Genomic DNA, 40,974 nt, shown 5'->3' on the forward strand with positions numbered 1-40,974 from the left:
TAGCGCTCGCCTGCCTTGGCGCGGGCGGCGGCCTGCGCGGGTTCCGGTAGCGGCGGATTGGTGGTCAGCCAGAAACGCACGAACACGGCGAGCGTCTCGACCGAGATGCCGAGGTCGCGTTCCATCCGGGTCATGCGGCGGTCGAGCTGGTCGAGGCGCTTCGTGGTCGCCGCCTCCTGGCGATCGGCGGCGTCCGGCGACATGAAAGAGGCGATGGCGGCCTCGGCGATCAGCGAGCGCGACTGATCCCGCCGCGCGGCGTAGTCGGCCAGGCTCTTCATCACGTCGGGGTCGACATAGACGGACAGGCGCTGCTTCTTCGGAGTCTTGATCATGGCGAGCCTCACAGATCGACGCCGTCGCCGGGATCGAGCGACGCCTGACGGGCGATCTGGCGCATGGTCCGGTCCATCCGGCTGATGCGGGCGGTGTCGTCCTCCATATCGTCGGCGGGGTCGGGTGCGAACTCGTTGTCGATCGGCTCCTTCTTCTCGATGGTCTTCGCCTTGTTCAATTCGGGCTGGTGGCGACGCTCCGAATCCGTGGGATCGTCGTCATTGTCCCGTCCGTCTCGCGGCTCCTGCTCTTCGATCTCGAGACGCGGTGGCAGCGGCAGCGCGCTCCAGTCGTCGGGTCTCGCGTTCTTCGGTTTGGTGAGCACGGGCGGCGGCAGGATGCGTTCCTGGAGTCTCGCATCCTCGTAGTAGCGCGCCTTCTTCGCCAGGATCGGCGGGGCGCCCGCCACCATGACGATCTCCTCAGTGGGCGGAAGCTGCATCACTTCCCCCGGCGTCAGCAATTGTCGCGCGGTTTCCGAACGCGAGACCATCAGATGACCGAGCCATGGCGAGAGCCGATGGCCGGCATAGTTCTTCATCACCCGCATCTCGGTCGCGGCGCCGAGTGCGTCGGACACTCGCTTGGCGGTGCGCTCGTCGTTGGTCGCGAAACTCACTCGGACATGGCAGTTGTCGAGGATCGAGTTGTTCGGGCCATAGGCCTTCTCGATCTGGTTCAGCGACTGCGCGATCAGGAACGCCTTCAGGCCGTACCCAGCCATGAAGGCAAGCGCGGACTCGAAGAAATCGAGGCGGCCGAGCGCCGGAAATTCGTCCAGCATGAGGAGCACCCGATGCCGATCCGCCTTTGCATGCAGATCCTCGGTGAGCCGTCGCCCGATCTGGTTGAGGATCAGGCGGATCAGCGGCTTGGTGCGGTTGATGTCGGACGGCGGCACGACGAGGTAGAGTGTGGTGGGGCGCGCGCCGCCGACAATATCGCTGATGCGCCAATCGCAGCGCCGCGTCACCTCGGCCACCACGGGATCGCGATAGAGGCCGAGGAACGACATCGCGGTGGAGAGAACGCCGGATCGTTCGTTGTCGGATTTGTTCAGGAGCTCACGCGCGGCGCTGGCGATGACGGGATGCGTGCCGGCTTTGCCGAGATGCGCCGTCTTCATCATGGCGGCGAGCGTGGATTCGATCGGGCGCTTCGGGTCGGAAAGGAATCCCGCGACGCCGGCCAGCGTCTTGTCGGTTTCCGCGTAGAGGACATGAAGGATGGCGCCGACGAGAAGCGCGTGGCTGGTTTTTTCCCAATGATTGCGCTTCTCCAGCGAACCCTCGGGGTCGACCAGGATGTCGGCGATATTCTGGACGTCGCGTACTTCCCATTCGCCGCGGCGCACCTCTAACAGCGGATTATAGGCCGACGATTTCGCGTTGGTCGGATCGAACAGCAGCACCCGGCCGTGCTTTGCGCGGAAGCCGGCGGTGAGCTGCCAGTTCTCCCCCTTGATGTCGTGGACGATCGCCGAGCCAGGCCAGGTCAGGAGCGATGGCACCACAAGACCGACGCCCTTGCCGGATCGGGTTGGCGCGAAACACAGCACATGCTCCGGCCCGTCGTGACGGAGATAGGCGCGATCGAGCTTGCCGAGCACCACGCCGTCCGGACCGAGCAGCCCCGCGCCCTTCACCTCGTCGAGGCGAGCCCATCGCGCCGAGCCATAGGTCTGGACGTTCTTCGCCTCGCGGGCGCGCCAAACCGACATGAGAATAGCGACCGCAATCGAGATGAAGCCGCCCGACGCGGCGATATAGGCGCCCTCGACGAAGATCGACGGCGCATAGGCGTCGTAGAAATACCACCACCAGAAAAACGCCGGGGGATAGTAGACGGGAATCCCAATCAGGCTGAACCATGGTTCACCAAGCTGCGGCTGGAAGCCGAGCTGCCAGGTCGTCCACTGCGTCGCGGCCCAGGTCGTGAACAGCACGATCAGTATGACGATGAGGATCTGGCCCCAGAGGATTTTGGTGGCGGACATCGTTGTCGGTCCCTTCTGTTCAAGATGACGGGCGGGCTAAAGTCCGAGCCCGCGTTTCCGGCCGAAGCTCCAGTCGATGCCGCCGTCGCCGCGGGCGATGCCGGAAACGTGGCGGCCGAGTTGCTTTTCGAGCGAAGGTGACCAGGGCACGAGCTGGAAGCCGAGCCCGTCGTCGATCATCGCGTACCGGCCGGACGCGAGCGCGAAACGCTGCCGATAAGTGCCGGCGACATACTCACCATTCGTGGATCGGCCGAGCGTCCGTCCGGTCTCGGCGGCAAGCTTCTCGCCGAGGGCTTCCACATCGCGGCGACGAAGCGTGTCGATGAGGTTGCGCGCGAAGATCACGCTACGCCCCTGGCGCTCGGCGAAACCCTGTTCGATCAGATGCTCCGCGCGTCGATCCAGGGCGCCGCTCACCTCCGCGCCGAATCCCCCGCCGCCGAGCGCGACGGGCTCGCGGGCGATCGCCTGCCGATCAAGCCAGGTCGCGCCTGTCGCAGAAATCTGGCGTTCGATGGAGAGGTCGGAGCGGACAGCGAGCGCCACGCGTCGTCGCCCCTGCGCATCGTCGAACTTGCGCAGTGCGACGATGGAGCCCGGCGCACTGTCGCCCGCCGCATCGAGGTCGGGCAGCTTGATGTGATGGGTGCGGCCATCGACGCCGTCGACCACGGCATAGGCCGTGCCCTTCAACTCGTCGTCGAGGCCGCGATCGACCAGACGCCCGATAACCGGATCGTCGAGGCTCTCGCCGGCCAGCACGTAGCTCGATGCGCCACGTTCGATGCCCCGCTCGGTGAGCCCGCGATGGATGCGCTTGATGATGTCGCCGCGCTCGCCCAATTCGCGCAGCGTCGCCTCGGCGTTCTCCGCCATCACCCATTGGCCCGGGCCGATCTGGTCGGCGAGGCCGAGGGATTCGAGCTTGCGTAGCCGGCCGACCTTGAGGGCATGGAATTCGTCGGGTTGGCGGTCAGCGTGCGGGGCGAGATCGACGACGCCGGTGCGATAGCTGTCGCGCGCGAGCTGGCGGTCAAGATTGGTCCAGCGCTCGCTATCGATCTGGCGCTCGAGTGTCCGCCGGATTTCCTGATCGGTGCGCGGACCCAACTCCTGGGTGATTAGATCCTGGGCGCGAGCCCGCATGCCCTCCTTGATGTAGTCGCGGGAGATGACGAGGTCCTGGCCATCATCGGCGCGGCCTCGCACGATGACGTGGATATGCGGATGCTCGGTGTTCCAGTGATCGACGCCGACCCAATCCAGTTTCGTGCCGAGATCCTTCTTCATCTGACCCATGAGGTCGCGGGTGAAGGTCTTGAGGTCCGACATCTCCACCGCATCCTCGGGTGAGACGATGAACCGGAAATGATGCCGGTCGTCCTCGCACCGCTCCACGAAATCCTTCGCATCGACGTCGTCGGCTTCCGGGCCGAACAGATGGGCTTTCTCTCCATCACGGGTGACGCCCTCGCGCTTCAGATATCCAAGATGGGCGGCGAGCGGCGCGGACCGAGCCGAATGCCGGACCACACGGGTCTTGATGACGGCCCCCCGCGAGCGGCTGGTCAGCAGCCGGTTGGCCTGGACGCTGGCGCGCACGCCACGTCCGAAGCGTGAGCGATTGCCGGAGGTGATCTTGCCGGAGCGGGAGACACGGCCGCCGGCCTTCTGGGCGGCGGCGAGCGCCTGCGCGATGAAGGGCCGCGCGCGCTGATTGCCGGATGAGCGGATGCGGCCAGGCCGGATGCGGAAATCGTCCTCGCCGCTCATGGCAGGGAACCCGCACATCGCGCAAAAGCCCTGAGATCCTTATGAAAACGCGGAAGCCGCAGGCTGCGCCAGTCAGGCGCGCCTCGCGAAATCGTCGCGTAAACCCTTGAAAACACACGACCGAACCAAGGCGCACCTCGCGCCCTTTTATCCCGCCATCTCCCGGTCGTGTTTCCATCCTCCCACCTTCGCACCCTCCATGACACGCCATGACACGCCAGACTTCGAACCGCAGGTAATCCCCTCATCGCGGACCTTCCTCGCCGGATCGCGCGACGAACAGGCCGTTTGACCGCGGCGTGATGGTGGAAGGATCGCGACCATGTGCCGTAGCCAGATCGTCGCCGGATCGACGATTGGGCTGCTCAGGATCGGCGGTCGATGGGCGTTCGGACTGCCCGACGAAGAGCGGCGCGCGTGTCCACGAACGCGGGTCGGCGACAGCGACCCTGATAGCGCCGGAAAGATCTTCACCGCCGATAAAGGGCGCAAGCGCGGCGACATAGGCGCGTGTCTCGGCCGGCAGCGCGCGGCCCGCAGCGAGATATTCCTCGTAGCGCCCGGGCCCAGCATTGTAGGCGGCCAGGAAGCCGGGCGATCCGTAGCGGTCGTGCATCTCGCGCAGATAGGCCGCGCCTCCAAGAATGTTGTCGCGTGCGTCATAGGGATCGCCGCCGAGCCGATGGCGGATGCGCAGCTCGGCCCAGGTCGCCGGCATGATTTGCATCAGTCCCATCGCGCCTGCGGGGGACAAAGCCCGCACGTCGCCGTGGCTTTCAACCCGCATCACCGCGCGAATCCAGCCCTCCGGAATGCCGAAACGCTGCGAGGCCTCGGCAATGATCACCGCGTAAGGGTCGGCGATAGTGGCCCGTTCGATCGGCGCACTCTGCGCGAGCGTGGCGGCAGGCAAGGCGGCGATCGAAAGAAGGCCGGAAAGGAGGAGGAGGGCGGAACGGCGGGCGACCTTGGGATGGCCGGCGGCGGAGCGGTGGCGAGTGATCGGCATGGCGTCACTCCCGCTCGCCGCGCTTGGGCGGACGATTCCAGTGCAGCGACCACGATGCTTTGTCGGCGTCGGATCGGAACAGGTTGGCGCGGACCGGCTGCATGAAGACGGGATCGTCGAACAGCAGCGAGAGGTATTCGCCGGCCTTCTCTCCGGTGCGCTTCCAGGCGGCTCCAACCTCTGGGCCCACCTCAGCGCCATCGCCGTCGTCGCCGAGATGAACGCGGTAATCCGGCGCATTCTCGGCATCCGACGGATCGGCCGGAACGAGGGTGAGCTGCACGTCGAGGGTGAGCGTGCGAAGGTGGCCTGAATATCCGGACTTCGTGCGGGTGAACTCTCCGATCTGTGGCATTGGTGGTCCTTTCTGCGGTGGGGTTGATGAGATCCGGCGCGATCAGCGGGTCGGAGCGCGCCATTCGTAGCGGCCAGTCCCGTCCTCGTCGGTCCAGAGCGGGGTGGCGCGGCCGATGATCGAGCTGGCTTGAATCGGCCCGAAGTAGCGGCCGTCGAGGCTGTCGCGGACGTCCCAGTTCATGAGGAAGACCTCGCCGCTGTGGATGCGGCGGCAGCCCCGCCAGACCGGCAACGGTCGGCCGAGCCGGTCGCGTTCGAGCGCCGTACCCATCGCGTTGCCGTCGACGGTGATGGCGCCGCCGGTGCGGCAGACTTCTTGCCCGGGAAGGCCGACGACCCGCTTCATCAGCGGCACACCGCGCGGCAGGTATCTGCGTTCAGCCAGGAAGCCAGCGAGCGGATCGGGCGCGTCCACGGCGACCAGGTCCGTGACTTCGAGGTGCTCGGCCGGATGGATCGCGTAGAGGCCGATCGGCGTACTGGCCGATGCGTTCCAGATCAGCCTCGGCGCGACATGGACAAAGGACAGTCCACCGATCGCGAGCACGCAGAAGTACGTCGTCATGACGTAGCCGAAGCGGGTCATGGCGCGACCCTCCGGCGCTGGAGCCAGGCGTCATGGCGCTCGCGGGTGTAGGCGCGCGGTTCATGGCCTGCGCTCAGACGGTTGTGGACGTGTCGCCAATGATCGGGCGCGGCGTCGATCGGATCGATGCCGAGCGCCTCGATGGCGTCGATGAACTGGAGCACCCGCTCGACCTTCGGCCAGCCCTCGACCTTGAGCAGGATGTCGCCGCCAGGTCGGACGAACGGCAGCGTCTGGAACGGCTCGCCGGATCGAACCGCGCGCACGATGTCGATGCGCGAGATGACCGTGCCGAAGTCGTTCGCGGCCCAACGGACGAAGGCGAAGGTCGTGTTCGGGGCGAAGCCGACGATGCGCCTGCGCCGGTCGAGGATCTGTTCGTGAACCTCGCGGCCGAACCTGATCCAGTGCTCGATCTTCTTTTCGAGCCAGGTCAGTTCGACGAGTGTGGTGAAGGGTGCGGCGACGGCCGGCAACGGGCCGCCGCGCACGCGGTGGGCCGCGTTGCCGGTCATGGATTATCTCCTTGGCTCTCGGGAAATTCGCGGGCGAGCAGGTCGCGCAGCATGTCGGCGACGGTGACACCACGCCCAAAAGCGGTGATCTTGATGCGGCCGCGCAACTCCGGCGTGACGTCGATCGTCAGCCGGGCGGTGAACGTCGAGGCGTCATCGCTTCGGCCCGGCGCCGTCTCGGATTCCTTTATCCAGTCCTCGGCGGTGCCGGGACGTGCGGCGAAGCCGCGCTTCGGGGATCGCCCGTTCATGGCGCGGTCCTCCCGACCTCGGTGGCGAAGATCGCGATCTCGCGTGCTGCCGGGCTGTCCTCGTCTGTTTCAAAGACGAGGCGGCCCGATCGCGCGGCATCGGCGAAGGCGACGCGCTGGCCGATGGTCGTGGCGAGCACGGGCGGATCGTGATCGGCCAGGGTCTCGGCCGTTTCGCGCGCGATGACGGTGCGCGTGGCGCAGCGATTTAGCACGAAGCGGGCGGCGAGCTCCGGACGGTAGATCAGCGCCTCCCGGATCAGCGACAGCATCTCGGCTGACGCCCAGCCATCGAAGGGCGACGGTTGTACGGGGATCAGCGCGAGATCGGCGGCGAGCAGCGCCGAGCGCATCAGCCCAGCGATACGGGGCGGCCCGTCGATGACGACGTGATCGGCGTCACGCGCCAACTCGGGCGCTTCGCGATGCAGCGTGTCACGCGCCAGGCCGACGACGCCGAACAGCCGCGGCAGACCTTCATGCGCCCGCTGTTCAGACCAGTCGAGCGCCGAGCCCTGCGGGTCGGCATCGATCAGCGTGACGCGCTTTCCCGTTCTGGCCCATTGTCCGGCGAGGTGCAGCGCAAGCGTCGTCTTGCCGACGCCGCCTTTCTGATTGAGGAGGGCAACGATCATTGTGCCCCCCGAGATTTCCGGTCGAAGGGCAGTTCGGGGAACGCAGGGGTATCGGGGCGGGCGGCACCGGATTTACTGAAAGACGTGGTGCGTTTGAGCTTGCCAGGTAGCTTCGATGTTCTGGCGTTACTGCCACTGTCGTTTTTCCTTGAATCCGATTCTGGGCGGCGCTGGATTTTCGAGTCTTTGCACGACTTTCTGCATGGTGTGATTTCCCTTGAATCATTGACTGGCTCCTTAAATCGTGGACTGGCTGCAGCGGCTGGGCGTAGACTCACCTCGCACGATGGTGAGTCGGAGGGATCGATGAGACGCATCCCGCTCAGTCGGCGTTCGCACATCACAGGCTTTCGGCCGGTTGATGGAGAGGCGGTCGAGCACGAGAGTGCGCTCGAACGGGATTTCGTGCTGCTGACGAACTTTCTCGACGCCGGCGCCGTGATTGCCTCGCAGCCGATCACAATCGAGTTCCAGGATGGCGCACGGCTGCGCCGATACACGCCGGATTTCCGCGTGATCTGGAGCGACGGACGCTCAGAGTTGGTCGAGGTAAAGTACCGCGTCGATCTGCGCGCCCAATGGGCGCGACTGCGGCCAGGCTTTGTTGCGGCGCGGGCGATGGCGAGAAAGAACGGCGGACGTTTTCGCATCGCGACCGAGCGCGGCATCCGGGGACCTCTGCTCGACAATGCCAGACGGCTGCTACCGCTACGCAAAGCGCCACTCGATCCGGCAACATCCGAACGCGCTTTGGGAGCCGCGCGAACGCTCTGCGAGCCGACTTTCGGGCGTATCGTCGATGCGATGTCCTGCGACCGTGCGATGGCGCTGGGTGTGGTTTGGCGGCTCATCGCGCGGGGCGTTCTCAAAGTCGACCTCACCGCGCCGATACACCCCAATTCTCCGGTGAGATTGACGTGAGTGGCGCGGTCGACACGCCCGATCTTGCGGACGTTCCCTTTGCTGATTGGCATGAGGCGCGTCGTCGTTTTGAGGTGATCAGTGTTCTGGCAAAGGCACCGGAGCGGACGCGAAGCGATGCCGAGGGGGCTGCTCGGACGCTCGGCTGCAGTGCCACAGTCGTTTATCGACTGCTGTCGCGCTATCTCGCCGACCCGCGTGTAACGAGTCTCCTGCCAGGCCGCCGCGGACGGCGACAGGGCCAGCTTTTTCTGCCTGCAGAGGTCGACGAGGTGGTGCAGGCCGCCATTGACGGGATCTTTCTCAGCCGTCAGCGGCCCCGAGTCAGCGATCTGGTGACCGAAGTGCACCGGCGCTGCCGGACGCTGGGACTGCCGAAGCCAAGCCGCAAGGCAATCAACCTGCGGATTGGACAACGTGCGTCGGTCGAGGTGTTGGCAAAGCGATCCGGCGGCAAGGCCGCACGTGATCGCTTCGGACCAGCGACGGGTTCTCTGACGGCGCCTTGGCCACTCGCACTTGTTCAGATAGACCACACGCTGGTAGACGTGATCGCGGTCGACAGTGTCACACGACAACCGATCCAGCGGCCGTGGTTGACCATTGCAATCGATGTCCACTCGCGCTGTGTCGCGGGGTTCCATTTGGCGCTCGAACCGCCATCCGCCACGTCGGTCGCGCTGTGTATCGCCCATGCCGTTCTGCCGAAGGCCGGCTGGCTGATGGCGCGTGGTGTCGCCGGAGATTGGCCTGTCCAGGGGTTGATCGAGCGGTTGCACCTCGACAACGCCAAGGAGTTCCATTCCGAGGCGCTGAAGCGCGGCTGCGAGCAGTATGGGATCGCCGTCGACTATCGTCCGGTAAGGACGCCGCACTATGGCGGCCATATCGAACGGCTGATCGGGACCATGATGGGCAAGGTTCACCTCTTGCCTGGCACCACTTTCTCGGATGTTCGTGCCAAGGGAGATTGGAAGCCGGAAGACACGGCGGCATTGACGCTTGACGAGATCGAACGCTGGCTCGCCCACGCAATCGTCGGTGTTTATCACCACGATTTGCATCGCGGGATCGGCACGACGCCGGTCGCGGCCTGGGAGCGCGGAATCCTGGGCGATGGACAGGTCTCGGGCCGGGGCATGCCAACCGCAATCGACGATCCGCGCCGCTTCCTGATCGACTTTCTGCCGATGGAGCGGCGGCTTGTCCGCCGCGAAGGCGTGTTCCTGCATTCGATCGGCTATTGGGCCGATGTGCTGCGCACCTGGATCGGCGAGCGGGAGCGGATGATCGTTCGGTACGATCCACGCGATCTCAGCCGGGTCCATCTGCTCGCACCCGACGGACGCTACTATGACCTCAGCTATCGAGATCTGCGTCGGCCGGCGATCAGCCTGTGGGAGCATCGACTGGCGCTGACGCGGTTGCGGGACGAAGGCCGTGCCGAGATCAACGAGGACGCTATCTTCACAGCAATTGACGCAATGCGCGGTATTGCGGAGCGCGCCAGCGCGGAGACCAAGACTGCGCGTCGTCAACGAGAGCGGCGGCTTCGCCTTGATGGCGTGGTGACAGAACGGCGTCCAGCCGCCAGCGCGGTTGAATCCGCTCCAACGATCGAGCCCCTGCCCGCCGATCAGCGGTTGTTCAAGAACGTGGAGGAATGGACATGAGCAATCCCTCCTACCCGCATCTGCTGCCGCAGGTTCGCGCGCTCGCCGATGCGCCTGGCGAGATTCGCATCCAGCGCATCCGCGCAGATCGGTGGATCGGCTATGCACGGGCGGAAGCCGCCCTGGCGGCGATGGACGATCTTCTGACGTTCCCGAAGCGCACCCGTATGCCGAACTTGCTGCTGGTCGGCCCCAGCAACAACGGCAAGACCATGATCGTCGAGAAGTTCAAGCGCGCGCATTTGCGCGATACCGTCGATGCCTCGGAGGGTGCTATCTCGGTGCCCGTCTTAAAGGTCCAGATGCCGCCGGCGCCGGACGAGCGGCTGTTCTTTGCTGCCGTGCTGGAAGCGCTAGGCGCACCCGATCGCAACCATGATCGGCTGGCGGTCAAGCAGGATATGGCGATGCGGATACTGCGCGCGACGGATGTGCGGCTGCTCGTCATCGACGAGGTCCACAACATCTTGTCGGGCTCGCGGGCGCAACAACGTCGCTTCCTCAACCTGCTGCGCTGGCTCGGCAACGAGCTACAAATTCCGCTGGTAGCCGTCGGAACCGCGGAGGCGTTGCGCGCAATCCAGAGCGATGACCAGCTTGCCAACCGGTTCACGCCGTTCGGCTTGCCGCCATGGCGGTACGATGCGGAGTACCTGCGGCTCCTCAACACGCTGGAGGCGATGCTGCCGCTGCGCGAACGGTCGGGCATGGAAGAACCGGTCTTCGCGCAAAAGCTGCTAAGCGCCGCGGAGGGCATCCTCGGAGAGGTGGTCAGCCTGGTCACGACTGCCGCGGTGGCGGCCGTTGCCGCCGGCGAAGAACGCATCCGCATCGAAAAAATCGACGACATCGGTTTCATTCCTCCCACGGAGCGCCGACGTGTCGCCGGCTGATATTTACGAAGTCGAGTTTCTCGATGCGGAGATAGTCAGCGCACCGCGGTCGCTGCCGGCACGGATTGCACCGATACCGGACGAAGCGCTGGCGTCCTGGTTGCTTCGGTTCGCCGAACCGTTCGGTGTCTCGCCGGAAGCCTTGTTGCTTGGTGATGGTGAGATCGGCTTGACGAGGCACCCGGATTGGTGGCGCAAGCCCGATCCCCTCGTCGTCGCGGCGCTTGTGCATGGCACGGGGGTGTCGGGAGAGCTGATCCGTTCGCTCAGTTTCAACGATTGGGCTGATGACGGGCACGACGACGCTGTGCCGGAACGGTTTAGCCGTCAGCGCTTCACGGCTGAACGGCCGTCGCACCAAACGGGCCGCATCGGGGTCTGTCCCGATTGTTTTGCCGAAGACGAGGCTCCCTATGTCCGGCGTACATGGACACTCGGATGGTTGGCCGCATGTCCAAGACACGGCACGCTGTTGGTGCGAGCCTGTCCCCAATGTGGAGCGAAGCTGCGCCTGCCGGCATTGTCGTGTGGTGAGCACTTTGCACCGGATCGCTGTCGGCGCTGCGCACATCGGTTGACCCGCATGGCGACCCTGCTCGCACCGGAGCCGGTCTTGCGGTTTCAGCGGCGCATGATCGAAAGCCGACCAGCCGGTGTCGTGGATTTGCCGGAGATCGGCAAAATCGGCTGGCCTGTGGCCGCGGCTCTGTTCGACGCATTGCTGGGCACCGTGTGGATCGACACCAAGCAGGCTGCCCGCGACGTGCTCTTTGCGCGGATCGCTCGCGATCTGAGCGCAGCGCCGTTGGGAGAACCGGCCGACAGCTATCAGAGTCTGGCGATCTTGGCATGGATGTTCGAGGCGTGGCCGGCACGAACGCAAGCCGCACTTGCAATGTTGCACGCCGTGCGCCCGCGCCGGCAGATGCTGCGCTGGCCCAATCTTGATCCAGCGACACGCGATAAGGTCGGGGCGTTGTTCCTGACGGCTTGGCCGGATGAGCGGAACGACGGCGAACGCGGTTGGTGGCGTGCCTGGATCGATAACTTGCCCCAGACAGGCGAAGAGCTGCGCGCGCAAGCTGTCCGTGAGCGGCTGCCACATCGTCGCGCCCGACTCATGGCGATCGCAGATGTACGCGAGGGTCTGTCCGTCGAGGCCGCCGCCGAAGTCGCCGACGTTCTCCCGCGAACTCTGCATCGCTGGATCAAACGCGGCGCGCGGGGCGGACTCGAAGCTGCACTCGAACGACCGAGTGGACAGCTTTCCGGATTGCAGGCCGCTCAGCTGGCCGAGTGGATCGCCGCCGCCTCGCCCGATGAACCGCGCTGGCGGGTAAACCGTGTGCAGAACGAAGCACTGCGGCGCTTCAGGGCCGAGATCACGATCTATGTCGCGGATCGGCTGTTGCGCATGCACGGTCCATGGAGACGTCGCAGGATTCTTTTGAGAAGGAGGCTCACCGTTGCGCCGGTCTACGATTAAAGGGACACCAGTCCACGATTTAAGGAGCCGGTCACTCATTTTCGGCCCCCAGTCCACACATTTGGGGAAACCGACAGCCACCTTCGGCGGAGTTTTCAACAACGCCGCGCGCTCTATAAGAGTTAGATTCTGTGTTAGATTCTAAGTTAAGGGCGCGATTTTCGCTTGCTGTCGAAGGGCTTAACCCCTGTTTGGGTTCCCGATAGCACGAGCCTGCGGTTCCCGATGGCACGATAGTGCGGGTTCCTGATAGCACGAGGCCGTCCACAGGTTTTCCACAGGGCGATGGCTCGAAAGCGAGCAGCACCCGGCCGCCGATCTCAACCTCGATGAACAGGGTGTATCCGGGCAGCGGCTGGCGGCGGACGATGTCACGCAGCTCGAAGGCAAATCGCTTGAAGGGCGAGAGGCTGCCGGACTTCAGGTAGAGATGGCGGAAGTCGAAGCGCCAGCCGGCGCGCTGGCGGCCGCCATGCTTGCGCACGATCCGATAGAGCCAGCGATCGAGCCCGCCCGTCAGCGAAAAGTAGTCGCGGTCGATCGTGAGCACGAGGGCATCGTCGAGGACTGCCTGGTAGAACCAGTCGGGGACGATCAGTTCGATGCCGGCGGGACGGCCGCGCGGGTCCGTGCGCTCGACCCATTCGTTGATCCAGGAGAAGCGGTGCCGGCGACCCTCGGCGGGCTGGCGGATCGTCGTCGCCACCGTTGTCGATTGCAGGCGATCGAGCGCCGCCTTGAGGCGCTGGTAGTCGCGAGCGCCGACGCCACGTCCGATGAAGGTGAGGATTTCGTAGGGTGTCGCCGCCATTAGGCGCGAGGTGCGCAGCCCGGCGTCGCGCGCCTCGACGAGCTGGCTCGCGGCCCAGATCAGGATGTCGGCGTCCCAGATGGTCGCCATGCCGTGATCGGGCACGGCCTCGACGCGGATGGATACGTCGCCGGCGACGAAGTCGATCGGCTGGGTCCGATGGGATTTGGAGAGGCTGAAGAAGGGATAGGCCATGAGATCCTGCGCGTCTCGGGGTGCGAGATCGCCGCCGCGCGCACGGAACAGTTCGAGCTGTCCGCGTTCCGACAGGGGGCGATGGCGCACCGGCATTGAGGGAACCGCCGCGACGGTCAGCGGGCGTGCCGGCCGGCAAAGGCGGGCGGCACGGTCTCGTGGCGCTTGGCGGGCAGGACGGTGCCGCGAGGATCGGAGGTCGAGGTGACGGCGCCGCGGTCGGCCCAGGCCTGCAGGTCGTCGATCGCGTAGACGACGCGCCCTCCGAGCTTGCGATAGCCGGGGCCGGTCCCGTAGGTCCGGTGCTTCTCCAGGGTGCGGCCGGACAGGCCCAGGAATCGGGCGGCTTCGGGAGTACGCAGGTAGCGTGGCGGCAAGCCGGTGAGATTAGGGGACATGATCGGGCCTCCGTGGGGTTCGTTGAGGCCGCTGGCGATCAGCGGCGGACGAAGGTCACGGTGGCGGAGAAGCGCCGCGCGGGGGGATGGCGAAGAAGGGCCAGCTAAATTCGCACCCCCTGTCGGGAGACAATGCGTGTCAGGACTTGCGGCGATGGCGCAGAAGTTTGCGATAGCCGCCGGCGATCATGGCGAGGCCGTCCTTGACGAGGTCGATGGTGCTGTCTCGCAGCGCCGAGGTCTTCCAGGGATCGGCGGCTATGCGCGATGCGCCGAAGATGATGTTGGCGATCTCGCGGTAGCTCGCCCCGTTTGTGCTGCCGTCGACGGCTTGCAGCATGTGACGCAGCCGTCGGCGCTGTTGAGCCGTCAGGCGCGTATCGGGGAGGAAGGGGCGATGGTGCAGCACGCGCCAAAGCCGCGTAACGGCGTCGATGCGATCGAGGCCGTCGGCGTCGAGCGGAACAAGTGCCGCGAGCGGCTGATCGGGCTGAGCGTTGCCGAGCAGGAGAATGGGGATCGCCGCGGCACCTTCGCCATGGACCAGGCTTAGCCCATCTTCGCTGAGGCGCGCGCTGGCAATATCCAGATCAGGTGGGGCAGCGTCTTGCATGCCCGGCAATGGCGGGATCGCGGCGAGCATGACTGTGCCTGGGTCGGCTTCCGGCGCCCAGAACACCGTCGTTTCGGTGGCGCTGAAAGTTGGGCTCACAAGGAAATTGCAACCCCCAGCGCATCCGCACCATCTTCGTCAGGCGCTGACGGTCCGTGTCGGGGCGTTCGACTTCAGCGTAGTCGCGCTGATAGCCGGCATTGCGGCGCAACCATTCCCAGGCGAGATCCGGGGCGACGAGATCGTCGACAAAGTCGTATATTGGTGACGACCTCCATCGGGATGTATCCAGAGCCATCTGCGTCTCCTCCAGACTCGCATGTCACGAGCATGTGTGGACGCACACGATTCCCGGTTGAGAAGGGTCCGTGAACTATCGGAGCCGGCATCGCGCGATGCCGCGGCGGCATCGCCCGGGTCAGTGACTGCCTTCGTGAACGAGCTGACGATAGCCGCGCTCGGTCATCCAGCGGGCGCGGGCGAGATGGGTGTTGTGGATGAGACGGGCGCGCTCCGGCTCTCGGTCTGGGTCGATGCCGAAGAGGATGGGCACCGCCTCGCGCCAATCCGCACCGTCGGCATCCGCGTCGAGCAGGCGCAGATAGAGTTTCATATGCGCGCGATCGTAGCTTGTGAGCGACGGGCTCTCCGGTGGCTGGTCCAGGAAAGCTTCTTGTGTCACGCCGATCCTCCGCAGCTAATCATAACTGCTTCTGCATCCATTGTTAACCATATTGGGTTTGGCGTGCAGTGAAAGGTTCGGAAAGATATCGCGTCATGCGCGGAGCATCGCCACCCTGGTCCGTGCGAGAGGCTAGGACGAGCTGAGGGAATCCACCTTCGAATGAACAAGCATCACTCCTTCCCCCTGGTCGGAGGTCATGAAGACGATGCCGCTGCCCTCAAGCGTCCGGCGCACCTGATCGCGCGTTGTCTCGTACACCTTGACGTCGCTTTCCGACTCAAGGCGCTTCAACGCGGTCAGGGATACCAGGGCCTTTTCAGCGAGCGTCTCCTGCGTCCAACCAAGCAACGCGCGCGCGGCCCGCGTCTGTCGGGCGGTGATCATGCATGATCACCTCCTACAAACCCAAATACGCACGCCAGAACTACGGCTAAAATAGTCGTTCTTGGCCGATTTGGCGAGAGGAAAGTGCCGCACAGAGCAGGTATTTGGCTAATCACAGCCGAACTGATTCGGTCGCCCGGCAAAGAGCTTGGCCCCGCCCGGGGGTATCCGGGCGGGGCGTTGCTGTGGCGGCTTATTCGCCCCGGCGGCTGGGGCGGGACCAGATGAGGCTGTAGCCTTCGTCCTCGTCGTCGAAGAGGTTGGCGTAGATCGGAGCGTTGAAGCTCGGATCGTCCAGCTTCACACCCAGATAGTCGCGGCCCTCGGTGGACCGCTTGGCCCAGGCGGCGCCGATTTCCGCGCGGCCCACGAAGATCCGGTGGGAAGGGGCGTTCTCGCTGGCCTGGCTGGCCTCGGGGACGATGCGGACGCCCTTGGCCTGGACGCTCAGGGTGACGATCTCGCCGACGAACTCGTTGGTGCTGGTCTTCTTGAAGGTGCCGATGGTGGCCATGATAAGTCTCCGTTGCTCTCTGTTTCGAGCCCGCGCCCATCGCGGCCTCGATGGCGATCGGCAGGCCGGAGGCGATCGACGGCGCATCGCTTGCGACCGCAGCGTCAGCGGAGGATGGCGACAGGCGACTTTCTTGTTTCGCGAGGAATGACGGCGTAGCCGGCAGGGGAAGAAAGTCGATCGGCGCCGTTGCGTCATAGGCGATCGAGGCTTCAGCCGTCCTTCGGCCAGATCAAGCCGTTGAGAGGCCGCGGGGGAGCGCGCGACCCGACAGAGGACCGTCAGGGGAGACTTGACCCACCGACCTGACCCGAAAGCGGACCTGGCACGCGGCGCGCGTCGGTGGTGCACCCGCTCCCGCCGGAGCCCGCGCCTGCATCGCCCTCTATCCGGCCAGCGCGTCAGACGCTCCCTCGTACCGGGTTGGTAAGCTGGGCACGATGTCGTCGAACGGCCGGGCTTCAGCCTCCACCACTTGCCGCGAAGGCGAGATGTGAAGCGGGTTCGAATCCGATTCATGGCGGCGACAACCATTACGCTTCCCAGGACAGGATGATGCGGCAGCGCGCCTTGTCTGGACATGCCCGTCGCCAGGATTGACGATCAGCGCCGTGCGAGCGCGTGCCCGGATTGACCAGGCGGGGCCATCGCGACCAAGCGCGTCCAGGCTGTTGCGCCAACGGCGACCGCGCCGATCACCGAGAAGGCGATTTGCCAGCCTTCGGAGGGCATGGTGAGTTTGGTGAGGCCGAGTGTGGCGTGATAGCCGGCGACGGCGGCCGGAGCTGCGAAGGCGAGGGCGATCGCCAAGCGGATCCACATCGAGCGGACGGACGTGAAGATGAATTGGGCCAAGCCCCACGTCACCCCGGCCGCAAAGGCGCCGACCAGCACCCCGCCGATGGGTCCGGCGCCGGTGTCGTAGGCCCATAGGCCAACGGTGACGCCGGCAAAGAAGGGCAGCGCGTAAACGGCGAGCGTGAATAGAAGCCAGCAGAAGAAGCCGATGCCGGCGACTGAAGCAAGAATACCGAGGGCGATCATGATGGTGGTCTCCGTGACAAAGGGTCGAACGGCCGCGCCTCCACCACCACCGCGACGCAATGCTGAATATAGCCGAAGATGAGCGGCGGCGGGAGCGGAAATCCGGTGGGACTTCCGCTTCCACGGCGAGGCCGGCCCCGGTCAGGGGGCGAAAGGATCGAACTCGTGCACGATGGCGGCTGTATCGCCGTCGTACTCGTTGGCTGGCATGACGCCGAGGCTGCCGTCGCCGGCCTGGAAGATGATGATGGCGACCATGAGGGTGGTGGCGAGGCTGAATGCGAAGGCTTGTGCGTCGTTGAGGGACATTGTTCCGGCTCCTGTCTTGGAGGCGGGGGGCCATCCCCCGCGCGACAGGCGCCCGATGTGTCCAGCCGAGGGCCGCGATCACCGCGCAGGCAAAGCCGAAGCGGCGGCATGCTCGCATAGCCGACCCTTCACGGGTTGATGGCGTCAGGCCCTCGGCTGGATCAAGGATCAGCGCATTTGGAAGCGGGGGTGGTTTTCCGTCCATCTCAGGAGCCTTGGGGCAGGCCCTCGACGATGCTTCGGTCGGGAGCTGACTTGCCGCGCTCTTGGTCGTGATGCCGCCGTCACGGTTGGCTACAGTATCGGCAAGAACAACGGTGGACAGGACGAGTGATGACAAAGCGATCTGAGAAGAACGACCTGCCGGTGGGCCGGGTACGGCGCTATCTGGAACCGGGTCCGATCGTACTGGTGTCGTCGGCGTGGGAGGGAAAGACCAACATCATGACGCTGGGCTGGCAGACGGTCATGGAGTTCACGCCTTCGCTCGTCGGCTGCATGATCTCGAGCGGCAATCACAGCTTCCAGATGATCAGAAACAGCCGCGAATGCGTCATCAACATGCCGACGACGAAGCTCACGGACACGGTGGTCGGCATCGGCAATACGTCCGGCGCCGAGATCGACAAGTTCACGGAGTTCGGCCTGACGGCCGAGGACGCCCATGAAGTCGGAGCGCCGCTGATCCGCGAATGCCATGCAAGCTTCGAATGCCGCCTGCACGACGATGCGCTGGTCGAGAAATATAACTTCTTCATCTTCGATGTGGTGAAGGCTCATGTCGCGGCGTCGCCGAAACATCCCGAAACGCTGCACTACACTGGTGACGGCGTGTTCATGGTGTCCGGCAAGATCATCAGCCGCCGGTCGCGGTTCCGGCCGGAGATGTTGTGAGATGACGGCGCTCACGCGCCGCCTCTCTTGCGGAAGTCGAACAGCTTGATGCCGAGCTTGCGGGCCTTGTCGGCGAAATTGTCCTGGATGCCGGTGCCCGGGAAGACGATGACGCCGATCGGCAGGACGTCGAGCATGGCGTCGTTGCGCTTGAACGGTGCGGCTTTGGCATGCTTCGTCCAGTCGGGCTTGAAGGCGACCTGTGGCACTTTGCGCGTGTCGGCCCACTTCGCGGCGATCAGTTCGGCGCCCTTCGGCGATCCACCATGCAACAGGACCATGTCGGGATGCTTGGCGTGGACCTTGTCGAGCGTCTCCCAGATCAGCCGGTGATCGTTGACGTCGAGTCCGCCGGTGAAGGCGACCTTCGGGCCGGTCGGAAGCATCACCTCGGTTTCTGCCCGGCGCCTGGCGGTCAGGAAGTCGCGGCTGTCGATCATCGCCGAGGTCAGTGCGCGGTGGTTGACCTTCGATCCGGAGCGCGGTCGCCAGGATGAGCGGGTGTGGCGCTCGAATTGCTCGGCGGCCTGGTCACGCATCAGCTCGAAGGCGTCGCGGCGTTCGAGCAGGGTCTGGCCCTCGGCGATGTGGCGCTCCAGCTCGACCGATTTCACCTCGGAGCCATCCTGTTCGCGTTGGCCGCGACGTTGCGCCTGCTCGTTGTCGTCCAGCTCGCGCTCGATCCGGGCGGTGGCTCGGTGGAAGAGATTGACGGTCGACCAAAGGATCTCGTCGAGGTCGGGTTCGAGGCGAGTTTCAGCCATGCTCGTGATCAGGGCGTCGAAGATATCGGCGATGGCGCCGGCGACGACGTTGCCCTCGGGGAGCGGCCTCGGGTCGGGTTCGTCCTGGAAGGGGCGGTAGCCGTAAAGCTGCAGTTCGGACAGGAGGTGGTCGGTGGGGGATGAAGCATGGTGGGGCTCGTAGGTGTCGTCGAGATCGGCTGTCATGGGGCTCGTCCTTCGTCGGGTGACCGCGACCGCCGCGGCCTTCATGGCGACGAAAGGCGGCGGGCGGCCCCGACCTGCACCCGGAGCGACGCGCAGGGCCGGAGCGTCAGCGGAGGATGGCGAAGGCCGGCTATTTTGTTTCGCGCTGCAAAGCCCGAAGCCGGGGTCCCCGCGCGGCTTGCCGCGTGGGGTGGAAAGGGCGGCGGAAAATAGCCGGGCGCAGCCATTGCCGGTCGGGACTGCTTGCCGCCCCGATCGCCCTCTCAGAAGGCCGTGGTCGCGGCTCTTTCCGATGGCAGGTGGAGGGGCCCATAACCGATGCGAGACACCGGCCACGACCATCACTTCACGTTCCCGTTTCGACCTATGCCGCCATCTGCATGAAGCGGGCGACGTCTTCCGGTGCGATCTGAACCCGCACCGCCGCCCGAAGCGCATCGATGCCGAGCGTGCGGAGATCTTCGTTGAAGTCCCCGAGCCGTGGCGACAGGGTGATCGCCTCGATTCCGACCGCCTGCGCCCGTTCGACCAGGCCTGCCATCGCGTGATCGCCGGCAGGATCGTCGTCGCGAGCGATGTAGAGCCGCCGCAGCGTCGCCGGGAACAGGATGGCGGCGAGATGTGCGGCAGAGAGAGCCGCCGCCATCGGCATGTGGGGCAGTGCCATTCGCAGCGACAGCATGGTCTCGATGCCTTCCCCGGCCGCCATGACTTGCGTAGCGCGGTCGAACCGGACGGCGTTTCCGAGAAGGTCTCCCATCGCCCGCCTCGGCGTTTCGATCGGCGCCTTGCCGCTTCCGTCAGGCGACAGCCAGGTGCGGTGCGCGCCAGTGATCCGGTTGTCGAGATCGGTGACGGACGCGATCATCGCCGGCCAGGTCTCGGTCGGGCTGAAGCTGTCCGGGCGATAGTAGCAGCGTGGATGGAAGCGCAAGGCTCCGGTTCCGTGCAAAGCCGTAATGCCGCGTTTGCGCAGATACGTCTCCACGATGGTGCCCGTAATCGGCTGCGACATGGAAATCAGCCGCCGTGCTGATTCCGGCGATCCCGCCGGTGCGGATGACGGCCGGGGCCGCGGCTGAGGGTCGGGCTCGGGTTGGGGCAGGCTGAGGAAACGTCGGGCCTCGTCGGCGACATCCTTGAAGTCGAGCAGGCCGCAGCTCTCGCGGATAACGTCGAGCAGATCGCCATGCTCGCCCGTGGCGGCGTCGGTCCATTTGCCCGCCGCGCCCTTACCGGACTCGGCTCCCTTCAGCCGGACGAACATTGAGCGACCTGGATTGTTCTGGACGTCGCCGACCAGCCAGTAGCGGCCTTCGCGCCGACCGTTGGAGAGATATTCGCGGCAGACGGCCTCGGCGTTGCGGCCGAGACGTTGCGCGAGATCGGAAGCGTCACGGGCCATCATACCGCCTCCCGTTCGGCGATCCGCGCGAGCGGATAGCGTCCGAGCACTTTCGCCAGAATGGCGGGGCCAGCGGCGTCGGTCGGCACGAACATGCGCAGCTTCCAGGAGATGATCTCGTGGAACAGGCCGTAGGTGCGCAGGCGATCGCGCATCGTGTCGGTGAAGCCGGACAGTTCGATCCGGTTCACGCCCATGACACGGACCCTGCGAAGCTGGAGCCCCTCGGCGAGATCGAGAATCGTCTTGCCATCCATCAGCGCCGTGAAAGCGACTTCGGGGCTCAAGGTGCTGCTGCCCGTTGCCGTCGCACCCGCGACCCACGCGGATGAGACGCGCCGGCCGACGATGCGTTCGCCGGTGTCGGTCTGGAGCCGATAGACGCGTGTCGATTCATTCGGCAGGCGTTTCCAGATTGGCAGTAGCAGCCCGGAGACGACGTGGATGATGCTGTCGGTAAACGTCGGCACCTCGGTCAGCTCCGCCTCCCAGGCGCGAGCGAACACCTGGCGGTCGGCTTCGGCCCAATGGGTCTGCGGCATCATCGCCAGCGGCATGGCGGGATGCTCCATCGGTCGGATGAGCCGGACGCGGCGTTCGACCTCGCCGTCGTCGAGCATCAGGCTGCTGGTCGGAACCTGTACGGCGGCGCGGCCCGACTGCCCATTGATAAGCAGCACCGCTCGGGGATCGGTGAGGTGGTTCAGCGCTTCGTCCAGCGTGACCGGTCGGTTGCGCTCGCGCTGGGTGATGGTGAGAAGCCGGGTATCGGCGGAGGTGCCCGGATGGGTGTAGATCGCCTGACGGTCGGTGACGACGAAGCTCTCGGCGGTCAGGGTCTCCAGCCCGACGTCATAGACGCCCGACGCGATAGCTCCCTCGATGCGAGACGACAGCAATTGCTCGAACGCCGTGAACAGGATGTTCTGCAGGTCGATGGTGAGAGCCAGCAACCGGTTGAGGAAGGTCGTGATCGGCGGCAACTCGTCCTTGATGCCGCTCGAATCCATCAGCGACAGGCCGGTCGCATCCTCGAACATCTGCAGTGAGCAGCCCTCGACCTTGCCCCGGACCAGCAACAAGTAGAGCTGGCGCAGAGCGTCGCGGGCATAGTGGCTCTCCAGATTGTCCTCGGGCCGGAACAGGCCCTGGCCGCCGGTCTGGCGCTGGCCCTTGGTGATGGCACCGAGGGTGTCGAGTCGACGGGCGATGGTCGAGAGGAAGCGCTTCTCGGCCTTGACGTTGGTCGCGATCGGCCGAAACAGCGGCGGTTGCTGCTGGTTCGTGCGATTGGTGCGACCGAGACCCTGGATGGCGGCGTCCGCCTTCCATCCCGCCTCGAGCAGATAGTGAACCCGCAGCCGGCGGTTCTTCGCCGACAGCTCGGCGTGATAGCTGCGCCCGGTGCCACCTGCCTCGGAAAACACGAGGATGCGCTTGGCGTCATCCATGAACGCCTGCGTCTCGGCGAGATTGGCGGAGCCGGCGCGGGTCTCGACCATCAGGCGGTCGACGCCACCGGCGCCGGTCTTGCGGATGATGCGCCGCGAGCGACCCGTCACCTCGGCCACCAGGTCGGTGCCGAAGCGCTGGACGATCTGGTCGAGCGCGCCGGGAACCGGGGTCAGCGACGCCAACCGCTCGATCAATCGGTCACGCCGGGCGACAGCCTCGCGGCTCTCGACCGGTTGGCCGTCGCGATAGACTGGCCGCGATGACAGCTTGCCCTCGCTGTCGGTGAACGGCTCGTAGAGCTGCACCGGGAACGAATGGGCAAGATAGTCGAGGACATACTCCCGCGGCGTGATGTCGACCTGGACGTCGCCCCAATCTTCGGTCGGGATCTCGGCCAGGCGCCGTTCCATCAGCGCCTCGCCGGTGGAAACGATCTGGATGACGGCGGCGTGGCCTTCTTCCAGATCGCGCTCGATCGACCGGATCAACGACGGCGTCTTCATGCTGGTGATCAGGTGGGAGAAGAACCGCTGCTTGGCGCTTTCGAAAGCCGAACGCGCGGCGGACTTGGCCTGCGCATTCAGGGTGCCGGTCGAGCCGGTGATGTTGGCCGCCTGCATCGCGGCGTCGAGGTTGTTGTGGATGATGCCGAACGCCGCGGCATAGGCGTCATAGATGCGGACCTGTTCGTCCGTCAGCGTGTGCTCAAGCAATTCGTATTCGACACCTTCGTAGGAGAGTGACCGAGCCGCGTAGAGACCGAGCGCCCGGAGATCGCGCGCGAGCACCTCCATCGCCGCGATGCCGCCGGCCTCGATCGCCTCGACGAACTCGGCGCGGGTGGCGAAGGGAAAGTCCTCGCCGCCCCAGAGGCCGAGGCGCTGGGCATAGGCGAGATTGTGGACCGTGGTTGCGCCGGTGGCCGAGACATAGACGATGCGTGCGTTGGGCAGGGCGTGCTGGAGCCGAAGGCCCGCGCGGCCCTGTTGCGAGGCGGCTTGGTCGCCGCGTTCTCCCTTGCCGCCGGCGGCGTTCTGCATGGCGTGGCTCTCGTCGAAAATGATCACTCCATCGAAGTCGGAGCCCAACCAGTCGACGATCTGCCGGACGCGCGAAACTCGTCCGTCGCGCGCGTCGGAGCGCAGCGTGGCGTAGGTGGTGAATAGGACACCTTCCGCCAGCCGGATCGGTGTGCCCTGGCGAAAACGCGAGAGCGGCGTGACCAGCAGGCGCTCCATGCCGAGCGCCGACCAATCGCGTTGAGCATCCTCGATCAGCTTGTCGGACTTGGACACCCAGACGGCGCGGCGGCGGCCTTTCAGCCAGTTGTCGAGCAGTATGCCGGCGACCTGGCGGCCCTTGCCGGCGCCGGTGCCATCGCCCAGGAACCAGCCGCGACGGAAGCGGGCGGCGTTCTCGGCGTCGTCGCGCGCGGCCGAGACGAGGTCGAACGTCTCATCCACCGTCCATGATCCGGCGAGATGACCGGCATGGGCCTCGCCTGCGTAGATGACGCTTTCGAGCTGGGCGTCGGACAGCAGGCCGTCGCTGACGACGACGGGCGGCAGGTGCGGCCGGTAGGTCGGCGTCGGCGGCGCGACCGAGGCCATGGCCGCCGACTGCACCAGCTTTGTGGGGTGAACCTGAGAGCCGGGAATACGGATCGCCTGCAATCCGTATTCCTCATAAAGCGCCTCGGTGATCCGGCCATCCTCGACCGGCTTCCAGTCGACGGTCTCATAGGCGAGTTCGACGCCTTCTGGCTCCGCCGTTCGCGCTGTAACGGAGGACGGGCGCATCGCNCCTCGGTGATCCGGCCATCCTCGACCGGCTTCCAGTCGACGGTCTCATAGGCGAGTTCGACGCCTTCTGGCTCCGCCGTTCGCGCTGTAACGGAGGACGGGCGCATCGCGTAGGCGCGCACGGTTCGAGGGATAGCCAAGCCGACAACCGGCGCCACGGTGGCGGCGAAAGGCAGCCTCGGCGGGATATGATCGGCGACCCAACCGAGAAGCGTGGCGACGTCGGGTGCGACGCCCGGTGAAGTCGGGAACACGCTCGCATTGTCGGCCGGAGCCTTGTCGATCACGGTCAAGCGGGTGTCGATGGTTGTGCCGTGTTTGGCGTAGATCGCGCCATCGATCGCGGCCGAGAACACGACGCGCCCGCAGTCTTGCAGCCGAATGAAGGCGTCACGCCAGGACGGGCTGTCGGGCGAAAAGCTCGCCCCGGTGATGGCGACGAGGCGGCCGCCATAGGGAAGGCGCGACAGGGCCGATGCGACATGGCGCGAGGCGGCGTCCGCCATTCTGCCCTCGACATTGGCCATCACCGAGAACGGCGGGTTCATCAGCACAACGCTCGGAGTGACGCCGGCGTCGAGATGGTCGTCGATCTGCGCCGCGTCGAAGCGGGTGACGCCGATGTTCGGGAACAGGTGGCCGAGCAGCCCGGCGCGTGTCTCCGCCAGCTCGTTGAGGACAAGCGATCCACCGGCAAGCTCGGCCAGAATGGCGAGCAGGCCAGTGCCAGCCGAAGGCTCCAGCACGCGGTCGGCCGGTGTGATCGCGGCGGCAACGCTCGCCGCGAGCCCCAATGCGATCGGTGTCGAGAACTGCTGGAACGTCTGGCTCTCCTCGGAGCGGCGGGTGTGGGTGGGGAGAAGGCCTGCCAGCTTGCCGAGCATCGGCAGCATGGCGGTGGGCGACGCGGCTTTGGCGCGGATCGCCGGGCCAAACTTGCGCAGGAAGAGGACCGTCGCCGCCTCGCAGGCGTCGTAAGCGGTCTTCCAGTCCCAGGCGCCGGACGCGTCGGAGGCGCCGAAAGCGGTCTCCATCGCTTTACGCAGCATGGCCGCGTCGATGCGACGGCCCTGTTCGAGATCGGGGAGGATGAGCCGAGCCGCTGCAAGAATGCGAGCGGCGGGGTCAGTGTCGTCGAGCGCCGCGGGAAGGCGCGCGGCCGGAATGGCGGACGCGGCAGTGGAAGAAGTCATCATGGTGTGAAGCCTCGGGAGAGCGGGGACGGATCGAACCGCGGGGCGCTCTCTCTCGACCCCGTCGGCTCAAACCTGTCCCGGCATTCCTCTTCCTCTCAGGCCGCGGCCCTGACGCCGCGCCACCACGCGATCCGCTCGTCGCGGCTGGCATTGGCGAGCCGGCGCAGCAGGTCACCGTGGCAGGCCAGCGGCGCGCAGAAGCAGACGAGATCGCGACCGCGCAGCTCGTCGAGCGCCCGTAGCAGATGATGCTGATCGGCAAGCCAGCGCTCGTGCTTGGCGATGACGGTGGCGCGATCGCCGTCGGGGCCGATGCGGAATGGATTGCCCCACTTGCTGCCCCGGCCGATGTAGACGGCCCCGGCAGGCACGCCGACCTCCCGTTTGTTCAAAACCCTGCACATCGCCGTCACCTCCTGATCCCGTTGCGGCGACCTGTCGGCCGGGCGCGGTCAGGCGGCGTCGGTCACGCGAGACCGGATGGGCGATGCGGTAACGGCTTGCCCGTTGACCGGCGTTGCGCCGCGTCCAGACAAGAGAGCCGTCATGGGATCGAAAGGGAGGCGAGTGTCAGGGCGAGAGCGATAAGCGGCGTGCCGACCAGAAGGCTATTTCTGTCGCGGGCGCATGGCGGTAGACTCGGGCCTTCATCGCAAGGCACGCGCTTCATCCTGCCCTCGGCCGAGTTGCGTCCGCGCCATCGAGATAGGGCCAGTCGCAAGGAGGCGGACTATGAAGGGCAGCGTGATCGCAATTGCCATGGTGGCTCTGGTGATAGGGTTCGGAGCTGGATTTGCTCTACGGCCCGTCCTTGCGCCGGCGGGAGTATCGGCAGCGGCAGCCGCCGGCGTTGCGCAGCCAACGGAAGAGGAAGCGATTGCGGCGGTTCGGCGTCACAAGCTGTTCACGGGCACGTCGCTTACCAGCGCGACGCTGAAACTCGGCGACTGCTCGCCCGGCGGCATTGGGCCGGGCGTCACCTGCATGACGCAACTCACGATGGATGCCAGCAAGCCCAACGCGACGCCGCAGAACCGCCCCGTCGGTTTCGCCCGCGTCAATGGACAATGGGAAGTCGCCGTCTGGTAGCCGGTCAGCCGGGCGCGACGCCGTTGGTCTCGCCGGACGGCTCTGGCGGACGATAAGCGTCGTAGGGATTTCCGTCCGCGAGATGGCCGAACGGTGTGAACACATAGTCGCCGTCGTCCCGACCCACGGCGCAGATCACATAGCGCGGCTCGCCGGTCACGGTGTCCGTGCATTCCATCAGGGCGAGACTGCCGTCTTCTGCCGCGCGCAGTAGCGTGTTGAAGTTGGCGCGGGCATGGTGGGGGATGCTCATGGTTTTCCTCCCTGTCCTGCGTCGAGTATCTCGGCGAGCCAGCGATGCGTGCTGATCCATGCAACGGTCTCGCCGGCGTCGAGATCGAGCACATGCGCGCCGCCTGCGAAGGCGTTGATGCGCGGGCGCGAGCAGGTGTTGGACCATTGAAAGCCCCAACGGCCGGTGAGGCCGAAGGTCTTGGCGCACACCAACACGAAGTCGATGACACGCTGGGGATCGCCAGTTGCCTCGTCCCGCATCCAGAGATGTGTGCCGCCATGCTCCGGCTGGATCGAGAGAAGGAAGCCGTCGGACGGCGGGTCTTCCTCGGCGCCCTCCAAGGAAAGCGCATTGTAGAGATCGAGGGCGCGAGCAGCGTTGTCGGGTGTGCCGACATCGAGCAGGCACGAGAAATGGGTGAAGTAGTCAGCCATCGGAGGGCTCCTGAAACGTCGAAAGCCCGGCTGATCCCTGTCACGCAGGGGGCCGGGCTTTCTGATCGATCTGGTGATGAAAACGAATGCGGAGCGGCCGGAGCCGCCCCGCACAAGGCTACTCGGCCGCGATCATGCGGGTCGGGTCGTCCTCGGTCTCGACTGCCGCGTCCTCGTCATCGCTGGCGAGGAAGTCGGGCAACGCCTCGGTCTCGCCAGTCGGCGTATCGGCAGCGGTCTCGATGTCGGCCAGGCGCAGCGGCTCGGGCAGCCAGCCTGTGCCGTCGAGCAACCGTTCGGCCTCCCGCGCCATGTCGCCCTTCTTGAGGTGATCGATGAGCTGGGCCGACTGCTCGCCCTTCGCCTCGCGCACCGCTTCGAGAATGCGGGGCTTGGTGACGCGGCTAAGATAGTTGTCGACGGTCGGCCGCCAACCAGCGTCCACCATGTCGAGACCCACAGCGCGCGCCAGGCGATCGGCGTGCTTCAGGCGGCGTTCGAGGCCGTGCTGCGAAAGCCCGGCGCCGCCGTAGCGGTCGACCTTCTCGTAGAGCGCGTTCACGCCGTAGGAGACGCAATGCGCGAGCAAGGCCGAGCGACTGGCGTCGTCGAGGCCGACCAGCCAATCCCACAGCGCATCCTCGTCGGCGGGCAGATCGGTCTTCCAGTCGTCCTGCCGTGCGGCGATGGCCTTTGCGGACGGGCTGTCCTTCAGGTCGGCGGCCTGAACGGAGAAGAAGACGTGCCGAACCGAGGCCTCCAGGCATCCACCCGACGACGCGGTACGCTGGAAGGTGTCGAGCACCAGCTTGTGCAGCAGCGCCGTCAGCGCAACGCGCGGATTGGTGGCGAGGGCGTCGCGCAAGGCCAGGGTCCGATGCGCGGTCAGCTCGGTGACCAGACGCTCCGGCAGCGGCTTGATGACGTCGTCATCGTCGTCCTCCGGCTCGACCTGACCGCCGATGGTGATGATCGCGCGCTGGACCATCGGCGTTGACGGGTCGGATGCCTCGGGCAGCGCGCCCTCGGCTCCGGTATCGTCTTCGCCATCCACCGTGACCGGCGCCTCGTCCTCGGGGCGAACATAGCCGCGATCGACAGACAGCTTGCCATCGCCGTCGATGCTGACGAACACGCCGGCACGGACGATGTCGCTGGGGTCGTAGATGACAGGGCGATCGTCGAAGGCGGCCAGCGCCGTCTCGATCTCGCCAAGCCGTTCATCGACTTCGTCCGGCAGTTCGTCGACGCCCTCATATTCGGCTTCGAGCTTGGCGTATTCAGCGTTCAGCGCCTCGATCGTCGCCTGTTCCTCGACGCTGAGATCAGCAGTCGTGCCGGACAGTTCGCGCAGGCCGTGGCCATGTCCGTAGGGCGTTTCAACCGCGACCGAGATCCACTTCCAGCCCTCGGTGGCGATGATCCCGGCCTCCACCTTCAGCTTGTCGGCGACCAGGCGGTCGAGCAGAGCGACATCCTCCAGCCAGCCGCCATCATCGTTCTGGAACAGGTCGCGCATGACGACGCCCCCGGCCTCGGCATAGGCGCCCAGGCCGACGAACTGCGCGCGCTTGTCGGAGGCGCGAACCGTCGTCTCCGTCAGCATGCGACGGATCTGATAGGCCTCCTTGCTGTAAGAGCGCTGGACCACCTCCCAGACCTGTGCCTGACGGGCGTGGTCGTGGGTGACGGTGAACGCCATCAGTTGCTCGAGCGTAATGCCGTCCTCGGCGTAGAGGTCGAGCAAGCTCGGAGCGACGGCGGCAAGGCGCAGACGCTGCTTCACGACATTGACCGGGACGAAGAAGGCCGCTGCGATGTCCTCCTCGGGTTGACCCTTCTCGCGCATCGCCAGGAAGGCACGGAACTGGTCGAGAGGGTGCAGCGCAACACGCTGGACGTTTTCCGCCAAGGAATCCTCCTCGGCCGAGGTGGCGGCATCGGCGGCTTTCGGGATGCACGGCACGGGCGCGGTCTTGGCGAGACGCTTCTGCTTGACGAGGCGTTCGAGCGCCCGGTAGCGGCGACCGCCGGCCGGGACCTCGAACATGCCGGTCTCGGCGCCTTCGGCATCGAGTACCGGCCGGACGTTGAGGCCCTGAAGCAAGCCGCGCCGGGCGATGTCCTCGGACAGTTCCTCGATCGAGACGCCGGCCTTCACGCGCCGGACGTTGGACTGGCTGAGCACCAGCTTGTTGAAGGGAATGTCGCGCGAGGACGACAGGGTGATTTTCTGAACGGCAGTAGCCATCGGGGTAGTCTCCGCGACGGGCGCCGAGAGACTCTCTCTCGACCTTCAACCCGTCACGAAAACCCGTCACTCCTCTCCCTCTCATGGCCGCAGAACCGGGAAGCCGGAGAAACGTATTCCCGGCTCCACGTTTCGGCGTAATCCCATCACGCCGCCTCCCGCTCACCGTCCGCCGATGCCACCTTCAGTTGTTGGTCGACGCCCGGCTGGAAGCCGAGGATGAATTCGGCGGCCTTTGACGCGGCGCTGGCGGCGCGGACAATGGCGCGGTTGTCCTCGCGCAGGACCTCCAGCCATGAGCCGATATAGTCGGCATGGCGCACGGTCGGCACGATGGACAGTGAGGCGCAGATGAAGGCGCCCGCCATTTCCGCCACCAGCTCCTCGCGCGCGTAGGATTTGGAGCCGAAGGAACCCGCCATGTCACGACCGAGCCGGGAGGGATGACCTGACCAGTGCCCCAGCTCATGGAAGGCGGTGCGGTGCCAATTGATCGGTTCGAAATAGGCGGCTGGCGGCGGGACCTGCACGAAGTCGTGCGGTGGGCTGTAAAAGGCGCGGCCGCCGCCGATGCGGAAATCCGCGCCCGTGGCCCGGATCAGCGCCTCGGCTTGCGGCTCGATCATGCCGGGTGGAGGCGGCGGCGCGACGGCGGCGATCTCCTCCGGCAGGTTCTCGCACTGGTCGGTGTTGAAGACGGTGAAGCGCTTGAGGAACGGGATCGCCTGCGCTTCGTCGCCGTTCTCGCGGGCCCGCTTCTTCTCGTCGTCGGGGATGAAGCGATCGGCGTAGACGACGGTCGTGCCGCGCTCGCCCTTGCGCACGTTTCCGCCGAGCGACAGGGCCTGGCGGAAGGTCAGCCAGCTCTGGCCCGAGAAGCCATGCTCGATGACCGCGCCCCACAAGATCAGGACGTTGATGCCGGAGTAACGCCGATCCGTTGACGCATTCTGCGGCATAGCCAGCGGCGCCTTCGCCGCCGCGGTGCCCCAGGGCTGGACCCAAGGAATCCGGCCGGCCTCCAGCTCGGCGATGATCTTGCCGGTGATGTCGTCATAGAGGTTCGTCCGGTCGGAGCCAGAACGGGGGTGGTGGGACTGTCTGGGCATCGCGGTTCTCCGCGACGGGCGCCGGGAGCCACTCTCCCGATCCTCAACCCGTCACCGGCAAACCCGTCCGCACTCTCACTCTCGATGCGCCGAAGGGCACGAACGCGCGAAGCCGGTGGGGGCCGCGCGGCGATCGGCCGGGGCGTTGCGGGGCGGCAGGCCCCGCAGAAGGGGTCGGCCGGGACCATGGCTCGGGCGCAGGGGAAGGCTTTCCCCTCCGAACTCATGCGTGATGAATTCATCCGTGCGGTCCACTGGGCCGACTGATCGATGCTGGAGCCACGATCGTCATTCGACCGTTGTTGTATGTCTCCGGTTTGGGCTTCCGCGAGTTGGCGTCGCCTGGGTTGGCAATAAGACGTATTCCCAAACTGCGGTCAGCTACCTTATGCCGTCGATACGTGATACAAATCCTCGGACTATAGGTCCTTTGTTCCGAGTTTTCATATCAATGCGCGAGCCCGTTTCTCAACGCCAAATCGCCCGTGCCGTGCTGACAGCACGCGGAATGGCGCGTCTGGCGGAACTTCGGGAGGCCGGGGTGACGGCGGCCACGATGAGCCGCATGGAACGTAATGGTGAGGTGCTCCGGCTCGCGCGCGGCCTCTATCAACTTCCCGATGCGCCGCTCGACGCCCATCACAGTCTGGCCGAGGCAGCCAAACGTGTTCCCAAAGGCGTTATCTGTCTCGTTTCCGCCCTCGCGTTCCACGGTCTTACCGACCAGCTTCCAAGCCAGATATGGCTGGCCATTGGCCAGAAGGACTGGTCTCCGAAACCCGATGGTACGCCCATTCGCGCCGTGCGTTTCACCGAGAGCCTGCTCAATGCGGGCGTCGAAACCCATCCCGTCGGAGGGGTTTCCGTCAAAGTCTTCGGGGTTGCGAAGACGATCGCCGACTGCTTCCGATATCGGAACAAGATCGGCCTGTCCGTGGCGATTCAAGGCCTTCAGGAAGCCCTGCGCCAGCGCAAGTCAACCCCGGATGCGATTGCCAGACAGGCCGAGCATGGAGCGGTCGCTACGGTGATTTGGCCCTATCTTGTGGCGCTGACCGTCGATAGCTAACGAGAAGACGAGAATTATCCCGCATTTCAGATGCGCGATAATACTTGACTGATCGCCCAGAGATGTGCGATTAACGCGCATCTGAAATGCGGGATAATCCTGTGACTATCCACCTGGTGGGAGAGACGATCGATGCCAAGCGGGCGCATCAGCGCGCGCAGGCTGGAGAGCTGATCCAGCTCGTCCGGGGTGTTTATGTCGATCATGACGGCGACGCGGAGGCAAGCATCCTGGGCCATGCCGTCCGCATCGCCCACTACCTCTATCCCAACGCCTATCTCTCGTCCGCGAGCGCGGTTCTGCTTGCGCCCACGCCGGACGGGCGCCTGTTCATCAGTGGTCGCCGCAACCAGCGCACGCGGTTGCGCACGCTCGAGATCGTTCAGAACCAAGCCCCGGCGCACCCTTCGACGGCGATCGCGGTGATTGGCGACGATCTGGGAGAGCTGCGCGTCGCCGCGTCATCACCACGCCAACGCTTCCTCGAAGCCTTCCGCCTCAGAAGCGAACACGCCAGCGCCGTCACCGTCGAAATGCGCGCCCAGATGGCGGCCCGGTTGGTGGAGGAGCATGGAACGCCACGAGCGGCGGCTGACGCCGTCTGGGCGCTGGCGCGTGAGAACGAATGGTACCGGGAGGGAGAGGGCGCTGAACGCTTCCTGTTGGCCCAGCCCGGCGCGGCCAAGGTCCCCGTCAACAAGGCGGCGCTCGATCTTCTGGTCGCCTGGCATGGCGAACCTTTAGGCCGCCTGATCCATGATGGATTCGAATGGCGCTGGAAAGCTCAGAGACGGGTTGGTCCGGCGCTGGTCCGCGAGACGACGCCGGGCAAGCTGCCGGCGTTCATCGAGTCACTGCTGCCCGAGGGCTGGCTTGCCCAGGTCCTCCATGAACGCGACGAACGCGAGGCGCTGCGGCGTGGCCGACGCTATATGTCCAACATCGTTATCGTCGAGGACCGCGACGAACTGGCGGCATTGCCCGCCGATGTGCTCACCACCACACTCGCCAGCTTCCTCAATGCGGGCCGCTTCACAGGCGTGTACGCAGGACCGGCGCGCGGCGAGATCGAGGAGACCTTCGAGCAGAACCTGGCGCGTATCTTCGGGCGGGCCGAAACGCCACGCCTGTCGGGCGTCCAGATCAAGGCGCCGATGAGCCTGACGCCGGATGGCGCTCTCGTTCCGGCCATCGACCAGCCCTTCACCCACATTCTCAAGCCTGCAGGGACAGCGGGATTCGAGATGCTGCCGATCGTGGAATGGCTCTGCCTGGAGCTTGGACGCGCCGCCGGGTTCGAGGTGCCCGACGCGGCCCTGATCGAGATGCCCGACGGCATGGCACCGGCGTTGGTCGTCGAGCGGTTCGATATCCGCCACGGCCCCAAGGACGGCCGTCGTCTGGCGATGGAGGATTTCTGCGCCATCCTGGATCTTCCAGCTTCGGCAAAATATGACGGCACGATCGAGCGCATGGCCCGGGGCCTGCGCCCGCTTTCGACCGATCCCGCCGCGGACCTCGACATCCTGTTCCGCCGCGCGGTCTTCGCCTGGTTGATTGCCGATGGCGATATGCACCTGAAAAACCTCGCGATGCTCAAGACGGCCGAGGCGGGCGCCAAGGCTTTCACGACCGTGCGTTTCGCGCCGCTCTATGATGCTGTCACCACGCGAGTCTTTCCGGGCCTTGGCGGCGACCGGATGGCCCTGAAGCTGAACGGCAAGGATGACCGGCTGACCCGCCAGGACTTCTTCACGCTGGCCCGCACGATTGGTCTGACGATCGGTGACGCCGAGGCCGCTATCGGCGAACTTGCCGGGCGACTCGCTGAGTGCGCCATGACGCTAAGCCTGCCTGCCTTCGCGGGAGAATTGGAGGCGGCAAGGGCCATGCAAGTCAAGGTGAATGCCCTCGTCACGGACCGCTGCGCAACCTTTGCTGGCGCCGCTGAAGCTATAAAACTCTCCAGTAAGAACACATAGGGGGATGACATGATTGAGGGAGCGAGACGTTTATCGCGGCAGCACAACACGGTGCGCGTGCCGTGACACGACAGCGGTTGAGGGGCTGGTTTCCATCGTCTCGGGGTGGACCGCTGACAGCGCCTGCACGTCAGGTGGGAAACTCGGCGAAGATAATCCTGCTCTCAGAAGATCATGCAGATGAGTAATCCGTAGCGTCGGAGAACGAAAAAGATATCGTGCGGATAAAGGGGGGCAACAATGCATATTGAGACTTTGCGGATTCGTAATTTCCGGCGATTACAGGATGTACGGATTGATCTCGCATCTGACATTTCTATTTTTGTTGGTGCAAACAACAGCGGGAAGACATCCGCGTCACATGCGCTTCAGCTTTTTATGGCGGCGTCTCGTGAGCGCTTTTCGGTTCACGACTTCAGCGCCGAATGTTGGGCGACAATGGATGCCTTTGGTGACGGTGCGGACGGCGCCGTCCTTCCGAGCATCTCGCTCGACGTCTGGTTCCACGTCGACGCGCCAGATCTCCACCGCGTCGTCGATCTGTTGCCAAGCCTCGCCTGGGAAGGGACGCTGGTCGGCCTGCGTGTCGAGTTTGCGGCGACCGACGTCACGACGCTCCTCACCAACTTTGGGGAGGCTCGTGAACGGGCGCGCGCGAACATTCGACCTGGAGCGAACGGTGGCGCAGACTACCATCCCTCGCCGCGCACTCTACGCGACTATCTGACAGACAATCTGCGGCGCGAGTACGAACTGCGCTATTACGTTCTTGATCGGGCGCAGTTCGACGCAGAGTTGGTGGCCGCGGCCGAGTATGTCCCGCTGTTGCTAACCCCGGATAAAGGTCGCGGCGGCAAGGACATCCTGAACTCGCTCTTGCGCGTCGATTTTCTGCACGCCCAGCGCCATCTGACCGATGCGACTGCGGGCAGCCGGGCCGAAGATCTCTCGCGATGCTTGAGCCGTTTCTACGAGCGGAACCTGGAAAAGCGAGGTGACGACTTCGACGCGATCCGGGCGTTGGCGGACTCCGAGGCGATGCTCAACGATCACCTTCAGCGCGTGTTCGAACCAACCCTGAGCCGCCTGGGCGCCTTGGGCTACCCCGGGCTCTCCAATCCGCGACTGCTGATCAAATCAGCACTCAATCCAGCCACCATTATGGGCAGCCACGATGGCGCGCGCGTTCATTATGCGCTTGGCGATCCGCAGGAGGGGATCGAACCGCCGACGCTCCCTGATCGCTACAATGGCCTAGGTTTCAAGAATCTCATCTACATGGTCGTCGAGCTGCTCGATCTTCACTCGCAGTGGATGGACATCGAAGAGAACCGGCCGCCTCTGCATCTCGTATTTATCGAGGAGCCGGAGGCGCACCTTCACGCGCAGCTCCAGCAGGTCTTCATCCGCAAGGTGATCGATATTCTGGCGATCGAAGGCGAGGACGGTACGCACTACGCGAGCCAGCTCGTCGTCACGACCCACTCGCCACACATCCTCTACGAACGCGGTTTTCGGCCGATCCGCTATTTCCGTCGCTCATCGACGGCGTTGGCGCAATCCTCTGAGGTGCTCAATCTCTCGGCCTTTTATGACCGGACCGCCAATCCGACCCGCGATTTTCTCGAACGCTATCTCAAGCTCACCCACTGCGATCTGTTTTTCGCCGACGCGGCGGTGCTGGTGGAGGGAAATGTCGAGCGGCTCCTATTGCCGCAGATGATCGCCAAGGCAGCGCCTCGGCTTCAGTCCGCTTATCTAAGCATTCTGGAAATTGGCGGCGCCTTCGGTCATCGTTTCCGCACCCTGATCGAGTTTCTCGGTATTACCGCGCTCATCGTTACGGACATCGACAGCGTGACGGCGCCTGCCGCTGCCGCTGAGCCGGAGGTCGAGGACGACGAGCCGCCCGAGGATCAGGAGGGTGCTGCTGGTAGCGCCTGCATGGTGCATGTCGCCGGCGCCGTCACGTCCAATCAAACGCTCATCCAGTGGCTGCCAGCGTGCAGCACGATCGTCGACCTCTTGAACGCCACATCTGTCCAGCGGACGCAGCTGCGCGGCGAGGACGGTCACGCTTTGGTGCGCGTAACCTATCAGACCTTGATCGACGTCACTTGGAATATGGCACAGACGGCTATGGCGGGGCGCACCCTTGAGGAGGCGTTTGCACTGGAAAATCTGGCATGGTGTCAGGAAGCAGCGCGCTCCGACTTAAAGCTGCGAGTGCGTGGAAGCGCTGGACTTACGGCGGAGCAACTGGCCGAGCGGCTGCATAACCGAATCAAGGGGTCCAGCTTTAACAAGACCGATTTTGCGCTCGCGCTCCTTGCCCAGGATCCCGCCACCTGGACCGTTCCGCACTACATCGCGGACGGCCTCTGCTGGCTCGAGGACGAGGTCACGCCCGTTCCCGTCGCGGCCCCAGCTCAGGTGGAGGCCGCGGCATGACGAGCCGGATCGGACAACCGGACACCCACGCTGATCAAGCGCTGCGCCAATGCCTTGATCAGCAGCCACTGACCAGTTTTGTGATGGTGGCGGGCGCAGGTTCGGGCAAGACGACGTCGCTGGTGAAAGCGCTTGCTCATCTTTCAGCTACTCGCGCCGCCGCATTGCGGCGCCGAGGTCAGCGTATCGCCTGCATCACCTATACGGAGGTCGCCGTTGGCGAGATATGGGGCGATGTCGGCAACGACAGTCTCTTCCACGTCTCGACGATTCACAGCTTCCTCTGGACGGTCGTGAGCCCTTTCCAGCAGGATCTTCGGAGGTGGGTGGCCGGACGTATCCAGGAGAAGATTGCCGCTGCCCAGGAGCGCTTGGACAATCCAAGAACGCGGGCAAACACTCGCGAGACGCTTGCGCGCGACATGGAGCGATACCAGCGCCAGACCGACGCGCTCGCCAGCGTGGTTCGGTTCACCTACGGGACTGGCAGTGACTACGCCAAGGGCATCCTTGGGCACGACGATATCCTGAAGATCGGGCCCGCTTTGATCGAGGAGCGGCCGCTGTTGCGGACGCTGATCGCCAATCGCTTTCCGTTCATTTTTGTCGATGAGAGCCAGGACACGAGCCCGACCTTCATTGCCGCCCTCAGGCAAATCGCGGAAACCGTGGGGCAAGGCTTCTGCCTCGGTTTCTTCGGCGATCCAATGCAGAAGATCTACACGACCGGCGCAGGCCCGATTTTGCTGGGCGAAGGATGGAACGAGATCACCAAACCGGAGAACTTCCGGTGTCCAACAAGCGTGCTCGCCGTGGTCAACAGGATCCGTGCCGAGGACGACGGGCTCCAGCAGACCCGCGGCCGGACGATAGAGCGCGATGGCATTGTCGGATCGGTTGTGGGATCTGCGCGCCTGTTCATCCTGCCGGCCGACGGTCAGAGAACCGAGCGCCTAGCCCTCGTGCGACAGTGGCTTGCGACCGAGAACCACGATCCGCTCTGGCAGAGTGACGATGACGATGCGGATGTCCGGGTGCTTGTGTTGGTGCATCGCATGGCCGCGCGCCGGCTCGGCTTCCCGAACCTCTATGCCGCGCTGAACGATCAGGCGCCCCCGAGCCTGAAGGACGGGCTGTTGGACGGCACTGCCTGGGTGCTCAGACCATTCATGACATTCGTATTGCCATTGGTCATCGCGGCGCGAGCCGGCCAGGATTTCGATGTCATGTCGGCGCTGCGGTCAAACTGCCCGTTGTTGGGCCCGGACCGACTGTCCGATCAGAACGCGCCCGCCATGATTGCTCGCTTGCGCGCGGACGTGCCGCGCCTCGTGGCGATGTTTGAGTCCCTCGCAGGGACAACCGTCCGGCAGGTGCTCACGTTCGTGCACGAGCGGGAGCTGATGAGCTTGGACGATAGGTTTGTCGCGTACCTGGAAGGCGGCGGCGCTGCGGCGGTTGAAGAGGAGGCGGGCGCCGAACAGGGGGCGGTGAACGCGTTCCTTGATTGTGCAGCCGCGGAGTTTTGGGGATATCGCGAATATATTGAAGACCAGTCCCCGTTCGCGACGCAGCAAGGCGTTAAGGGCGCGGAGTTTGCGCGCGTCCTTGTGATTCTCGACGACGAGGAGGGTGACTACAATCTTTTCTCTTACGGGAAGTATTTCGGAATCTCGCCGCTGTCGGCCACCGATCAGAAGCATCTCGATGATGGGACTGACTCAGTCCTCGGCCGGACCCGTCGCCTCTTCTATGTCTGTTGTTCACGAGCTTTTCAGGACCTGGCCGTCGTGCTCTTCGTTCCGGATGTGGCCGCAGCTCGCGCGGCCATCGAGGCCAGGGCGCTGTTTCCTGCCATCGACATTTACGACTTACCGGCCCTTGTGGCGCTAAATGCACCGGGTGCTGAGATGGGATAGGAATGGCGGCCAAGGGCGCTATTTTATCTCCAAAGCCTTCTTTACGGCGCCAGCCACATCGCCATGATTGGTGCATCGTATCTGGCCGGTCGTCGTCATCCGCCAGACAGAAAAGCCGGAGCTATTCGTTTGCTTCATCGTTTCGGCGGACCATGTCCCGTCCGTGATGAAACGAACCAGAATGCGCTGCTGGCCTTTCTCATCCCGGATCGCCAGCAATTTACGTCCAGCTTCTGTCTGAAGAAGGAAGCCGCCTTTGGGATCGATCGCGATTATCCTCTTGTCTTTCCAGACAAGGAAGTCGGGGAAGAAGCGTCGGCTCTCGCCCTTATCCAAGAGCGGTATCGAATATCCACCATTCACCGGATTTCGGACCCAGGTAAGGCCTGTGTTGTCTATTTCCTGAGCGACTGCGAGTTCTGGGCCATTGAGATCGCTATAGCAGTCATGGACAGCGTTGGCGAACTTGTGGGTAGCGTCCGGGCGAACGAAAACCGCGCCGACTGTGTAAGGGTTTGAATCCTCGAACGCCAATTCCGCGTGCGACAGATAGGTGTCGACCAAGCCCTCGGCGTCCTCGCGCAACTGCTGCGCGGCAACACTTGAAATCTCGACCCGGGCTTCAAATTTCGGGTCGGCCCAATCAATCGTTTTGACTGCTTCGGGGTACCGGGACTGCATGTGCCGTCGAACGAGCCAACGAGCTATCACACGGTTGGAATGATCTTTGACATGAGTTTCGATCGATGGCTTGGAGCCGTCGCCGATTTGTTGGATTGCGCGAGTCAGCTCGCCAGCGCCCTGAACATTCACGGAATCCGCAGTGTAATCGTGGATCGAAGCTATGGCGTCGGTCAGCGGCTCGACAGATTCGTCAGCGTCGATGTGGATTTCAGGGATGGTGAGCGTTTGCTTCGGCTCGATGCGCGACCGCCGCCGGTCACGGGCATCGCTGAAACCCTCCAGCTTAACGTCCGGCATCTCGGAGGCGATCTTGCGGCGCACCACCTCGAGTATCTTCGGGAATTCCTGCTTGCTGTCGATGCGGATGTAGAAATTTGCAGTGTTCAGCAAAGGATCCGGATAGTGGCGCGCACCGGGTTGCCTTAAGACACGGCCAATCACCTGCTCAACTTGGAGAGCCGATCCCATCGATTTGTCGATATAAGCAAAACAGCAAGCCGGATCGTCCCAGCCCTCCTGCAGGCCTTGATTGAAGATGATGTGCCGATACGTCCCTTGCGAGAACACCGCGAAATCATCTTCGCCACCTGAAAACAGTGTGAACCCTTCTGGCGCAGGATAGTCCTTCTGACTCATTTTGAGGTCGCAGTAGAGCGCGATCTCGTCGGCAGGGATTCCTTTTTCCTCTGTCAGATAGCGCCAGATCAGGATCGGCGGCGCTTTGCGTTGATTGAACGGTCGATGAGGGTTATCGGCAGTTCCATCGTCCTGGCTGATATTCGTGCGGCAGACATAGATTGCCTTCGGAAGAAAGCCCGCTTCGAGTTCGTCCGCTTTGAGCGTGGCGAGCTGGAAGTCCTCAATCATATCATTGAGGGTTGTTTCCATCTCGGTGTCATAGCCGCCGAGCACAATCTGCCGTTTTACAAGGCCCGCATCGACAGGCTCCTTCGACCTGATGGCGGTGATCAAGCAGCGAGAGGGGCTATCGTCGGGATCAGAGATTGCTTCCGCACTCCATCCCACCTGCTTAAGCCGATCGATAATTTGCCCTAACTTGCCGGGAGTCCGCATCGTGGCCGAAGCCGCGAGAATAACATCCGGCTCCAGTTCAAGAAGCAAATCCGTCTGCTGGTCCGACAGATTGTGAGCCTCATCATACACAATGATCAGTGGGCGCCGATCCGATGCGGTGGGTGCCTTCCTCTCGGCGAGTATTTCCCAAAGCGCGCCGTCGTTCTCGTCCTCGTCCTTCTGGTGGACTTTGAGCTTGCCGTCGCTTTTTGACTTCTGATTGAAGCTACCCACTGTAGTCAGCAAGATACACGCCTGCGAGTCGTCTTGGATTTGTTCGACTTTCGCTTCGCCCAGATACGCGGTCGCGAACTCGGGGATGAGGTGCTCGTATTTCCCGCCAGCCTCAAAGTTGGCGAACGTCTGATTGACGACCGCCTTGGATTTGGAAATCCACAGCACAACGGGTTCGAGATGCATTCCCGCACGAAGCAGTGACACCGTGTCCGCGAGTATTGCCGTCTTGCCGGAACCGGTGAGCGATGCGAGCGCCTGGTAGAATGGGGTCGGCCAGCCCATGTATTCGATCGGTCGTTTTTTGTCGGTGGCCAGGAGCCCATACCGAGCGACAATCTGCTGAGAGGCTTTCGTTTGAAAGGGAAGTAACTCGATGCTCACGCGGCGCTCTCCTCGCCGGCATCTGATGTCGATCCGACTCCATAGGGGTGTAATGCTTCGTTAAACCCCAGCGCATCGAGGATGCGATTCGGAATTTGGTAGAACTCGACATTCGGACCGCTGTACGTCGAGATTCGCGCATACACGTGGAACGGCTGCGCGAGCCCCTCGGCCTTTGCTTCCGCTGCGATTGCTCGGAATGACGTGCGATTGAGAACCGAAGGCTGGTCCGGACCGTTCCAGATCAGGAAGAAACCTTCGCCCCGCGCGCTTTTCGCAAACAGATATGAATGTGTTCCCGCCGGCAGGCGCCTCAAATGTGCTGCTGCTCGATCCTTCTGATCCCAATAAGAGGTCAACAGCAGATCGACCATCTCCTCCCGTTCGAGAGCTAACACTGCCGACGCGTCGACCTGCGACATGAGTTTCGAGAACCGGAAGCCGCTGGAAAGCGGCGCGGCGGTAATCGCGGAAACACGTTTCTTATTAACACGCTCTCCTGTCACCGCACGCTTCAGACGCTCGTAGGTGAGAGTGCGGGCGTACGCATCGCCGCGCTCCGGGCGCCCCTGCTCAATCAACAAGAAGCGCCGATCGGCTCCTGATTCAGCGTTCAACTCCATGATCGCATGCGCGGTTGTTCCGGATCCTGCAAACGGATCGAGCACGATGCCTGTGGGTGGGCACCAAATTTGGACGATTTTCTTGATGAGCTTCATGGGCTTTACAGTCTCAAAGCCATGGCCGGGTCCGACGATCGAAGTAAGCTCGTTGATGCCAATCTGGCTATGGCCCGAATGCTCATGATCCCAAGAGGTTGTGCCGATATCCAAGGGCTCCTCATAGTCATCGTCGGACCAGTAATACCAACGGGCGCTGATCAAGACCCATGCGCCCACTCTCGCATTCCGATGGACGTGATTTTCCAGGGCTGATCGACGAGCTTGTTCCAAGCTGCGCAGCAGTGGGC

At 64.4% G+C, this 40,974-nt stretch carries 37 protein-coding genes and 1 pseudogene (1 of these 38 cut by a window edge); 10 read left to right on the forward strand and 28 right to left on the reverse strand.

The genetic code is table 11. From position 1 onward, the window contains the following. The 9 genes from VSX60_RS08935 to parA form a co-directional block, all read right to left on the reverse strand. A protein-coding gene (locus VSX60_RS08935; protein WP_327623807.1) for a CopG family transcriptional regulator crosses the window boundary here: on the reverse strand, positions 1-335 show its 5' portion. 100 nt of this gene lie to the left of the window's left edge; 335 of the gene's 435 nt are visible here — the first part of the coding sequence; the start codon lies at positions 333-335; its stop codon lies off the left edge, out of view. 8 nt (positions 336-343) lie between these two features. Next, on the reverse strand, positions 344-2,332 hold the full coding sequence (locus VSX60_RS08940) for a conjugal transfer protein TraG (RefSeq protein ID WP_327623808.1): 1,989 nt from the start codon (positions 2,330-2,332) through the stop codon (positions 344-346). A 36-nt stretch (positions 2,333-2,368) separates the two neighbouring features. Next, entirely contained in the window at positions 2,369-4,108 is a 1,740-nt protein-coding gene (locus VSX60_RS08945; protein WP_327623845.1) for a relaxase/mobilization nuclease domain-containing protein, read from the reverse strand. Between the two features lie 244 nt (positions 4,109-4,352). Beyond that, positions 4,353-5,117: a lytic transglycosylase domain-containing protein gene (locus VSX60_RS08950; RefSeq protein WP_327623809.1), complete on the reverse strand. Its 765-nt coding sequence runs from the start codon at positions 5,115-5,117 to the stop codon at positions 4,353-4,355. 4 nt (positions 5,118-5,121) lie between these two features. Next, positions 5,122-5,472 (reverse strand): DUF736 domain-containing protein, encoded by a 351-nt coding sequence (locus tag VSX60_RS08955; RefSeq protein WP_327623810.1) that lies wholly within the window; start codon positions 5,470-5,472, stop codon positions 5,122-5,124. A 42-nt stretch (positions 5,473-5,514) separates the two neighbouring features. Next, a complete protein-coding gene (locus tag VSX60_RS08960; RefSeq protein ID WP_327623811.1) occupies positions 5,515-6,060 on the reverse strand; it encodes a S26 family signal peptidase in 546 nt (181 codons plus the stop codon). Continuing rightward, positions 6,057-6,575, reverse strand: a complete 519-nt coding sequence (locus VSX60_RS08965) for a DUF2840 domain-containing protein (protein WP_327623812.1) — start codon at positions 6,573-6,575, stop codon at positions 6,057-6,059. The genes VSX60_RS08960 and VSX60_RS08965 overlap by 4 nt, the downstream gene beginning before the upstream one ends. After that, the gene (locus tag VSX60_RS08970) at positions 6,572-6,826 is read right to left on the reverse strand and encodes a hypothetical protein (RefSeq protein ID WP_327623813.1); all 255 of its coding nucleotides are present in this window, start codon (positions 6,824-6,826) and stop codon (positions 6,572-6,574) included. The genes VSX60_RS08965 and VSX60_RS08970 overlap by 4 nt, the downstream gene beginning before the upstream one ends. Further along, complete coding sequence (gene parA / locus VSX60_RS08975) at positions 6,823-7,461, reverse strand: ParA family partition ATPase (protein ID WP_327623814.1); 639 nt, start codon at positions 7,459-7,461, stop codon at positions 6,823-6,825. Before parA ends, VSX60_RS08970 begins: the two co-directional genes overlap by 4 nt. Positions 7,462-7,545: 84 nt before the next feature. On the opposite strand from parA, the gene VSX60_RS08980 reads away from it, so the two are divergent. From VSX60_RS08980 to VSX60_RS08995, 4 genes are read left to right on the forward strand one after another with little or no spacing between them, the layout of a single operon-like run. Next, on the forward strand, positions 7,546-8,382 hold the full coding sequence (locus VSX60_RS08980) for a TnsA endonuclease N-terminal domain-containing protein (protein ID WP_327623815.1): 837 nt from the start codon (positions 7,546-7,548) through the stop codon (positions 8,380-8,382). Continuing rightward, the gene (locus VSX60_RS08985; RefSeq protein ID WP_327623816.1) at positions 8,379-10,055 is read left to right on the forward strand and encodes a Mu transposase C-terminal domain-containing protein; all 1,677 of its coding nucleotides are present in this window, start codon (positions 8,379-8,381) and stop codon (positions 10,053-10,055) included. Before VSX60_RS08980 ends, VSX60_RS08985 begins: the two co-directional genes overlap by 4 nt. Beyond that, positions 10,052-10,948, forward strand: coding sequence for a TniB family NTP-binding protein (locus VSX60_RS08990; protein ID WP_327623817.1), 897 nt, complete (start codon positions 10,052-10,054; stop codon positions 10,946-10,948). The genes VSX60_RS08985 and VSX60_RS08990 overlap by 4 nt, the downstream gene beginning before the upstream one ends. Beyond that, entirely contained in the window at positions 10,935-12,434 is a 1,500-nt protein-coding gene (locus VSX60_RS08995) for a TniQ family protein (RefSeq protein WP_327623818.1), read from the forward strand. The genes VSX60_RS08990 and VSX60_RS08995 overlap by 14 nt, the downstream gene beginning before the upstream one ends. Positions 12,435-12,465: 31 nt before the next feature. On the opposite strand, the gene VSX60_RS09000 is transcribed toward VSX60_RS08995, so the two are convergent. From VSX60_RS09000 to VSX60_RS09040, 9 genes are all read right to left on the reverse strand, one after another. Further along, positions 12,466-13,536 (reverse strand): replication initiator protein A, encoded by a 1,071-nt coding sequence (locus VSX60_RS09000; protein WP_327623819.1) that lies wholly within the window; start codon positions 13,534-13,536, stop codon positions 12,466-12,468. A gap of 20 nt (positions 13,537-13,556) precedes the next feature. Then, the gene (locus tag VSX60_RS09005) at positions 13,557-13,838 is read right to left on the reverse strand and encodes a helix-turn-helix transcriptional regulator (RefSeq protein WP_327623820.1); all 282 of its coding nucleotides are present in this window, start codon (positions 13,836-13,838) and stop codon (positions 13,557-13,559) included. A gap of 139 nt (positions 13,839-13,977) precedes the next feature. After that, a complete protein-coding gene (locus VSX60_RS09010) occupies positions 13,978-14,481 on the reverse strand; it encodes a DUF2285 domain-containing protein (protein ID WP_327623821.1) in 504 nt (167 codons plus the stop codon). Beyond that, a complete protein-coding gene (locus VSX60_RS09015) occupies positions 14,429-14,749 on the reverse strand; it encodes a transcriptional regulator domain-containing protein (protein WP_327623822.1) in 321 nt (106 codons plus the stop codon). The genes VSX60_RS09010 and VSX60_RS09015 overlap by 53 nt, the downstream gene beginning before the upstream one ends. 120 nt (positions 14,750-14,869) lie before the next feature. Beyond that, on the reverse strand, positions 14,870-15,133 hold the full coding sequence (locus VSX60_RS09020) for a DNA -binding domain-containing protein (RefSeq protein ID WP_327623823.1): 264 nt from the start codon (positions 15,131-15,133) through the stop codon (positions 14,870-14,872). Positions 15,134-15,265: 132 nt separating this feature from the next. Continuing rightward, complete coding sequence (locus VSX60_RS09025) at positions 15,266-15,520, reverse strand: helix-turn-helix domain-containing protein (protein ID WP_327623824.1); 255 nt, start codon at positions 15,518-15,520, stop codon at positions 15,266-15,268. Between the two features lie 193 nt (positions 15,521-15,713). Next, a complete protein-coding gene (locus VSX60_RS09030) occupies positions 15,714-16,034 on the reverse strand; it encodes a DUF736 domain-containing protein (protein ID WP_327623825.1) in 321 nt (106 codons plus the stop codon). 603 nt (positions 16,035-16,637) lie between these two features. Then, positions 16,638-17,078 (reverse strand): hypothetical protein, encoded by a 441-nt coding sequence (locus VSX60_RS09035; RefSeq protein WP_327623826.1) that lies wholly within the window; start codon positions 17,076-17,078, stop codon positions 16,638-16,640. Positions 17,079-17,219: 141 nt separating this feature from the next. Next, positions 17,220-17,387, reverse strand: a complete 168-nt coding sequence (locus VSX60_RS09040) for a hypothetical protein (RefSeq protein WP_327623827.1) — start codon at positions 17,385-17,387, stop codon at positions 17,220-17,222. A 333-nt stretch (positions 17,388-17,720) separates the two neighbouring features. Here VSX60_RS09040 and VSX60_RS09045 point away from each other — a divergent pair, with 333 nt between their 5' ends. Then, a complete protein-coding gene (locus VSX60_RS09045; protein WP_327623828.1) occupies positions 17,721-18,281 on the forward strand; it encodes a flavin reductase family protein in 561 nt (186 codons plus the stop codon). A gap of 11 nt (positions 18,282-18,292) precedes the next feature. Here the strand turns inward: VSX60_RS09045 and VSX60_RS09050 are convergent, their stop codons facing one another. The 4 genes and pseudogenes from VSX60_RS09050 to VSX60_RS09070 all read right to left on the reverse strand — a co-directional run bounded on the left by VSX60_RS09050 (position 18,293) and on the right by VSX60_RS09070 (position 25,493). Next, the gene (locus VSX60_RS09050; RefSeq protein ID WP_327623829.1) at positions 18,293-19,231 is read right to left on the reverse strand and encodes a DUF2493 domain-containing protein; all 939 of its coding nucleotides are present in this window, start codon (positions 19,229-19,231) and stop codon (positions 18,293-18,295) included. 364 nt (positions 19,232-19,595) lie between these two features. Next, complete coding sequence (locus tag VSX60_RS09055) at positions 19,596-20,639, reverse strand: DUF7146 domain-containing protein (protein ID WP_327623830.1); 1,044 nt, start codon at positions 20,637-20,639, stop codon at positions 19,596-19,598. Continuing rightward, positions 20,636-25,086: pseudogene (locus VSX60_RS09060) on the reverse strand (strawberry notch-like NTP hydrolase domain-containing protein). Before VSX60_RS09060 ends, VSX60_RS09055 begins: the two are co-directional and overlap by 4 nt. Before the next feature lie 98 nt (positions 25,087-25,184). After that, positions 25,185-25,493: a DUF4326 domain-containing protein gene (locus VSX60_RS09070; RefSeq protein WP_327623832.1), complete on the reverse strand. Its 309-nt coding sequence runs from the start codon at positions 25,491-25,493 to the stop codon at positions 25,185-25,187. 328 nt (positions 25,494-25,821) lie between these two features. On the opposite strand from VSX60_RS09070, the gene VSX60_RS09075 reads away from it, so the two are divergent. Further along, the gene (locus VSX60_RS09075) at positions 25,822-26,178 is read left to right on the forward strand and encodes a hypothetical protein (RefSeq protein WP_327623833.1); all 357 of its coding nucleotides are present in this window, start codon (positions 25,822-25,824) and stop codon (positions 26,176-26,178) included. Between the two features lie 4 nt (positions 26,179-26,182). Here the strand turns inward: VSX60_RS09075 and VSX60_RS09080 are convergent, their stop codons facing one another. The 4 genes from VSX60_RS09080 to VSX60_RS09095 all read right to left on the reverse strand — a co-directional run bounded on the left by VSX60_RS09080 (position 26,183) and on the right by VSX60_RS09095 (position 30,207). Further along, on the reverse strand, positions 26,183-26,431 hold the full coding sequence (locus VSX60_RS09080; protein WP_327623834.1) for a DUF6117 family protein: 249 nt from the start codon (positions 26,429-26,431) through the stop codon (positions 26,183-26,185). Continuing rightward, the gene (locus tag VSX60_RS09085) at positions 26,428-26,847 is read right to left on the reverse strand and encodes a hypothetical protein (RefSeq protein WP_327623835.1); all 420 of its coding nucleotides are present in this window, start codon (positions 26,845-26,847) and stop codon (positions 26,428-26,430) included. Before VSX60_RS09085 ends, VSX60_RS09080 begins: the two co-directional genes overlap by 4 nt. A gap of 118 nt (positions 26,848-26,965) precedes the next feature. Continuing rightward, positions 26,966-29,098, reverse strand: a complete 2,133-nt coding sequence (locus tag VSX60_RS09090; protein WP_327623836.1) for a ParB/RepB/Spo0J family partition protein — start codon at positions 29,096-29,098, stop codon at positions 26,966-26,968. Between the two features lie 146 nt (positions 29,099-29,244). Further along, positions 29,245-30,207 (reverse strand): ArdC family protein, encoded by a 963-nt coding sequence (locus VSX60_RS09095; RefSeq protein WP_327623837.1) that lies wholly within the window; start codon positions 30,205-30,207, stop codon positions 29,245-29,247. Between the two features lie 451 nt (positions 30,208-30,658). Here VSX60_RS09095 and VSX60_RS09100 point away from each other — a divergent pair, with 451 nt between their 5' ends. The 4 genes from VSX60_RS09100 to VSX60_RS09115 all read left to right on the forward strand — a co-directional run bounded on the left by VSX60_RS09100 (position 30,659) and on the right by VSX60_RS09115 (position 37,628). Then, the gene (locus tag VSX60_RS09100) at positions 30,659-31,276 is read left to right on the forward strand and encodes a type IV toxin-antitoxin system AbiEi family antitoxin domain-containing protein (RefSeq protein WP_327623838.1); all 618 of its coding nucleotides are present in this window, start codon (positions 30,659-30,661) and stop codon (positions 31,274-31,276) included. A gap of 86 nt (positions 31,277-31,362) precedes the next feature. Then, a complete protein-coding gene (locus VSX60_RS09105) occupies positions 31,363-33,258 on the forward strand; it encodes a type II toxin-antitoxin system HipA family toxin (RefSeq protein WP_327623839.1) in 1,896 nt (631 codons plus the stop codon). A 240-nt stretch (positions 33,259-33,498) separates the two neighbouring features. Next, positions 33,499-35,709: an ATP-dependent nuclease gene (locus VSX60_RS09110; protein ID WP_327623840.1), complete on the forward strand. Its 2,211-nt coding sequence runs from the start codon at positions 33,499-33,501 to the stop codon at positions 35,707-35,709. Continuing rightward, positions 35,706-37,628 (forward strand): UvrD-helicase domain-containing protein, encoded by a 1,923-nt coding sequence (locus VSX60_RS09115; protein ID WP_327623841.1) that lies wholly within the window; start codon positions 35,706-35,708, stop codon positions 37,626-37,628. Before VSX60_RS09110 ends, VSX60_RS09115 begins: the two co-directional genes overlap by 4 nt. A gap of 18 nt (positions 37,629-37,646) precedes the next feature. On the opposite strand, the gene VSX60_RS09120 is transcribed toward VSX60_RS09115, so the two are convergent. Together VSX60_RS09120 and VSX60_RS09125 are read right to left on the reverse strand one after the other, a co-directional pair. After that, positions 37,647-40,004 carry a DEAD/DEAH box helicase family protein gene (locus VSX60_RS09120; RefSeq protein ID WP_327623842.1) on the reverse strand — a complete coding sequence of 786 codons (2,358 nt, stop codon included), beginning with the start codon at positions 40,002-40,004 and terminating at the stop codon, positions 37,647-37,649. Further along, positions 40,001-40,903, reverse strand: a complete 903-nt coding sequence (locus VSX60_RS09125; RefSeq protein WP_327623843.1) for a DNA methyltransferase — start codon at positions 40,901-40,903, stop codon at positions 40,001-40,003. The genes VSX60_RS09120 and VSX60_RS09125 overlap by 4 nt, the downstream gene beginning before the upstream one ends. Positions 40,904-40,974: the final 71 nt, after the last annotated feature.

Origin of the sequence: Aurantimonas sp. A3-2-R12, from assembly GCF_036016755.1 — a bacterium.
Classification (GTDB): domain Bacteria; phylum Pseudomonadota; class Alphaproteobacteria; order Rhizobiales; family Rhizobiaceae; genus Aurantimonas; species Aurantimonas coralicida_A.

What these genes read in the sequence shown, in the direction of transcription:
- VSX60_RS08940 (WP_327623808.1), bottom strand. Translation starts at nt 2,332, where the DNA reads ATGTCCGCCACCAAAATCCTCTGGGGCCAGATCCTCATCGTCATACTG.
- VSX60_RS08945 (WP_327623845.1), bottom strand. Translation starts at nt 4,108, where the DNA reads ATGAGCGGCGAGGACGATTTCCGCATCCGGCCTGGCCGCATCCGCTCA.
- VSX60_RS08950 (WP_327623809.1), bottom strand. Translation starts at nt 5,117, where the DNA reads ATGCCGATCACTCGCCACCGCTCCGCCGCCGGCCATCCCAAGGTCGCC.
- VSX60_RS08955 (WP_327623810.1), bottom strand. Translation starts at nt 5,472, where the DNA reads ATGCCACAGATCGGAGAGTTCACCCGCACGAAGTCCGGATATTCAGGC.
- VSX60_RS08960 (WP_327623811.1), bottom strand. Translation starts at nt 6,060, where the DNA reads ATGACCCGCTTCGGCTACGTCATGACGACGTACTTCTGCGTGCTCGCG.
- VSX60_RS08965 (WP_327623812.1), bottom strand. Translation starts at nt 6,575, where the DNA reads ATGACCGGCAACGCGGCCCACCGCGTGCGCGGCGGCCCGTTGCCGGCC.
- VSX60_RS08970 (WP_327623813.1), bottom strand. Translation starts at nt 6,826, where the DNA reads ATGAACGGGCGATCCCCGAAGCGCGGCTTCGCCGCACGTCCCGGCACC.
- parA (WP_327623814.1), bottom strand. Translation starts at nt 7,461, where the DNA reads ATGATCGTTGCCCTCCTCAATCAGAAAGGCGGCGTCGGCAAGACGACG.
- VSX60_RS08990 (WP_327623817.1), top strand. Translation starts at nt 10,052, where the DNA reads ATGAGCAATCCCTCCTACCCGCATCTGCTGCCGCAGGTTCGCGCGCTC.
- VSX60_RS09000 (WP_327623819.1), bottom strand. Translation starts at nt 13,536, where the DNA reads ATGCCGGTGCGCCATCGCCCCCTGTCGGAACGCGGACAGCTCGAACTG.
- VSX60_RS09005 (WP_327623820.1), bottom strand. Translation starts at nt 13,838, where the DNA reads ATGTCCCCTAATCTCACCGGCTTGCCGCCACGCTACCTGCGTACTCCC.
- VSX60_RS09010 (WP_327623821.1), bottom strand. Translation starts at nt 14,481, where the DNA reads ATGCTCGCCGCGATCCCGCCATTGCCGGGCATGCAAGACGCTGCCCCA.
- VSX60_RS09015 (WP_327623822.1), bottom strand. Translation starts at nt 14,749, where the DNA reads ATGGCTCTGGATACATCCCGATGGAGGTCGTCACCAATATACGACTTT.
- VSX60_RS09025 (WP_327623824.1), bottom strand. Translation starts at nt 15,520, where the DNA reads ATGATCACCGCCCGACAGACGCGGGCCGCGCGCGCGTTGCTTGGTTGG.
- VSX60_RS09030 (WP_327623825.1), bottom strand. Translation starts at nt 16,034, where the DNA reads ATGGCCACCATCGGCACCTTCAAGAAGACCAGCACCAACGAGTTCGTC.
- VSX60_RS09035 (WP_327623826.1), bottom strand. Translation starts at nt 17,078, where the DNA reads ATGATCGCCCTCGGTATTCTTGCTTCAGTCGCCGGCATCGGCTTCTTC.
- VSX60_RS09040 (WP_327623827.1), bottom strand. Translation starts at nt 17,387, where the DNA reads ATGTCCCTCAACGACGCACAAGCCTTCGCATTCAGCCTCGCCACCACC.
- VSX60_RS09045 (WP_327623828.1), top strand. Translation starts at nt 17,721, where the DNA reads ATGACAAAGCGATCTGAGAAGAACGACCTGCCGGTGGGCCGGGTACGG.
- VSX60_RS09050 (WP_327623829.1), bottom strand. Translation starts at nt 19,231, where the DNA reads ATGACAGCCGATCTCGACGACACCTACGAGCCCCACCATGCTTCATCC.
- VSX60_RS09055 (WP_327623830.1), bottom strand. Translation starts at nt 20,639, where the DNA reads ATGATGGCCCGTGACGCTTCCGATCTCGCGCAACGTCTCGGCCGCAAC.
- VSX60_RS09070 (WP_327623832.1), bottom strand. Translation starts at nt 25,493, where the DNA reads ATGTGCAGGGTTTTGAACAAACGGGAGGTCGGCGTGCCTGCCGGGGCC.
- VSX60_RS09075 (WP_327623833.1), top strand. Translation starts at nt 25,822, where the DNA reads ATGAAGGGCAGCGTGATCGCAATTGCCATGGTGGCTCTGGTGATAGGG.
- VSX60_RS09080 (WP_327623834.1), bottom strand. Translation starts at nt 26,431, where the DNA reads ATGAGCATCCCCCACCATGCCCGCGCCAACTTCAACACGCTACTGCGC.
- VSX60_RS09085 (WP_327623835.1), bottom strand. Translation starts at nt 26,847, where the DNA reads ATGGCTGACTACTTCACCCATTTCTCGTGCCTGCTCGATGTCGGCACA.
- VSX60_RS09090 (WP_327623836.1), bottom strand. Translation starts at nt 29,098, where the DNA reads ATGGCTACTGCCGTTCAGAAAATCACCCTGTCGTCCTCGCGCGACATT.
- VSX60_RS09095 (WP_327623837.1), bottom strand. Translation starts at nt 30,207, where the DNA reads ATGCCCAGACAGTCCCACCACCCCCGTTCTGGCTCCGACCGGACGAAC.
- VSX60_RS09100 (WP_327623838.1), top strand. Translation starts at nt 30,659, where the DNA reads ATGCGCGAGCCCGTTTCTCAACGCCAAATCGCCCGTGCCGTGCTGACA.
- VSX60_RS09105 (WP_327623839.1), top strand. Translation starts at nt 31,363, where the DNA reads ATGCGGGATAATCCTGTGACTATCCACCTGGTGGGAGAGACGATCGAT.
- VSX60_RS09110 (WP_327623840.1), top strand. Translation starts at nt 33,499, where the DNA reads ATGCATATTGAGACTTTGCGGATTCGTAATTTCCGGCGATTACAGGAT.
- VSX60_RS09115 (WP_327623841.1), top strand. Translation starts at nt 35,706, where the DNA reads ATGACGAGCCGGATCGGACAACCGGACACCCACGCTGATCAAGCGCTG.